The sequence below is a fragment of the Streptosporangium vulgare genome (genome assembly GCF_042428775.1).
GTDB classification, from domain to species: domain Bacteria; phylum Actinomycetota; class Actinomycetes; order Streptosporangiales; family Streptosporangiaceae; genus Streptosporangium; species Streptosporangium vulgare.
In genome coordinates this window covers 1-57,671 of sequence record NZ_JBHMBS010000036.1, presented here as the reverse complement: position 1 = coordinate 57,671, position 57,671 = coordinate 1, and the positions used below count along the sequence as shown (strand labels likewise).

50 protein-coding genes (1 of these 50 running past the window's edge) are annotated in these 57,671 nt (G+C 69.4%); 24 read left to right on the top strand and 26 right to left on the bottom strand.

Features of this window, described 5'->3' with window-relative positions; genetic code table 11:
• The 5 genes from ACFFRH_RS39730 to ACFFRH_RS39710 form a co-directional block, all read left to right on the top strand.
• Positions 1-319: the 3' end of an NAD-dependent epimerase/dehydratase family protein gene (locus ACFFRH_RS39730; protein WP_344749364.1), read on the top strand. It extends 626 nt beyond the left edge of the window; only the last 319 of its 945 coding nucleotides appear in the window; its start codon lies beyond the left edge, outside the window; its stop codon occupies positions 317-319.
• 268 nt (positions 320-587) lie between these two features.
• Positions 588-1,934, top strand: a complete 1,347-nt coding sequence (locus ACFFRH_RS39725; protein WP_386162770.1) for an HD-GYP domain-containing protein — start codon at positions 588-590, stop codon at positions 1,932-1,934.
• Entirely contained in the window at positions 1,931-3,211 is a 1,281-nt protein-coding gene (locus ACFFRH_RS39720) for an HD-GYP domain-containing protein (RefSeq protein WP_344749367.1), read from the top strand. The genes ACFFRH_RS39725 and ACFFRH_RS39720 overlap by 4 nt, the downstream gene beginning before the upstream one ends.
• Positions 3,212-3,230: 19 nt before the next feature.
• Complete coding sequence (locus ACFFRH_RS39715) at positions 3,231-3,359, top strand: hypothetical protein (protein ID WP_344749369.1); 129 nt, start codon at positions 3,231-3,233, stop codon at positions 3,357-3,359.
• A gap of 49 nt (positions 3,360-3,408) precedes the next feature.
• Entirely contained in the window at positions 3,409-3,621 is a 213-nt protein-coding gene (locus tag ACFFRH_RS39710; RefSeq protein ID WP_344749370.1) for a biotin/lipoyl-binding carrier protein, read from the top strand.
• Here the strand turns inward: ACFFRH_RS39710 and ACFFRH_RS39705 are convergent.
• Entirely contained in the window at positions 3,611-4,009 is a 399-nt protein-coding gene (locus tag ACFFRH_RS39705; protein ID WP_344749371.1) for a thioesterase family protein, read from the bottom strand. The genes ACFFRH_RS39710 and ACFFRH_RS39705 overlap by 11 nt on opposite strands.
• Here ACFFRH_RS39705 and bsaP point away from each other — a divergent pair.
• Both bsaP and ACFFRH_RS39695 read left to right on the top strand, forming a co-directional pair.
• Positions 4,008-4,217, top strand: coding sequence for a biotin synthase auxiliary protein BsaP (gene bsaP / locus ACFFRH_RS39700; protein ID WP_344749372.1), 210 nt, complete (start codon positions 4,008-4,010; stop codon positions 4,215-4,217). The two genes, ACFFRH_RS39705 and bsaP, sit on opposite strands and share 2 nt — an antisense overlap.
• A gap of 325 nt (positions 4,218-4,542) precedes the next feature.
• The gene (locus tag ACFFRH_RS39695) at positions 4,543-6,294 is read left to right on the top strand and encodes a serine/threonine-protein kinase (protein WP_344749373.1); all 1,752 of its coding nucleotides are present in this window, start codon (positions 4,543-4,545) and stop codon (positions 6,292-6,294) included.
• Positions 6,295-6,365: 71 nt separating this feature from the next.
• On the opposite strand, the gene ACFFRH_RS39690 is transcribed toward ACFFRH_RS39695, so the two are convergent.
• From ACFFRH_RS39690 to ACFFRH_RS39670, 5 genes are all read right to left on the bottom strand, one after another.
• Entirely contained in the window at positions 6,366-8,018 is a 1,653-nt protein-coding gene (locus ACFFRH_RS39690) for an acetolactate synthase (RefSeq protein ID WP_386162764.1), read from the bottom strand.
• Between the two features lie 264 nt (positions 8,019-8,282).
• A complete protein-coding gene (gene bioB / locus ACFFRH_RS39685; RefSeq protein ID WP_344749374.1) occupies positions 8,283-9,278 on the bottom strand; it encodes a biotin synthase BioB in 996 nt (331 codons plus the stop codon).
• A 38-nt stretch (positions 9,279-9,316) separates the two neighbouring features.
• Complete coding sequence (gene bioD, locus ACFFRH_RS39680) at positions 9,317-10,039, bottom strand: dethiobiotin synthase (protein WP_344749375.1); 723 nt, start codon at positions 10,037-10,039, stop codon at positions 9,317-9,319.
• 167 nt (positions 10,040-10,206) lie between these two features.
• Positions 10,207-10,926: a GntR family transcriptional regulator gene (locus tag ACFFRH_RS39675; RefSeq protein WP_344749376.1), complete on the bottom strand. Its 720-nt coding sequence runs from the start codon at positions 10,924-10,926 to the stop codon at positions 10,207-10,209.
• Positions 10,923-12,083 (bottom strand): 8-amino-7-oxononanoate synthase, encoded by a 1,161-nt coding sequence (locus ACFFRH_RS39670; protein WP_344749378.1) that lies wholly within the window; start codon positions 12,081-12,083, stop codon positions 10,923-10,925. Before ACFFRH_RS39670 ends, ACFFRH_RS39675 begins: the two co-directional genes overlap by 4 nt.
• A gap of 68 nt (positions 12,084-12,151) precedes the next feature.
• On the opposite strand from ACFFRH_RS39670, the gene ACFFRH_RS39665 reads away from it, so the two are divergent.
• Positions 12,152-13,615, top strand: coding sequence for a sensor histidine kinase (locus tag ACFFRH_RS39665; protein ID WP_344749379.1), 1,464 nt, complete (start codon positions 12,152-12,154; stop codon positions 13,613-13,615).
• 142 nt (positions 13,616-13,757) lie between these two features.
• Here ACFFRH_RS39665 and ACFFRH_RS39660 read toward each other — a convergent pair whose 3' ends face one another.
• Positions 13,758-14,012 carry a WhiB family transcriptional regulator gene (locus ACFFRH_RS39660; RefSeq protein ID WP_344749380.1) on the bottom strand — a complete coding sequence of 85 codons (255 nt, stop codon included), beginning with the start codon at positions 14,010-14,012 and terminating at the stop codon, positions 13,758-13,760.
• Positions 14,013-14,291: 279 nt separating this feature from the next.
• Positions 14,292-15,251, bottom strand: a complete 960-nt coding sequence (locus ACFFRH_RS39655) for a diacylglycerol/lipid kinase family protein (protein WP_344749381.1) — start codon at positions 15,249-15,251, stop codon at positions 14,292-14,294.
• Between the two features lie 89 nt (positions 15,252-15,340).
• Here ACFFRH_RS39655 and ACFFRH_RS39650 point away from each other — a divergent pair, with 89 nt between their 5' ends.
• Positions 15,341-15,736, top strand: coding sequence for a hypothetical protein (locus tag ACFFRH_RS39650; protein ID WP_344749382.1), 396 nt, complete (start codon positions 15,341-15,343; stop codon positions 15,734-15,736).
• Here ACFFRH_RS39650 and ACFFRH_RS39645 read toward each other — a convergent pair.
• The 3 genes from ACFFRH_RS39645 to sodN form a co-directional block, all read right to left on the bottom strand.
• Positions 15,733-16,533, bottom strand: coding sequence for an RNA polymerase sigma factor SigF (locus tag ACFFRH_RS39645; RefSeq protein ID WP_344749384.1), 801 nt, complete (start codon positions 16,531-16,533; stop codon positions 15,733-15,735). The genes ACFFRH_RS39650 and ACFFRH_RS39645 overlap by 4 nt on opposite strands.
• Positions 16,530-16,955: an ATP-binding protein gene (locus tag ACFFRH_RS39640; protein ID WP_030924831.1), complete on the bottom strand. Its 426-nt coding sequence runs from the start codon at positions 16,953-16,955 to the stop codon at positions 16,530-16,532. Before ACFFRH_RS39640 ends, ACFFRH_RS39645 begins: the two co-directional genes overlap by 4 nt.
• 342 nt (positions 16,956-17,297) lie before the next feature.
• Positions 17,298-17,699, bottom strand: a complete 402-nt coding sequence (gene sodN / locus ACFFRH_RS39635; RefSeq protein ID WP_386162752.1) for a superoxide dismutase, Ni — start codon at positions 17,697-17,699, stop codon at positions 17,298-17,300.
• 90 nt (positions 17,700-17,789) lie between these two features.
• Here sodN and sodX point away from each other — a divergent pair, with 90 nt between their 5' ends.
• On the top strand, positions 17,790-18,092 hold the full coding sequence (gene sodX / locus ACFFRH_RS39630) for a nickel-type superoxide dismutase maturation protease (protein WP_386162749.1): 303 nt from the start codon (positions 17,790-17,792) through the stop codon (positions 18,090-18,092).
• 88 nt (positions 18,093-18,180) lie between these two features.
• Here sodX and ACFFRH_RS39625 read toward each other — a convergent pair whose 3' ends face one another.
• Positions 18,181-18,711 (bottom strand): CGNR zinc finger domain-containing protein, encoded by a 531-nt coding sequence (locus ACFFRH_RS39625; RefSeq protein ID WP_329085569.1) that lies wholly within the window; start codon positions 18,709-18,711, stop codon positions 18,181-18,183.
• Positions 18,712-18,980: 269 nt separating this feature from the next.
• Here ACFFRH_RS39625 and ACFFRH_RS39620 point away from each other — a divergent pair, with 269 nt between their 5' ends.
• Together ACFFRH_RS39620 and ACFFRH_RS39615 are read left to right on the top strand one after the other, a co-directional pair.
• A complete protein-coding gene (locus ACFFRH_RS39620) occupies positions 18,981-20,183 on the top strand; it encodes an NAD(P)-dependent malic enzyme (RefSeq protein WP_386162746.1) in 1,203 nt (400 codons plus the stop codon).
• Between the two features lie 332 nt (positions 20,184-20,515).
• Positions 20,516-21,874, top strand: a complete 1,359-nt coding sequence (locus tag ACFFRH_RS39615; protein ID WP_386162743.1) for an NsdA family TPR-like regulatory protein — start codon at positions 20,516-20,518, stop codon at positions 21,872-21,874.
• Between the two features lie 172 nt (positions 21,875-22,046).
• Here ACFFRH_RS39615 and ACFFRH_RS39610 read toward each other — a convergent pair whose 3' ends face one another.
• The 5 genes from ACFFRH_RS39610 to ACFFRH_RS39590 form a co-directional block, all read right to left on the bottom strand.
• The gene (locus tag ACFFRH_RS39610) at positions 22,047-23,579 is read right to left on the bottom strand and encodes a trypsin-like serine peptidase (RefSeq protein WP_386162740.1); all 1,533 of its coding nucleotides are present in this window, start codon (positions 23,577-23,579) and stop codon (positions 22,047-22,049) included.
• Between the two features lie 788 nt (positions 23,580-24,367).
• Positions 24,368-25,900 (bottom strand): trypsin-like serine peptidase, encoded by a 1,533-nt coding sequence (locus tag ACFFRH_RS39605; RefSeq protein WP_386162737.1) that lies wholly within the window; start codon positions 25,898-25,900, stop codon positions 24,368-24,370.
• 462 nt (positions 25,901-26,362) lie between these two features.
• The gene (locus ACFFRH_RS39600; RefSeq protein ID WP_386162735.1) at positions 26,363-27,523 is read right to left on the bottom strand and encodes a trypsin-like serine peptidase; all 1,161 of its coding nucleotides are present in this window, start codon (positions 27,521-27,523) and stop codon (positions 26,363-26,365) included.
• A 133-nt stretch (positions 27,524-27,656) separates the two neighbouring features.
• Positions 27,657-28,847 (bottom strand): trypsin-like serine peptidase, encoded by a 1,191-nt coding sequence (locus tag ACFFRH_RS39595; RefSeq protein WP_344743757.1) that lies wholly within the window; start codon positions 28,845-28,847, stop codon positions 27,657-27,659.
• Positions 28,848-29,059: 212 nt separating this feature from the next.
• A complete protein-coding gene (locus ACFFRH_RS39590; RefSeq protein ID WP_344743756.1) occupies positions 29,060-30,619 on the bottom strand; it encodes a trypsin-like serine peptidase in 1,560 nt (519 codons plus the stop codon).
• A gap of 471 nt (positions 30,620-31,090) precedes the next feature.
• Between ACFFRH_RS39590 and ACFFRH_RS39585 the strand changes: the two genes are divergently transcribed.
• Positions 31,091-31,603 (top strand): SSI family serine proteinase inhibitor, encoded by a 513-nt coding sequence (locus ACFFRH_RS39585; protein ID WP_344743755.1) that lies wholly within the window; start codon positions 31,091-31,093, stop codon positions 31,601-31,603.
• 289 nt (positions 31,604-31,892) lie between these two features.
• Here the strand turns inward: ACFFRH_RS39585 and ACFFRH_RS39580 are convergent, their stop codons facing one another.
• Positions 31,893-33,011, bottom strand: a complete 1,119-nt coding sequence (locus ACFFRH_RS39580; RefSeq protein WP_386162732.1) for a trypsin-like serine peptidase — start codon at positions 33,009-33,011, stop codon at positions 31,893-31,895.
• A gap of 725 nt (positions 33,012-33,736) precedes the next feature.
• On the opposite strand from ACFFRH_RS39580, the gene ACFFRH_RS39575 reads away from it, so the two are divergent.
• Together ACFFRH_RS39575 and ACFFRH_RS39570 are read left to right on the top strand one after the other, a co-directional pair.
• Positions 33,737-34,663, top strand: coding sequence for a hypothetical protein (locus tag ACFFRH_RS39575; protein WP_344743753.1), 927 nt, complete (start codon positions 33,737-33,739; stop codon positions 34,661-34,663).
• A 91-nt stretch (positions 34,664-34,754) separates the two neighbouring features.
• Complete coding sequence (locus ACFFRH_RS39570; protein WP_344743752.1) at positions 34,755-35,717, top strand: zinc-binding dehydrogenase; 963 nt, start codon at positions 34,755-34,757, stop codon at positions 35,715-35,717.
• 33 nt (positions 35,718-35,750) lie between these two features.
• Here ACFFRH_RS39570 and ACFFRH_RS39565 read toward each other — a convergent pair whose 3' ends face one another.
• From ACFFRH_RS39565 to ACFFRH_RS39545, 5 genes are all read right to left on the bottom strand, one after another.
• Complete coding sequence (locus tag ACFFRH_RS39565) at positions 35,751-36,461, bottom strand: PadR family transcriptional regulator (RefSeq protein WP_344743751.1); 711 nt, start codon at positions 36,459-36,461, stop codon at positions 35,751-35,753.
• Entirely contained in the window at positions 36,458-37,255 is a 798-nt protein-coding gene (locus ACFFRH_RS39560) for a DUF4097 family beta strand repeat-containing protein (RefSeq protein ID WP_344743749.1), read from the bottom strand. Before ACFFRH_RS39560 ends, ACFFRH_RS39565 begins: the two co-directional genes overlap by 4 nt.
• 70 nt (positions 37,256-37,325) lie before the next feature.
• Entirely contained in the window at positions 37,326-37,502 is a 177-nt protein-coding gene (locus ACFFRH_RS39555) for a DUF6104 family protein (RefSeq protein WP_329094229.1), read from the bottom strand.
• Positions 37,503-37,696: 194 nt separating this feature from the next.
• The gene (locus ACFFRH_RS39550; protein ID WP_386162727.1) at positions 37,697-41,398 is read right to left on the bottom strand and encodes a multifunctional oxoglutarate decarboxylase/oxoglutarate dehydrogenase thiamine pyrophosphate-binding subunit/dihydrolipoyllysine-residue succinyltransferase subunit; all 3,702 of its coding nucleotides are present in this window, start codon (positions 41,396-41,398) and stop codon (positions 37,697-37,699) included.
• Positions 41,399-41,591: 193 nt separating this feature from the next.
• Positions 41,592-42,257, bottom strand: a complete 666-nt coding sequence (locus tag ACFFRH_RS39545; RefSeq protein ID WP_386162724.1) for a B3/B4 domain-containing protein — start codon at positions 42,255-42,257, stop codon at positions 41,592-41,594.
• A gap of 91 nt (positions 42,258-42,348) precedes the next feature.
• On the opposite strand from ACFFRH_RS39545, the gene ACFFRH_RS39540 reads away from it, so the two are divergent.
• Positions 42,349-42,807, top strand: coding sequence for a helix-turn-helix domain-containing protein (locus ACFFRH_RS39540; RefSeq protein ID WP_344743740.1), 459 nt, complete (start codon positions 42,349-42,351; stop codon positions 42,805-42,807).
• Between the two features lie 141 nt (positions 42,808-42,948).
• Positions 42,949-43,284, top strand: coding sequence for a hypothetical protein (locus tag ACFFRH_RS39535; protein ID WP_386162721.1), 336 nt, complete (start codon positions 42,949-42,951; stop codon positions 43,282-43,284).
• A gap of 45 nt (positions 43,285-43,329) precedes the next feature.
• Here the strand turns inward: ACFFRH_RS39535 and ACFFRH_RS39530 are convergent, their stop codons facing one another.
• Together ACFFRH_RS39530 and ACFFRH_RS39525 are read right to left on the bottom strand one after the other, a co-directional pair.
• On the bottom strand, positions 43,330-45,867 hold the full coding sequence (locus ACFFRH_RS39530; RefSeq protein WP_344743737.1) for a glycoside hydrolase family 9 protein: 2,538 nt from the start codon (positions 45,865-45,867) through the stop codon (positions 43,330-43,332).
• A gap of 260 nt (positions 45,868-46,127) precedes the next feature.
• Entirely contained in the window at positions 46,128-47,021 is an 894-nt protein-coding gene (locus tag ACFFRH_RS39525; protein WP_344743735.1) for a glutathione S-transferase family protein, read from the bottom strand.
• A gap of 308 nt (positions 47,022-47,329) precedes the next feature.
• On the opposite strand from ACFFRH_RS39525, the gene ACFFRH_RS39520 reads away from it, so the two are divergent.
• The 3 genes from ACFFRH_RS39520 to ACFFRH_RS39510 all read left to right on the top strand — a co-directional run bounded on the left by ACFFRH_RS39520 (position 47,330) and on the right by ACFFRH_RS39510 (position 49,256).
• A complete protein-coding gene (locus ACFFRH_RS39520; RefSeq protein ID WP_386162717.1) occupies positions 47,330-48,112 on the top strand; it encodes an ABC transporter ATP-binding protein in 783 nt (260 codons plus the stop codon).
• Entirely contained in the window at positions 48,109-48,627 is a 519-nt protein-coding gene (locus ACFFRH_RS39515; protein ID WP_344743758.1) for an NADPH-dependent FMN reductase, read from the top strand. The genes ACFFRH_RS39520 and ACFFRH_RS39515 overlap by 4 nt, the downstream gene beginning before the upstream one ends.
• Before the next feature lie 122 nt (positions 48,628-48,749).
• Positions 48,750-49,256, top strand: coding sequence for a flavin reductase family protein (locus ACFFRH_RS39510; RefSeq protein ID WP_344743733.1), 507 nt, complete (start codon positions 48,750-48,752; stop codon positions 49,254-49,256).
• A 532-nt stretch (positions 49,257-49,788) separates the two neighbouring features.
• Here the strand turns inward: ACFFRH_RS39510 and ACFFRH_RS39505 are convergent.
• Positions 49,789-50,847, bottom strand: coding sequence for an NAD(P)H-dependent amine dehydrogenase family protein (locus tag ACFFRH_RS39505; protein ID WP_344743731.1), 1,059 nt, complete (start codon positions 50,845-50,847; stop codon positions 49,789-49,791).
• Between the two features lie 424 nt (positions 50,848-51,271).
• On the opposite strand from ACFFRH_RS39505, the gene ACFFRH_RS39500 reads away from it, so the two are divergent.
• From ACFFRH_RS39500 to ACFFRH_RS39485, 4 genes are all read left to right on the top strand, one after another.
• Positions 51,272-52,168 (top strand): SDR family oxidoreductase, encoded by an 897-nt coding sequence (locus ACFFRH_RS39500; protein ID WP_344743730.1) that lies wholly within the window; start codon positions 51,272-51,274, stop codon positions 52,166-52,168.
• Positions 52,169-52,671: 503 nt separating this feature from the next.
• The gene (locus ACFFRH_RS39495; RefSeq protein ID WP_386162712.1) at positions 52,672-56,145 is read left to right on the top strand and encodes a ThuA domain-containing protein; all 3,474 of its coding nucleotides are present in this window, start codon (positions 52,672-52,674) and stop codon (positions 56,143-56,145) included.
• Positions 56,146-56,276: 131 nt separating this feature from the next.
• Complete coding sequence (locus ACFFRH_RS39490; RefSeq protein ID WP_344743727.1) at positions 56,277-57,458, top strand: ROK family protein; 1,182 nt, start codon at positions 56,277-56,279, stop codon at positions 57,456-57,458.
• Positions 57,459-57,475: 17 nt separating this feature from the next.
• The coding region (locus ACFFRH_RS39485) for an ATP-binding cassette domain-containing protein (RefSeq protein ID WP_386162708.1) at positions 57,476-57,671 on the top strand (196 nt) is incomplete at its 3' end.

The window sequence follows — 57,671 nt, the reverse complement described above, 5'->3', positions numbered from 1 at the left end:
CCAGACCCGCGACTACATCTTCGTCGACGACGTGGTGGACGGTTTCGCCCGCGCCTGCGGCACCGAGGGCGGCGGCGGCCGTTTCAACCTGGGCACCGGCGTTCAGACCACCGACCGGAGGCTGCACTCCCTGGTCGCGGAGGCGGCGGGTGTCGCCGACGAGCCGGGCGAGGCTCCCACCCGGCTGGGCGACCTGCCCGCGATGGCCGTCGACCCGGCCCCCGCGCTCGAAGGGATCGGCTGGCGCCCCCAGACGGAGCTGGCCGTCGGGCTGAAGAGCACCGTCGACTGGGCGAGGAGCAGGCTCGCGAGCCTGTGACGCCGGGCGACTCCGGGGCTGCGGGGGCTCCGGGGGCTGTGGGGTTCCGAGTGACTCCGGGGTGTCGGGCGCCGGTGGCGGCCGGTGATTGCTTGGTTACGCTTTGCTTGCGATTGGTCGTCTCGCCCTCCTGGGCAGGTTCGCTTCGATAGCCTGGGTGCGAAATCGACGTGGAGGCAGCGCATGTTAAAGGAAACGGTCACCCCGGTCTTTCCTGGGATCTCCTGGACCTGAGCACGCGCCCTTTAGTAACACTAGGGTGGCCGCTTTGCGTGGACTGCCGTGGTTTGCCAAGGTCTATTTGATCCTGGTCATCGGAGCCGCGTTCGCGCTGCTCGGATACAACGTGGCCGAGGACGGCCGGCTGGATCCGCTCGACTGGTCCAACCTCATGGTGCTGGCCCTGCTGTTCCTGGTGTGCGAGTCGGTGCCCACCCTGCTGCACGTCCGGCAGGCGGCGGTGTCGGTCAGCTTCTCCGCCGTGCTCGCCGCGGTGGTGCTGCTCGGCCCCGAGGGGGCGGCGCTGGTCGGCATGACGGCGATGTTCAGCGTGCGGCCCGGTCTGCCGCTGGTGAAGCGGCTGTTCAACAGCGCCCAGTTCGCCATCTGCGGCTACGTCGCGGGCCGGGTCTACGTGTGGCTCGGCGGCAGGTCCGGGGTGCCGACCATCGACGGGTTCGACGGCATCATCGTGCCGTTCGCGGGCGCGGCGGCCGTCTTCGTGCCCCTCAACTTCGTCCTGATCGCGATCGTGCTGAAGCTCACCGGCCAGGCCGACCAGGTGCCGCTGCGGGGCGTGGCGCAGTTCATGGTCTCCTACTTCGGCTACGCCACCTTCGGGCTGCTGATCGCCGGGCTGTGGGCCACGGTCAGCTCGATCTCCGCGGTGCTCGTGCTGCTCCCGCTCTTCGTGGCCCGCTGGGCCTTCGGCCAGTATCTCGCGCAGCAGCGCTCCTACGACGCGACGATCGCCGCGCTCTGCCAGGCCGTGGAGACCAAGGACTACTACACGCGCGGCCACTGCACCCGCGTCTCCCTGGCCGCGGGCATGATCGCCGAGGAGATCGGCATGGGGTCCGAGCGGCTGCGCGCGATCCGCTACGCCGGGATGCTCCACGACGTCGGCAAGCTGGGCGTGCCGACCAAGGTGCTGCAGAAGGACGGCCCGCTCAGCGAGGAGGAGTTCGCGGCGATCCAGCTCCATCCGATGCGCGGGCTGGAGATCGTGCGCGGCATCGACTTCCTGGACGAGGCGTTCGCCGGGATCATGCACCACCACGAGCGGCAGGACGGCAAGGGCTACCCGATGGGGCTGGCGGGCGACGAGATCCCGGAGTTCGCCAGGATCATCGCGGTGGCCGACGCCTTCGACTCGATGACCTCCGACCGCTCCTACCGCAACGCCCGCTCGCGCGAGGTGGCGATGACCGAGTTGCGCAAGGGCGCCGGCACCCAGTTCGACCCGGTGATGGTGGTCGCGTTCGTCAAGGCCGTCGAGCGTGACGGCTGGGAGCCGCCGCGCACGGTCGTCACGCCCCCGGTCGACGTGTCGGAGACCACCGCGAAGGACCACGACGACCCGACCGTGCCCATCCAGGTGGTGTCCGAGCGATGAACGGCTCCGGTGCCAACCGGGTTTTCCAGACGCTCGACTCGGGCCAGCTCCTGCTGATCTGCGCGGCGGGGCTCCTCGCGGTGGCCGGGGTGGCCCACACGGCCGCGACCGGCCTGCTCGACCCCCAGGTCGCCGTCGCCTTCGGCGCGCTGATCGCGATCGGGGAGCTGGCCAGGCTCACCATGCCCGGCAACAGGGAGGTGGCGCCGATCGGCGCGGCGGCCGCGCTCGGCTACACGCTCCTGCTGGACGTGGGCGACGTTCCCGCGCGGCATTCGGCGCTGCAGGTCGTCGCGGTGCTGGCGGCCGGCATGGTCGCGGGGGCGCTGCCGCACCTCGCGGTGGGCCGCCCGCCCCAGCTCGACGGGATGGCGCGCAGGCTCTTCACCGGCGCCCTGCTCGCGCTGGCCTACCGGCCGCTGGCCGGGCCGCTGTTCGACCTGGCCAGGGAGGGGGAGAGCGGCTGGTGGCCCGCCCTCGGGGTGATGGCCCTGTTCATCCTGCTCATGGTGATGGTCGACGTGCTGCTGGCCGCCGTGCTCCGGGCCGAGCAGGTGCGTGCCGCCCTCAAAGTGGCCATCCACGACGAGCTGTGGATGGCCGCGCCGCTGGGGGCCGCCGTCGCCGCCTCGGGCATCCTGCTCGCGCTCGCCTCGCACAGCATGGGCATGACCGCGCTGCTGGTCTTCGCCGCGCCGCTGCTGGTCACCCAGGTCGCCTTCCGCAAGTACGCCGGGATCAGGGCCACCTACCTGCAGACCGTACGGGCGCTCGCGCGGGTCACCGAGGTCGGCGGATACGTCGAACCCGGGCACTCCCGCCGGGTGAGCCGCCTGTCGGTGGCGGTCGGGCGGGAGCTCGGCACGGCGGAGCCCGAGCTGCTGGAGCTGGAGTACGCCGCGCTCATGCACGACATCGGCCAGTTGTCGTTGCGCGACCCCATTCCCGGCGGCGCCACGGTCCTCACCGACCCCGAGCAGGCGCGGCGCATCGCCGAGCTGGGCGCGGAGGTGATCAAGCAGACCGGGGTGCTGGACCGGGTGGCCGAGATCGTCCGCCGCCAGTGCGACACCTGCGCCGAGCTGCCCCCGATGGCGAGCCGCATCATCAAGGCGGCCAACGCCTACGACGATCTCGTCGGTGGTTCCAGCGACCGCGACCGGGCGGGCGCGGCCCTGGAGCGGCTCCGGCTCGGCGTGGGACGGGAGTACGACCCGACGGTCGTCGAGGCGATGGCCCGGGTGATCGACAGGTTGGCCCCGATCCACCGGCTTTAGACCTCGCGCGCATTTCCGCGTGCTCTCGCGTGCGGAGGGCCCGAAGAGCGACCTGGCCTTCCGCGTCGAGGTGCCGGAGCGGCCGGAGCGGCCGGAGTTCGGCGGCGACGCCTGCGACACGGGGCCGGTGGTCCGTATGCGGACATGATCAGCTCTGTCTGGCACAGTTGAGGAACGTCGAACGATGGGAGTTTCCGGTGGCCGAGATCCGCGCCGAGATGGTGGCGAACGTCTGGAAGATCCTCGTGGCCGAAGGGGACCCCGTCGAGGACGGCGACACCCTGGTCATCCTCGAGTCGATGAAGATGGAGATCCCGGTCCTCGCCGAGGACGGCGGGGTGGTCGCCAGGCTGCGGGTCTCCGAGGGCGACGTCATCCAGGAAGGCGACCTGATCGCCGTCATCGAGTAGTGCCGCCGTCGCGGACGAGCCGGGCGAGGAAGCGCTCGCGGTCGACGACCACGCGCTCGATCGTCCCCGAGGCGACGACGGCCTTCCGGTCGCGGGCGGTGAAGCCGAAGACCAGGCGACGCCCGTCGACCTCGGTGAGCTCCACGTCGATCTCGACGTGCGTGCCGACGGGGCTCGCCTCCAGGTGCTCCAGGGCGACCCGGGTTCCCACGGAGGTCTGGCCCGGTTCCAGGGCGTCCGCGACCGCCTGGACGGTGGCCCGCTCGGCGAAGGCGAGCAGGCGGGGAGTGGCCAGCACCGGGACGTCACCGCTGCCGACCTTCGTCGCGGTGTCCTCCCTCTCCACCATGATGAGAAGTCGTGCCTGCAGACCGGGAGCGAGCGTCATGCGCGTCAGCATAGGGTCTGGTCTCGTGACCCCGTACTGCGACCACTGCGGGCGCCCGGAGGGCGAGGCCGACCACGCCGGGTGCCTGGCGGCCCGTGCGATGGAGCCGCCCCGTTACTGTTCCCGCTGCCGTCGCCGGATGGTGGTGCAGGTGACCCCCGGCGGCTGGTCCGCGCGCTGTGCCGAGCACGGCACGACGAGCGGCTGACGCCGGCCGGCTTCACCCCGGCTTGGGTGTTCTTTGCATGGCCTTGTAGGGTTTTAGGGGGTTCGCCGCGGATATCGTGGGGTGACGCCGTGGCACCCGGGTTGGCTGTTTCCCGCGTGACTCCCGAGCGGCCCTGGGCACAAGGGCCTGCAAGGTGCACAAGTACGCCCAAAAGTGCCAGGTTTTGTGCGATGCTACGGCACGCGTCTCGTTTGAGAGCCATATGACATACAGGGTTTCGTTACAGCGCCGTGACGGTGCCGCGACGCGGATCCGCTTTGTTGGAGAGCTCTGAGGTAGGAGTGGAGAGGGTTACGGGGGAGTCATGGTGGCCCAAGGCACGACGCTGGCGGGGCGGTATCGCCTAAGCACCCGCATCGGCGCCGGCGGGATGGGCGAGGTGTGGAAGGGCGAGGACATCGTCCTGGCCCGCACCGTCGCCGTAAAGGTGCTGCTCCCGGGCCGTACGGACGATCCGGGCTTCCTGGTTCGCTTCCAGGGCGAGGCCCGGGCGATGGCGACGATCAACCACCCCGGGGTCGTCGACGTGTACGACTACGGGGTTCACGAGGTGCCCGGCGCGGGGGCGACGGCATACCTGGTGATGAAGTTCGTCGACGGCGAGCCGCTCGACCGCCTGCTCGGGCGGCTGCGGCGGATCGCTCCAGGGGCCGCGATGGACCTCATCGCCCAGGCGGCCTCGGCACTGCAGGCGGTCCACGACCAGGGCATCGTCCACCGGGACATCAAGCCGGGCAACCTGCTGGTGCGCTCGGACGGCACGCTCGTGCTCACCGACTTCGGCATCGCCAGGTCCGACACCGCGAGCCGGCTCACGGACGCGGGCATGGTGCTCGGCACCGCCGCCTACTGCGCGCCCGAGCAGGCCGAGGGCGCGCCCGTCACGCCCGCGGTGGACATCTACGCGCTGGGCGTGGTGGCGTACGAATGCCTGGCCGGGCAGCGTCCGTTCGACGGAGACACGCCCGTCACCATCGCGCTCAAGCACATCCGCGAGGCGCCGCCGCCGCTGCCGGCGGACATCCCGCCCGCGGTTCGCGCACTTGTGGAGCGCTCCCTCGCCAAGGATCCGGCCCGGCGCTTCCCCAGCGCCGCGGCCATGAGCTCCGCCGCGAGGCAGGCCGCCTTCGGCGCGGGGGGCGACGACACGCTGTCGTCCGCGCAGCAGGCCGGGGCTCCGGAGACCGGCTGGCAGGCGCAGGCTCCCCAGGCAGGCCCGCAGGGGCAGACCGGCTGGCAGGGCCAGGGATCGGCCACGCCGCACACGGGCTGGCAGGGCGCTCAGCCTCCCACCGGCAGCTGGCAGGACGCCCAGGCGCCGACGGGAAGCTGGCAGGGGTCGCAGGCGCCGACCAGCGGCTGGCAGGGTGGCTCGCAGCACTCCACCGGGCCGGCGGCGGGATCCGGGGCGGCCGTCGAGGCGGGCGCGCAGGGCCGTGGCCGCCGCGCCGCGCAGAAGCCCCGGAGCAAGAGCGGGCTGGTCGCGGCGTCGGCGATCGCGGCCGTGATGTGCGCGGGCCTCGTCGCGGTGGCGATCAACGGGATGGCCGCCTCGAACACGGCCTCGACCACCGATCCCCTGCGGCACCCGGCGCCCACGCCCGTCGTCGATGAGACGACGAAGCCGCCGGTGAGCAAACCGCCGACCCGCAGGTCGTCGCCCAGGCCGACGGTGACGCGCGAGGAGCAGAACGACCGGCCTACCTCGGAGCCCACCCCGACCAAGCAGACATCGACCCCCACCCCGAAGGTGACGAGGACGCCGAAGCCGACTCCCACCCCCACGCCGACCCCGACGCCGAAGCCGAAGAAGAGCGTCCCGAACACCATCGGCATGAAGCCGGGTGCGGCGGAGGCGACGCTCAAGCAGGCGGGCTTCAAGGTGACGGTCTCCTACAGCGCCGACGTCAAGCCGGAGAACTGCACCGAGGTGGTCGAGTCGCACCCGAACGGGGGCACGATGTGGGACCCGTCCAAGCCGGTGGAGATCATCGCCGCCATCGCCGACTGCCCGCCGACGCCCTCCGCGACGCCGACGGCGGCCGGCAAGCCCTAGTCCCGCCCCGATGTGACGACCGGCTCGCGCCGTGGACCTTCCGGTCCTCGCGCGAGCCCGGTGGTGCTCTCCTAGATGCCCGTGGTGTGCCGGGGGTAGGCCACCGAGGGGTCGGTGGCGATGTTGACCATGTAGGGGATGCCGGAGTCGAACGCGCGGCGCAGGGCCGGGCCGATCTCCGACGGGTCGGTGACGAGCTCGCCGCCGCCGCCGAGGGCGGTCACCACCTGGTCGTAACGGCACTGCGGCTGCAGCTCGGCGGCCACGTCGTAGCCGTAGAGCATCTGCATGGGGTGCTTCTCCAGGCCCCACATGCCGTTGTTGCCGCAGATCATCACGACGGGCAGGCGGTGCCGCACGAGCGTGTCGACGTCCATCAGCGAGAAGCCGGCCGCGCCGTCGCCGAGCAGCAGCACCACCTGCGAGGAGGGGCGGGCGATCCTGGCGGCGATGGCGTAGCCCAGGCCGGTGCCCAGGCAGCCGTACGGGCCCGGGTCGAGCCAGTTGCCCGGCTGCCGCGGCTCGACGTACTTGCCCGCGTACGAGACGAAGTCGCCGCCGTCGCCGATCACCACGGCGTCGTCGGCGAGGAGCCTGCCCAGCTCCCCGTAGATCCGCATCGGGTGGATCGGGTCGGACGCGGACTCCAGCAGGGCGGTGTCGGCGGCGATGGCGGCCGAGGCGGCCTCGGACAGCTGCGTCACCCAGGGCGCGTAGGTCTTGGGGGAGACGCCCGCGTTGGCGCAGGCCGCGCCGAGGCTCCAGAAGAGCAGCGAGAGGTCGCCCGCGGCGACGGCCGCGGGATCCATGTGCGTGGTCAGCTGTGACGGCGCGTCGGCCAGGTGCACGACCTTGGCGAGCGGGGCGCCGTCCTTGCCGCCGAACCAGCCGTAGCCGAGGCGGAAGTCGATCGGGGCGCCCGCCACGATCACCAGGTCGGCCTGCGAGAACGCCATCCCCCTGGCCCGGGTGACCAGCAGCTCGTGACCGGCGGGCAGGATGCCGCGGCCCTGGCCGTTGGGGATGACGGGCAGGCGGTACTCCTCGACGAAGCTCCTGGCGACCTCCTCGGCACGGTCCATCCACACGTCGGAGCCGAGCACCAGCACCGGGTGGTGGGCCTCGGCGATCAGCTGGGCGATCGCGGCCAGCGCGTCGGGGTCGGGCTCCAGCGGCGACGGGGTCAGCGTCTCGGGGGCCTCCTCGAGGGCGGGCGCGGCCGAGAAGAGGTGGTCCATGTGGAAGTCGAGGAAGACGGGGCCGCGGTGCGGGGCGAGGGCCGTGCGGAAGGCCATCTCCACGTCCTGGGCGACGGAGTCGGCGCCGGAGCCGGTGAAGGCCAGCTTGGTGATGGGCGCGAACAGCGGCGGGTGGTCGATCTCCTGCAGCGCGCCCGACCCCCAGCGCGACTGCGGGGCGCGGCCTCCCATGACCACCACGGGGGAGCCGTTGAAGTGCGCGGTGGCCACCCCGCTCACCCCGTTGGTGATGCCGGGGCCCGCGGTGAGCACGGCCAGCCCGGGTTTGCGCGTCAGCCGCGCGGTCGCCTCGGCGGCGAAGACGGCGCTCTGCTCGTGGCGGACGTCCAGAATGGGCATGCCCTCGTGGACCGCGCCGTCGTAGAGCGGGAAGACGTGTCCGCCGGACAGGGTGAACATGGTCTCGATGCCGTATGCCTTGGAGACGGCGACCGCTATGTCACCTGCGTGCTTGGGAGACTCCATATCGCGCAACCTACCAGTCAGTCACTTAGCCGGACAGGGATTGTTCTCCCTGCCCAGTTCCCTTCGCCTAATGCGGCCGGCGCATGTCGCGTCTATCCGGAAATAGGCCGCCCAACACCTGGTGGCGAGCCCTGGCGGGCCGTACGGAGTCAGGTATGGCGGTGCGGCGGGAAACCCGCCGGGGTGGCCGTCGGCTCGCGAGGCCCCCCGCGCCTCCCCGCGTCTCTCTCCGTGCTCTCCCGCGAGGAGCCTTCGCAGCGGGCCTCAGAGGGTGTCGGAGAGCGCCTTGATGGGCATCCTGAGGTCCGCCAGCAGGCCGAGGTCGGCCTCGGCCGTACGGCCCAGGGTGGTCAGATAGTTGCCCACGATGATCGCGTTGATGCCGCCGAGCATGCCGTCACGGGTGCCCAGGTCGCCCAGGGTGAGCTCGCGGCCACCGGCGTAGCGCAGGATCGTGCGGGGCAGCGCGAGCCTGAAGGTGGCGATCGTCCGCAGCGCCTCCGTCCCCTCCAGCAGCGGGAAGGACGCGAACGGGGTGCCGGGACGGGGGTTGAGGAAGTTCAGCGGAACCTCGTCGGGCGCCAGCTCGCCGAGCTGCCCGGCGAACTCGGCACGCTGCTCCCGCGTCTCGCCCATGCCCACGATGCCGCCGCAGCACAGCTCCATCCCGGCCTCGCGCACCATCAGGCAGGTGTCCCAGCGCTCCTCCCAGGTGTGGGTGGTGACGACCTTCCCGAAGTGCGACCTCGCGGTCTCCAGGTTGTGGTTGTAGCGGTGCACGCCCATCCCGGCGAGCTCGTCCACCTGCTCCTGGGTGAGCATGCCCAGCGAGCACGCGACGTTGATGTCGACCGCCTCGCGGATCGCCTTCACACCCTGGCGGACCTGGTCCATCAGCCGCCGATCGGGGCCCCGCACGGCGGCCACGATGCAGAACTCGGTGGCTCCCGTCGCCGCGGTCTCCCTGGCGGCCTCGACCAGCGAGGGGATGTCCAGCCAGACGGCGCGGACCGGGGAGGAGAACTGTCCCGACTGCGAGCAGAAGTGGCAGTCCTCCGGGCAGCCGCCGGTCTTGAGGGAGACGATCCCCTCGACCTCCACCTCCGGGCCGCACCACTTCATGCGCACCTCGTGGGCGAGGGCGAGCAGCTCGGCGAGGCGGTCGTCGGGCAGCTCCAGGCAGCGCAGCGCCTGCGCCGCGTCGAGACCGCGGCCCTCCTCCAGCACCTGCGTCCGGGCTGTCTCGAGGATGTCGCTCATCTGCTACCTCCGGAAGTGGAGAGGGGCCGCGGCTTCGGCTACGGGGAAAGCCTAAGGGTGGCGCGGAAGGCGGCGGGGTCGAAGCCGCCGCCCAGTGCCGGGCCCAGCCCCGCGCGGGCCACGCGGGCGAAGGCGTCGCGCTCCAGCGACCCGGCGCCCTCCGGGAGGGCGCCCGCCAGCGGCCGGGCGGCCAGCATCTCCAGGTCCGCCACGTTGCTCCGCTCGGCGAGGCCGGGGTCGGCCGGCCAGGAGCCGATCACCACTCCGGCGGGCTCCAGCCCCCGGTGGGCCATCGCCTCCAGCGTCAGCGCGGTGTGGTTGAGCGTGCCCAGCCCGGCCCTGGTCACCAGGAGCACCTGGGCCGAGAGCGCCCGGGCGAGGTCGGCCAGGGTCGCCCCCTCCTCGTCGAAGCGGACGAGGAGCCCGCCCGCCCCCTCGACGATCACCAGCCGGTGGGAGTCGGCCAGCTCCCTGATCCGGGCCGCCGCCCGCGTGACGGAGACCGGTGGCAGGCCGGACAGACGTGCCGCCGCGGCCGGGGACAGCGCGGCGGGATACCTGGCCAGCTCGAAGGTCGTCCGTACCCCGGACAGCCGGATGACGTCGTCCACGTCGCCCGGCCCGGTCCCGGACACCCCGGTCTGCGCGGGCTTCACCACCGCCACCGAGGAATCCCGCTCCCTGGCGAGCGCGGCCACCGCCGCGGTGACGACCGTCTTTCCCACCCCGGTGTCGGTCCCGGTGACCACGAGAATGCTCACCCGTCTCACCTTAGGCGGGCGGGACCGCGCGGGCGCGTGCCCCGGGACGACCCGGCGCCGTCGTACGCGGGTCGGGGCGGCACGCGGGGGCGTGGCGCGCCGGTCAGGAGGTGCGCCGACGGCGTGCGGGGCGCCGGTCAGGGGGTGCGCCGGCGGCGGGGGGCGGGTCAGGGACGGTGCAGGCGGGTGACGAACTTGTAGCGGTCTCCCCGGTACAGGGACTGGGCCCACTCGACCGGGTTGCCGTCCGCGTCGAAGGCGTGCCGGGTGAGCAGGAGCATCGGCAGGCCGACGTCGACGCCGAGCACCTGCGCGTCGTACGGGGTGGCCAGCACGGTCTCGATGATCTCCTCGGCGTCGGTCAGCCGCACGCTGTAGGCGTTGTAGAGCGTCTCGTACAGCGAGGAGTGCACCTCGAGCTCCCGCCTGAGGCGGGGGAAGCGCCGGGCCGACAGGTGGGTGGTGTCGATCGACATCGGCTCGCCGTTGGCCAGGCGCAGCCGGTGGATGCGCAGCACGCGGCCACCGGCGTTGATGGCCAGGCGGCGGGCGAGCGGCTCGTCGGCGGTGACGTAACTGGTGTCGAGGATCTTGGTGTCGGGTTCGAGGCCGGCGGTCCTCAGGTTCCCGGTGTAGGAGGTGAGCTGGAGGACCTGGGCGACCTTGGGTTGCGCGACGAACGTCCCCTTGCCCTGGATGCGTACCAGGCGGCCCTCGACCACTAGTTCGGACAGGGCCTGGCGCACGGTCGTGCGCGACGTCTCGAAGCGGACCGCGAGGGCTCGTTCCGGAGGCAGCGCGCTGCCCGCGGGCAGGCTCTTGGTGAGGGTGAGCAGGCTGCGTTTGACGTCGTAGTACTTCGGGATCCTCGGGGAGTCGTCGCTCACATGGTCACCTTCATCTCGGCCACGGCGGTGAGCGCACCCCGGATCACCGCTAGATCATCGGAACTCAGATTGGCCCGTGCCGTCAACCGCAGGCAAGAGCGGCCGACCGGCACCGAGGGCGGCCGGAAGCATCCGGCGCGCACCCCGTGTTCCGCGCAGACGAGAGCGGCCCGAAGCGCGGCCTCGGGCGGGCCGAGCACGATGGGGACGACCGCACCCGCCGGATCGCCGGTCTCCAGGCCGAGATCGCGGGCCATCGCGGCCAGCTCCCTCGCCCTGGTTCGCACGCGTCCGGGCAGTTCGGGCTGATGGTGAAGGATATCGACGGCGGCGAGTGCCGCCGCAACGCTGCCCGGAGCCAGTCCGGTGTCGAAGATGAACGAGCGTCCCGTGTCGACAAGGGTCTGGATCACCTCGGGCGCGCCCAGCACGGCCCCGCCCTGCGATCCCAGGGACTTGGACAGTGTGATCGTTCTCACAACGTCCGGTTCGGCGGCGAGCCCGGCGGCGTGCGCCGCGCCCTGCCCGCGGGCGCCGATCACCCCGATCGAGTGGGCCTCGTCGACGACCAGCAGCGCGCCCCGCCGCGCCGTCGCCGCGTGCAGCCCCGCGAGCGGGGCCAGGTCGCCGTCCACGGAGAAGACCGCGTCGGTGACCACGATCGCGTGCTCCTCCTCCCGGCCGGCCAGCGCCTTCTCCACGGCCGCCACGTCCCCGTGCGGGGTGACCACGACCCGCGAGCGCGACAGCCGGCAGGCGTCCACGATCGACGCGTGGTTGCCCGCGTCCGAGATCACCAGGGCGCCCCTGCCCAGGGCCGCGACGGCGGCCAGGTTGGCCAGGTAGCCGGAGGAGAACACCAGGGCGCCCTCCGCTCCGCAGAAGGCACGCAGGCGCGTCTCCAGGCGCTCGTGGAGGGCCGTGGAACCCGTGACCAGGCGGGAGCCCGTGGAGCCGGTCCCCCAGTCGCGCGTGGCCGCCACGGCCGCCTCGACCAGCCGCTCGTCCCTGGCCAGGCCGAGGTAGTCGTTGGAGGCCAGGTCGATCAGCCCGTCGTCGTCGGGCGTGCGGGCGCGCAGGACCCGCCGCAGTCCTGCCGCCTCCCTCGTGGCCGCCGCCGTGCGGAACCGGGCCAGCGGATCGGGGGTCTCCTCCATAGGCGGCATCTTTCCAGCCGGACTCACCCGATTCGCGTTCGGGCCTGCAAAGAACGCATGATGCACGGGTGCCGACTCTAAGCGACCTGGCGGTTCGTCACACCGCGCTCGACGATGCGGACCTGGAGTGGATGCACTCGCTGGTGTCCGACTGGCAGCTCCTCGCCGACCTCTCCTTCGCGGACCTGATCCTGTGGATCCCGCTGAAGGAGGGCTCGGGCTGGATCGCGATCGCGCAGATGAGACCCACCACGGGGCCGACGGTCTACCACGACGACATCGTGGGGATGACGGCGGCCAAGGGGGAGCGACCGCTCCTGGAGACCGCCTGGAACGAGCGGCGCATCTGCCGCGAGGGCGACCCGGACTGGTCGAGCGGGGTGCCGGTCCGCGAGGAGACCATCCCGGTACGGCGGGCCGACCACTTCCTCGGCGTCATCCAGCGCTCGACGAACCTGTCCTCCGCGCGCACCCCCTCCAGGCTGGAGCTGACCTACCTGCAGAGCGCCTCCGACCTGGCCCAGATGGTGGCCGAGGGCCGCTTCCCGTTCTCCGGCGCCGAGCCGATCCTGGTCCGCTCGCCGAGGGTGGGCGACGGCCTGCTCCGGCTCGACCGGGCGGGCCGCGTCACCTACGCCTCGCCGAACGCGCTCTCGGCCTACCGGCGGCTGGGCCTCAACGCCGACCTGGTCGGGGCGGAGCTGGGCCGTACGACCGCGACGCTCTGCTACTCCGACGAGCCGATCAACGAGAACCTGATGCTCGTCGCGAGCGGGCGGGAGCCCAGGGAGACGGAGGTGGAGTCGGGCGGCACGGTCGTGCAGCTGCGGGCGATCCCGCTGGTGGTGGGCGGCGGGAGGATCGGCGCGCTGGTGCTCATCAGGGACGTGACCGAGCTGCGGCGCCGCGAGCGGGAGCTGATGACCAAGGACGCCACCATCAAGGAGATCCACCACCGGGTGAAGAACAACCTGCAGACGGTGGCCGCGCTGCTGCGGCTCCAGGCCAGGCGGATGCAGCTGCCGGAGGGCAGGGAGGCGCTGGAGGAGGCGGTGCGCAGGGTCGGGTCGATCGCGATCGTGCACGAGACGCTCTCCCACACGCCCGAGGAGCAGGTCGACTTCGACGACATCGCCGACCGGGTGATCGCGATGACGGGGGAGGTCGCGGCCCCGGAGACGCAGGTGGTGCCGCTGCGGGTCGGGACGTTCGGGGTGTTGCGCTCGGAGGTCGCGACGCCGCTGGCGATGGTCCTCACCGAGCTGCTGCAGAACGCGGTCCAGCACGGGCTGGCGCAGCGCCAGGGCAGGCTGCAGGTGATCGTGTCACGGGGGGCCGAGAGGCTGGACGTGATCGTGTCCGATGACGGCAGCGGGCTGCCCGAGGACTTCGATCTCGACCAGACCACCAGCCTCGGCCTGCAGATCGTCAGGACCCTGGTGGTGGGCGAGCTGTCCGGGCGGCTCGCCATCGAGCCGCGCCAGGGCGGCGGGACCGAGGTGAGCCTGAGCATTCCCCTCCCCGCGATCTGAGCGGGGGGAGGGGGAACGGCGTCAGGTCACGCCCTCGCGCGGGGCGTGCCCGTCGCCCGGCCCGAGAGGGAACCGGGAGGCCGGGAGGCGAGTGGCCCGGGAAGGAGCCTTCTCACCGCGATGTCCGGGTGTGGCGGTCGGGTCAGACGCCCGTGCGGGTGCGGGCACGGGCCGTGCGGCGCTTGAGAGCGCGTCGCTCGTCCTCGCTCAGGCCGCCCCAGACACCGGCGTCCTGCCCGGATTCCAGCGCCCACTTCAGACACGCCTCACTGATGCTGCACGTGTTGCAGACCTGCTTTGCTTCCTCGATCTGCATCAGGGCGGGGCCGGTGTTGCCGATCGGGAAGAACAGCTCGGGGTCCACGTCACGGCAGGCAGCTCTGTGGCGCCAGTCCATGCGTCCACTCCTTCGTATGAGGAGCCCTTGCGTCGGCTCCAGCGGCTCACTTTGTGAAGAGTTTCACTAACCAGCGCGAACGGTTCCCCGGTCCGTGGTTCGGGTCGGGGGCCTGTCCGCTTGATCGTCGGTGGCCTGGGAGCGAGGTGGCCGCTCAAAGGTCCTACGTTCCGACGTCATCTTGAGATTGTCAGCCACGCTTAGTACACGCAAGAGGTTTGGGAGAACGTTTTACCCGAAATGGATGTCGGATGCGTCACACAGGCCGCACGTAACCGGTTAGACCAAGACCTGTAACGCGTCGGGGATAGAGCGGAACGTTATCCGCTCGACCTCCCCCAGATAGTCGCCGTCCAGCTGGAACGCCACCGGGCGCCGGGAACTCAGGGTGAACTCCTTCTCGTCGTGCAGCTGCACCAGGTGGCGGCCCGTCGGCAGGGTGTCGCGGGCACCGATGATCTGAGGCATCAGCTGGAGCATGGAGGGCAGGCCGAGGCGCTGCAGGCCCAGCAGGTCGAGCCCGGTCTCGAAGCTCGCCCACGGGGTCGGGGAGACCGGCCGCGGGCCGATGAACGACCACGGGGAGGTGTTGGAGACGACGGCCATGAAGATGCCGCCCGTCCGTGGTACGTCCGGACCCTCGACTGTCATCGGCGGGTGGCGCTTGTCGGTCGACAGATAGTGGTGTAACGCGGTGTTCACATAGCGGGTGGGTGTCGCCTTGCGGCCGGTGCCGCGCATCCCCTCGACCGCCCTGATCACCTCGGCGTCGTACCCCAGGCCGCTACAGAACGTGAAATACCTACTGTGGTCCTCCCAGATCGCCTGGCCGAGCCCGACGGTCCGCCTGCGGCCGTCGCGGATCGCCTCCAGGATCGCCCCCATCGCCTCGACCGGGTCGTTCGGCAGGCCCAGGGCCCTCGCGAAGACGTTCGCGCTGCCGCCGGGGATCGCGAGCAGGGCGGGCCGGTCGGCCGAGCTGCCCTCGTCGCCCGCCTTGCCGTCCACCGGGTCGAGCAGCCCGTTCACCGCCTCGTTGATGGTGCCGTCGCCGCCCAGCACGGCCACCGCGTCGTAGCCGGAGGCGTGCGCCTTGCGGGAGAGCTGCGTCGCGTGCCCCCGGTACTCCGTCTCCTCGACGGTGAGGTTCATCGTCGCGCTCAGCGCCCTGATGAGAACGTCCCTGGTTCGCTGGTTGGTCGTCGTCGCCTTCGGATTCACCAGGAGCATCGCGCGCATGACCTCAGCGTATCCGCCGGAAACCGGGCGGACGCGGCGAAGAGGCGGCGAAGAGGGGGGCGACCGTATCCGGCGATAGGGTTGGCCGCGTGTCGAACCGCCCGATGACCCTCACCGTCGCCGCCGCCGTCATGGCTCTGGAAGGCGCGACCGCCCTGCTCCTCGGCGGCTACGCCGGTGTGGAGACGGTGATCGGCCGGCCGTCGGACCTGATGAGCTCGATCGCCGTCGCCGCGTTCGGGATCATCGTCGGGGCCGGCCTGCTCTGGGTCGGCTGGGGAATGATCCGGTCGGAGCGATGGGCGCGGAGCCCGGGCGTGCTGACCCAGATCTTCGCCATCCCGGTCTCGGTCACGTTGATCCAGTCCGACCAGCGGGTGATCGGCTTCTCGCTGATCACCCTCGCGGGGGTCGGACTGGTCACGCTGCTGTCCCCGCCGACGACGCACGCCCTCTACGGGGACCAGGACCGGCCCTCCGGCTAGTCGTCGACGGTGAGACCCTCGCGGAGCTGGGCGAGGGTCCTGGCGAGCAACCGGGACACGTGCATCTGCGAGATGCCGAGCTCGGTGGCGATCTGGGACTGCGTCATGTTGCCGAAGAAACGCAGCAGCAGGATCCGCTTCTCCCGCGGAGGCAGCCGCTCCAGCAGGGGTTTGAGCGACTCGCGGTATTCGACGCCCTCCAGGGAGTCGTCCACGATCCCGAGGGAGTCGGCGACCGCCGGCGCGTCGTCGTCACCGGAGTCGGGCGCGTCGAGGGAGACCGTGGAGTAGGCGTTGGCCGACTCCAGCCCCTCGAGCACCTCCTCCTCGCTCATCTTCAGGAACGCGGCCAGCTCGGCCACGGTCGGCGCGCGCCCCTCCCGCTGGGAGAGCTCGCTGATCGCCTTGGTGAGCGAGAGCTTGAGCTCCTGCAGGCGGCGCGGCACGCGGACCGCCCAGCCCTTGTCGCGGAAGTGGCGTTTGATCTCGCCCACGATCGTCGGGGTCGCGTAGGTGGAGAACTCCACCCCGCGGCCGAGATCGAAGCGGTCGATCGACTTGATCAGCCCGATGGTCGCGACCTGGGTGAGGTCGTCCAGCCACTCGCCCCGGTTGCGGAACCGGCGGGCGAGGTATTCGACGAGGGGGAGGTGGAGCTCGACGAGCTCGTCGCGAATGCGCTGACGCCGCGGGTCGTCGGGGGTCAACTCCACCAGTTCCGCGAAGAGCAGGCGCGCACGCACCCGGTCGGGCACCGCGTGGTCGCTGGCGGCCATGGCACGAGTCCTTTCCGTCACGCCGGCCTCGCCGCGCCTCGGCGCTTGCGGAGGACGATCGCCATACGGTCGGGGGAGTCGGTTACGGCATCCACATCGTCAGCCAGGGCGGTGAGCACCATCCACGCGAAGTCGTCGCGTTTCGGAGGGGTGCTTCCGACCGTGCTGACCTCGACCCGCACTTTCATCAGCTGCCCGGTGAGCTCGAACTCGGCAGTCAGATCGGTGCCGGGAACGGCCTGGGTCAGTAACATCGCACACGCCTCGTCGACCGCGATCCGAAGATCCTCGATCTCGTCCAGCGTGAAGTCCAGCCGTACGGCAAGCGCGGCTGTCGCCGTACGCAGCACGGACAGATAGGCACTCGTCGCCGGCAGCCGGACGCTCACCACGTCACGGATCCCGCCCATGCCGACCGCGGGCGCCTCGGTGTGTTCGGTCACGTTCCTCCTCGCAGAGTCGCTGACTGCAACCTACAGCCCTGAGACGGTAGTTGGCCCGCTTGGACTCGCGATCGAGGCGATTTGCCACCGTCAAGAACCCCTGAAGATACGCAAAAGGGGCACTGTACCTGTGGCGGCTCCGGCGCGCCCGGCCCGGCCCGCGCTGGCCGCCGTCGGCGCGCCGAGGTCCGGCCCACCAGGCGAGATCGAGGCGTCGCGGCCCGGACGACGTGCCGGCGGCGGCGCGTCGTCGCGGGCCCCGATCCGGATCAAGGGAGTGTCCCGGGGACGTTTCCTTGATCCGGACTACCGGTGCCCCATCACGAGATCGTTGTGAGGGTTTTAGGCGGCCTTGGTCTCCCAGAAGATCTTGGAGATGTCGTCGATCTTGCCGAGGAGCTCGTCGGCCTTGCCGACGTCGACCGTGCCCTTGCCGCCGGCCGCGCCCGCGAGCTTGGTGGCCTCCCAGAACAGCTGGTGCAGCTGCGGGTAGGTCTCCAGGTGCGGGGGCTTGAAGTAGTCGGTCCACAGCACCCACAGGTGGTGCTTGACCAGCTCGGCCCGCTCCTCCTTGATGGTGAGCGCGCGGGCGCGGAACACCGGGTCCTCGTTTCCGGCGTACTTCTCCATGATGGCCTTGACGGACTCGGCCTCGATACGGGCCTGGGCCGGGTCGTACACACCGCAGGGCAGGTCGCAGTGCGCCGAGGCGACGTGCTTGGGGCGCATAAGTCGTGCGAGCATCGGAAATCCTTCCTTGATGCCGGGTTCAGAATGGTCCGGTTAACGACCTTACTCGTCCCCGAATGCCCGTGCGGGAGGGGGTTACGCTCGATGAGAGTCCGTGTCGCAGGTGAGTCGATGCTGCCCGCGCTGCGGCCGGGCGACTGGCTCTGGGTACGGCGCGGCGCGGCCGTGCGGCCCGGTGACCTGGTCGTCGCCCGGCTGCCGTCCGATCCCGCCGTGCTCATCGTCAAGCGCGCCGCGTGGGAGGCGGACGGCGGCTGGTGGCTGGAGAGCGACAACCAGCGCGCCTCCGGCCGGCGCGACAGCTGGGACTTCGGCGCGCTGCCGCCGTCGTCGATCGTCGGCCGGGTGGTGCTGCGCTACTGGCCGGGCTTCTGGCGGGCCCGGTAGCGCTTGGCCGAAGGTTTACCGGACGACCTTCCGGCGGGCCCGGCGGGCCCGGCGCGGCCTGCCGGGGGCCTCCCGTTTGGACGACCGCCTACTGGCCGACCTTCTGGCGGGCCCGGTAGGCGGCGACGTTGGCCCGGCTGGCGCACCGCTCCGAGCAGTAGCGGCGCGACCGGTTGGAGGAGGTGTCGAGGTAGGCCCTGCGGCAGGGCGGCGCCTGGCAGAGGCCGAGCCGGTCGACGCCGAGATCGGTGATCATGGTGGCGAGTCCCATCACCGCGCCCACGGCGTACTGGTCGGCCATCCGGCCGCCCTCGGTGAGGTGCAGGTGCCAGCGCTCGCCGTCGTGACCGGAGATCTGCGGCTGGACCGGGTGGTGGATGAGCAGCGAGTTGAGCCGGTCGACCACCGCCTCCTCGTCGCCCGCCTCGGCGGTCTCGAACACGATCATCAGCTCCTCACGCAGGTCGCGCAGGGCCTCCAGGTCGCTCCTGGTGATGCGGCAGCCGGGCCGGTAGCGGCCGCCCTCTTCCAGGAGCAGGCGCAGCCCTTCGAGACCGGTGAGCCGGTCGGGGCTGTTGATCAGTAGTACGGCCAGCTCCGCGTAGGAGGTCAGGTCCATCTGGCGATCCGTCGATGTAAGAGGCGGCATGGATTTTGAGTATTACACGATGCGGTGAGGTTAACACCGGGACGGCGAAAGTGAACGACTTCCCTCCGTGGGGGCAGTCTCAACATGTGGCACAATCGAGCAACGGGTGACCCCCGTACCCCTCCAGGCGACCGTGTTCAGCAGGCAGGTCCCGAGCGGCTACCGAAGCCCGGGACACGCTTCCTCCGGTCGCTTCCGAAGGAAACATCCGTCTGTCTGACTGAACTACAGGGGTCGCTGTGGCTGTCACGTCATCCTCCATCTCCCTAGAGGCTCTCGAAACCCTCGATCTCGATCCGGCCTTCGCCCTGCACCGCGGGGGCAAGCTGGAGGTCCGCTCCACCGTCCCGGTCCGCGACGCCGACGACCTGGCACTCGCCTACACGCCGGGGGTGGCCAGGGTCTGCAGCGCGATCGCAGAGGAGCCCGAGCTGGCCAAGGACTACACCTGGATCTCCAACGTGGTCGCCGTCGTCTCCGACGGCACCGCCGTGCTCGGCCTCGGAGACATCGGGCCCGCCGCCGCCATGCCGGTCATGGAGGGCAAGGCCCTGCTGTTCAAGCAGTTCGCCAACGTCGACGCGGTGCCCATCTGCCTCGACTGCACCAACGTGGACGCGCTGGTCGAGACGGTCGTCCGGCTCGCCCCCTCCTTCGGGGGGATCAATCTCGAGGACATCAGCGCGCCCCGCTGCTTCGAGATCGAGGCGCGCCTCCGCGAGCTCCTCGACATCCCCGTCTTCCACGACGACCAGCACGGCACCGCGATCGTCACGCTGGCCGCCCTGAAGAACGCCGCGCGGCTGACCGGCCGCTCGCTGGGAGAGCTGCGCGTCGTGGTCGCCGGCGCCGGGGCCTCCGGGATCGCGGTCAGCCGGATCCTGCTCAACGCGGGCATCGGCGACATCGCGGTGGCCGACTCCAAGGGCCTCATCCACGAGGGCCGCGACGGGCTCAACCCGGTGAAGGAGGCCCTGGCGCGCGACAGCAACAGGGCGGGCCTGCGCGGCTCCACCGAGCAGGCGCTGGCGGGGGCCGACGTGTTCGTCGGGCTGTCGGGCTCGACGGTCTCCGAGCAGGCCATCGCGTCGATGGCCGCGGGCTCGATCGTCTTCGCGCTGTCCAACCCGACGCCCGAGGTGCGCCCGGAGGTCGCGCGCAAGTACGCGCACGTGGTCGCGACCGGCCGCTCCGACTTCCCCAACCAGATCAACAACGTGCTCGCCTTCCCCGGCGTCTTCCGCGGGGCGCTCGACGTCCGCGCCACCACGATCACCGAGAACATGAAGGTCGCCGCGGCCGAGGCGCTGGCCGCGGTGGTCGGGGACGACGACCTGTCGGCCGACTGCGTGATCCCCAGCCCGTTCGACGAGCGCGTCGCCCCCGCGGTCGTCGCCGCCGTCTCCGCGCAGGCGCGCGCCGACGGGGTCGCCCGCCTCTAGCCCGCCTCCGGACCGACGGGCTTCCCCGGTCCCGGGCGGGCCGGCCGGTACCCCCGCCGGTGACTTCGCCGTACGGCCGGAAGCGCGGTCGTGCTCCCGCCCCCACCCCCATACTCATCCCGTGCCCACCAGGCATGTGACCACGGACGCCCCTCGCCCGACCGGCGAGGGGCGTCCGCGCTTTCCGGAAACCCCGATATTCGTCACGGATCGTGCTATAAAAAGAGCTCTCAGTTACCTATGTGCGTAAGGTGCGCATCAGGCAGCGACACGCGCACGGCCGGATCTGGCGCGCCGCCGGCACGCAGACGGTTCTCGCGGTGAGGGGAGCTATGGAACGCGAGCCCAACCGACTACTCCAGAGGCTCATCGCGGAGGCGGGCTTCACCCACAAGGGTCTGGCCCGCCGGCTCAACGATCTCGGCGCGGCTCGCGGCCTGCCCGGTCTGAGATACGACCACAGTTCCGTGCTGCGCTGGATCGCGGGCCAGCGGCCGAGAGACCCGGTCACCGGGCTGCTCGCCGAGATCTTCGCGCTCCGGCTCGGCAGGGCCGTGAGTCCCGAGGATCTCGGCCTGCCGGCCGTCCTGACGCCTCTCGACCTCGGGCAGGAGTTCAACCACACGTGGCAGGAGGGAATCACGACCGTGACAGCACTGTGGCGCGGGGACGTGGAGAGACGAAGATTCTTGCTCGACTCCACCTTCGCGATCGGGGCCGGGTCCGCCGGAGCGGTGCGCTGGCTGACCCTTCCGCTGGAGGGCCGCCCCGAGGGGCGGGGTCCCCGGCGCGTCGGCATGGACGACATCGCGGCGATCCAGGAGGTCACCCGGTCCTTCGGCGAGCTGGACAACAGGTTCGGCGGGGGGAGGGTCCGTCCCGCTGTCGTGAAATATCTGGACACGGCGGTCGGGCCGTTGCTCGCCGAAGGCTCGTACGCGGAGAACACCGGCAAGGCGCTGGCGTCGGCCGCCGCCGAGCTGACCCGGCTGGCCGGGTGGATGGCCTACGACCTGGAGCAGCACGGCCTGGCCCAGCGCTACCTGATCCAGGCGCTGCGCCTGGCACGCGGGGCGGGTGACCACGGGCTCGGCGGCGAGATCCTCGCCGGGATGAGCCACCAGGCCATATATATAGGACAACCCGCCCACGCGCTCGACCTGGCGAGGGCCGCCCAGCTCTCCGCCCGCCGGGCCGGGGTCTTCGCCCTGCTGGCCGAGACGCACGTGCTGGAGGCCCACGCGCACGCGGCGCTGGACGACCGCGCGGCCTGCGCGAGCTCCCTGCACGAGGCCGAGCTCTCCTTCGACCGGCGCCGGGCCGGTCACGAGCCCGACTGGATCTCCTACTTCGACGAGGCTTACCTGTCGGCGAAGTTCGCGCACTGCTTCCGCGACCTGGGCGACGGGCCGGGGACGGTACGGCACGCCAGGCGCTCGCTGGAGATGGACGGACGCTACGTGCGCGGGCGGATGTTCAACCTGTCGCTGCTCTCGGCCGGGCTGCTCGCCTCGGGGGAGCTGGAGGAGGCCTGCTCCGTCGCGGTGGAGGCGCTGGAGCTGGCGAAGGGCCTGGAGTCGGCCAGGACCCGGTCGTACGTCGCCGATCTGCGACGGCGGCTGGATCCCCACGCGGCCGAGCGGCCGGTGGTGGAGCTGAACGAGCGGGTCGGGGAGCTCAACCCCGCCTGAGCGGCCGGGGGAGGTCTCGCCGGAGGAGTCCCGTGGGAACCGTTTCCGGTGGGGAACGGCCGAAGGGGCCCGGCGTGTGCCGGGCCCCTTCGGGTGGAGCTGGTGAAGCTTGGTGGTGCTGTGAGTCCGAGGTTTGGACGCTCAGACTCGGGTGATCGTCAGGGAGCTACTACTACTTGACGATCGAGCCCGACCACACCGCGGCGGCCTTGGTGTAGATGGCCGCGGTCTCGCCGTCGAAGTACGGCGTGGTGATGAGGTCGTAGCGGCCGTTGCTGTCCTGGTCACCGAAGAGGCTGGTGACACCGTTGACGTAGCCCAGACGCTTGGCGTTGCTGTACTTGGCGAGCCAGGGGCCACCGTCGGCGCCGGGGGTGAAGGAGCTCTTCAGGCCGATGTGCTCCTCGACCTTGGTCGCCGCCTGCACGAAGGACTTGCCGGTGGTCTTGCCGTAGGTCCACTTCGGCGTGACGCCGGTGTAGGCCTTGTTGCCGTCGGGGTGCGCGTCGGCCGGGTAGCCGAACACGAACACCGTCTGCTGCGGCTTCTGGTTCCAGGTGAAGCCCTGGCCACCGACGTTGTCACCGAGCTTGCCGGTGTCCTTGATGAAGCCCTCGACGATGACGAAGGTGTCCTTGAGGTACTTCGTCGTCTTGGACTCCTTCACCCACTTCTCGAGGTAGTAGTGGGTGATGGTGTAGTTGCCGTGCTCGTCGATCTTGCGGTAGCCCGCACCGGTGTAGGCGTCGTACTGGGCCTTGGTGACGTGCTCAGTGACGGTGTAGTCCTTGTAGCCCTGGCCGACACCGCTGGGGGCGGCCTCGTACTGAGCCTTGGTGACCTCGTCCTGAACCTTGACGGCCTTGTACTCCTTGCCGTCAATGGTCTCCTTCCAGTCCGGGCCGACCAGGACCTGGGAGGACTCCTCCTTGGCGTAGCAGTCGGAGGTCTCCTTCCCGTTGAAGTCCTTGCACTCCTCGTACTGGGCCTTCGTGATCTCGCTGGTCTTGACGAACTTGGGACCAACGAACTTGTCGTAGTCGACCTTGGACACGGCCTTGCCGGTGCCGCCACCGATCTGGACACCGTTGTAAACGGTCACGAACGCGTAGTCGCGGTCGTAGTCCTCGTAGTTGGCGAAGTCGTAGTGGGTGTAGGCGGTCTTGCCGACGTAGATGCCCCACGGGGTCTTGCCCTGGTAGTAGCCGGGGACGAAGACCCAGTTGTCCATGACGCTGGCGTCAGCCTTGTCGTCGTAGACGCAGTGACCGGCCGTGGCGACCAGGTTGCGGTACTTGGACTGGATCGAGGTGGCGGAGCACCACTTCAGCTGGCTCTTCTCGTCGACGAAGAACACCTTGCCGATGGTCTTCGGCAGGTTGATGTTCTTGACCTTCGCCGCGGTCTTCTTCTCTTCGCCGATGGGGGCGACGATGCCGGGCTTGCCGTCGGGGGTGTAGCCACCGCCCGCGTTCAGCTTCGGCGTGGCCTTGGTCTCCCAGGTGTAGGGAGTGGCCTTGGCCAGGTTGTTCGTGGCGCCGTTGGCCGCGAGCCAGAACTCGGCGACGTCGACCGCGGCCGGGGCGTCCTTGGCCATGGTGTCGTAGGCCCAGTCCGGAACGGCGTTGGCGGTACCGGCCAGGCCGGCGGCGAGCAGACCGGTGGCCAGAACGGCGCCACCGGCGGGGAGGAGGATGCGCTTCAAGGGGAACTCCTTGGTCTGATGTGGAACGCTTCTTGCGTCCCATGCGTCAGTAAAGGGAATGCCAGAAACATACAGCGTGGATCTTGAACACCGGAAGCCGCTTTGAGGATCAAAGCCGTCCATGATCGGCTTGATGCGATTCTGTGATGTTTGGGGACCGTCGGAGTGGTTGTTGCCGTTGAGGATTGGGTGCCGCGTTTACGCAGATGGGCGTAAGGTTGTTGTGAAAGTGACTAATGTGGTGTGAGTGGACCGCTACATGGAGTTACCGATCATATGTGACGCAGATCACACGAACTTGATGGCACCGTTTCGGCGGACGCCACGTCTAAAGACCCGGCAAGTCGGAGTTCGAGGCGCGTGAGGGCGTCGGAGCCGTGCGATGCGGCTGCCGGAGATCGCCCCGAGCCTCTCTCGCGGGCTTGATCCTTTCGCTGTGGCGCCGTGGCGCCCCAGGCGGTGTGTCTTGGCCGGAGGGCTCCGTTTCACCCGACAGAGCGATGTGGCGCGCCGGGGCGGAGAGCGATCAGCTCCTGGCGCGTGAGCCGGCCGGACGGAACGGGTGGCGCGGCACAGGAACGCGGAAGGGCCCGGCTGTTGCCGGGCCCTTCCGCGTTCCTGTGGCCGATCGTCTTCCGCGCGATGTGCGGTCACCGTGACAGATGAGGAAAACGGCCGAAGGGGCCCGGCGTGTGCCGGGCCCCTTCGGGTGGAGCTGGTGATGCTGTACATCTGGGTGAGTCCGAGGTTTGGACGCTCAGACTCGGGTGATCGTCAGGGAGCTACTACTACTTGACGATCGAGCCCGACCACACGTTCGCAGCCTTGGTGTAGATGGCCGCGGTCTCGCCGTCGAAGTACGGCGTGGTGATGAGGTCGTAGCGGCCGTTGCTGTCCTGGTCACCGAAGAGGCTGGTGACACCGTTGACGTAGCCCAGACGCTTGGCGTTGCTGTACTTGGCGAGCCAGGGGCCACCGTCGGCGCCGGGGGTGAAGGAGCTCTTCAGGCCGATGTGCTCCTCGACCTTGGTCGCCGCCTGCACGAAGGACTTGCCGGTGGTCTTGCCGTAGGTCCACTTCGGCGTGACGCCGGTGTAGGCCTTGTTGCCGTCGGGGTGCGCGTCGGCCGGGTAGCCGAACACGAACACCGTCTGCTGCGGCTTCTGGTTCCAGGTGAAGCCCTGGCCACCGACGTTGTCACCGAGCTTGCCGGTGTCCTTGATGAAGCCCTCGACGATGACGAAGGTGTCCTTGAGGTACTTCGTCGTCTTGGACTCCTTCACCCACTTCTCGAGGTAGTAGTGGGTGATGGTGTAGTTGCCGTGCTCGTCGATCTTGCGGTAGCCCGCACCGGTGTAGGCGTCGTACTGGGCCTTGGTGACGTGCTCAGTGACGGTGTAGTCCTTGTAGCCCTGGCCGACACCGCTGGGGGCGGCCTCGTACTGAGCCTTGGTGACCTCGTCCTGAACCTTGACGGCCTTGTACTCCTTGCCGTCAATGGTCTCCTTCCAGTCCGGGCCGACCAGGACCTGGGAGGACTCCTCCTTGGCGTAGCAGTCGGAGGTCTCCTTCCCGTTGAAGTCCTTGCACTCCTCGTACTGGGCCTTCGTGATCTCGCTGGTCTTGACGAACTTGGGACCAACGAACTTGTCGTAGTCGACCTTGGACACGGCCTTGCCGGTGCCGCCACCGATCTGGACACCGTTGTAAACGGTCACGAACGCGTAGTCGCGGTCGTAGTCCTCGTAGTTGGCGAAGTCGTAGTGGGTGTAGGCGGTCTTGCCGACGTAGATGCCCCACGGGGTCTTGCCCTGGTAGTAGCCGGGGACGAAGACCCAGTTGTCCATGACGCTGGCGTCAGCCTTGTCGTCGTAGACGCAGTGACCGGCCGTGGCGACCAGGTTGCGGTACTTGGACTGGATCGAGGTGGCGGAGCACCACTTCAGCTGGCTCTTCTCGTCGACGAAGAACACCTTGCCGATGGTCTTCGGCAGGTTGATGTTCTTGACCTTCGCCGCGGTCTTCTTCTCTTCGCCGATGGGGGCGACGATGCCGGGCTTGCCGTCGGGGGTGTAGCCACCGCCCGCGTTCAGCTTCGGCGTGGCCTTGGTCTCCCAGGTGTAGGGAGTGGCCTTGGCCAGGTTGTTCGTGGCGCCGTTGGCCGCGAGCCAGAACTCGGCGACGTCGACCGCGGCCGGGGCGTCCTTGGCCATGGTGTCGTAGGCCCAGTCCGGAACGGCGTTGGCGGTACCGGCCAGGCCGGCGGCGAGCAGACCGGTGGCCAGAACGGCGCCACCGGCGGGGAGGAGGATGCGCTTCAAGGGGAACTCCTTGGTCTGATGTGGAACGCTTCTTGCGTCCCATGCGTCAGTAAAGGGAATGCCAGAAACATACAGCGTGGATCTTGAACACCGGAAGCCGCTTTGAGGGCGAATGAACGGCCTCGCGGGGCTGAGACCGTTTCGTGATGTTTAGACACTCCTGGTGCCGGTGTGGTCTATGAGGGAAGAGTGGATCATTTCCCCAGATGGGCGTGATCCAGGGATGAGACCGACGATTCTCCGGTAACCGGACGGTAACGATGGGTTGCGGCGTCCATGTGACGCAGATCACATCGAATCGATGGCACCGATTCCGGTGCGGCCACGTCTAACGCGACAATTCGCGGCGAAAGTCGCCCCCGTGCCAGGTCTCCCCGCCTCCGGAAACGGGTGCGGGACCCGGCGCTACGCGCCGGGTCCCGCTGTGATCCGAAGGTGGAAGGCCCCCCGGGGGCCCGCGAACTACTTGTAGAGCTCGCCGTTCGGGCCGACGATCCTGCCGGACCACACGCCGGCGGCCTTGCGGTAGATCTCGGCGGTCTCGCCGTCGAAGTACGGCGAGGTGATCAGGTCGTAGCGGTCGTTCTGGTCCTGGTCACCGAAGAGGCTGGTGACGCCGTTGACGTAGCCGAGCCGCCTGGAGCTGCTGTACTGCGAGATCCACGGGCCGCCGTCGGCGCCCGGGGTGAAGGCGCCCTTGAGGCCGACGTGCTCCTCGACCTTCTCGGCCGCCGAGACGTACTCCTTGCCCGACGTCTTGCCGTACACGTACTTGGGCGTCACGCCGCTGTAGGGCCTGTCGCCGTCGGGGTGCGGGGCCGCGGGGTAACCGAAGACGTAGACGGTCTTGCCGGTCTTCTGGTTCCAGGTGAAGCCCTGGCCGCCGACGTTGTCGCCCAGACGGCCGACGTCCTTGGAGAGCAGGATGTAGTAGTGCGAGCCACGCGACCACTTGGGCCCGCTGAACCCGTTGTACTCGCTCTTGGTGACCTGCTTGACCCCGTTGAAGGCGACGCCGTTGTAGACCGTGACGAAGGCGTAGTCCTTGTCGTAGTCCTCGTAGTTGGCGAAGTCGTAGTGCGTCCACGCCGACTTGCCGACGTAGATGCCCCACGGGGTCTTGCCCTGGTAGTAGCCGGGGACGAAGACCCACTTGTCGAGGGTGTCGCTGTTGCTGCCCGGGTCGTAGACGCAGTGCCCGGCCGTGGCGACCAGGTTGCGGTACTTGCCCTGGATCGAGGTGGCCGAGCACCAGCGGTACTGGCCGTTCACGACGAAGAACACCTTGCCGATGGTCTTGGGCAGGTTGACGTTCTTGGCGAGTGAGGGGGTGGGCTTCTCCGAGCCGGTCGGGCCGACGGTGCCGGGCCTGCCGTCGGGGGAGAAACCGCCGCCGACCTTCATCTTCGGGCCGCCGGGGTCGGGGTTGTAGACCGTCGCCCTCTTGAGGGCGGCGAAGTTCGACGCCGCCCAGAAGTCGATGACCGAGACCGCGGAGGAGTTGTTCCTGGCCATCGGGTCGGTCGCCCAGTCCGGGGCGGCCTGCGCCGTTCCGGTCAGGGTGGTGGCGAGCAGAGCGGTGGCTGCTGCGGCGCCACCGAGGGGGAGAAGAGAGTGCTTCACAACAAAAGCTCCTTGCTTGCGCTGCAACGTTCCCGGATGTCCGGGAACTGCGGGACGACAAGCTACGAACCTACGCAGGGAGCGAGGGAGCAAACCTCATCTAAGGGTCTCTTAAGGATCTCTTAAGGTGGCGTTATGATCGGGGCGCCTGCTGGGTCGCGGCCCAGTGATAGACGGCGTAGGTCGACGCGATGAAGTACGGGGAGGAGATCCTGTCGTACTTGCGGTCGGTGTTGACGTCCCAGGCGAAGCTGTTGACGCCGTTGAGATAGCCGACGGCGTGTTTGTTGTCGTAGAAGATCAGCCAGGGGCCGCCACTCGCGCCGTTGGTGAACGTGCAGGCCAGGGCGACGCCCTGCTCGACCAGACGGGTGGGGGCCTTCACCCTGATGGTGAGCCCGCGGCACGACTTCAGCTGCTGGCCGTCGTAGGGCCTGCTGCCGTCGGGGTGCGGGCCCGCGGGGTAGCCGAAGGCGAGGGAGGCCAGGCCGGCGCCGCGGTTGGTCGCCAGGCCCTGCCCGCCGACGTTGTCCTCCAGGCTTCCGACGCTCTCCATCTCGTAGCTGCCGGACGTCTTGCCGGCCTTCCACCTGAAGCCGTCGTGCACGGTGACGAACGCGTAGTCGTAGTCGTAGTCACCCCTGCCGACGAAGTCCTCGTGCAGGTTGAGCGAGTGGCCGATGTAGATGCCGTACGGGGTGTTGCCCTTGTCGTAGCCGGGGATGAAGATCCAGTATTCGGCCTGGCTGCCCGTCTTGGCGTCGTAGGCGCAGTGCCCGGCCGTGGCGACCAGGTTGCGGTTGGTCGCGGCCACGGAGGAGGCGGAGCACCAGTAGTCCTTGGCGCCGATCCGGAAGAACACCTTGCCCACGGTCACCGGCGAACTGCCGGAGGACGGGGCCCGCTTCTTCGGCAGGGTCGGCCTGACGACCGGCGCGGTGGAAGCCTTCCCGCCGGTGGTCGTGCCGGTCTCCGCGGTCACGGCCGTCGCGGTGGACTCCCCGGTGGCGGACGCCGCCGTGGCCGTCGCGCCTCCCGGGGTGGTCGTCGAGGTGGGTGACGCCGAGGCGGGAGGGCCGTCGTTCTTCATCCCGGGCGAGGCGGGCACGTTGTCCATCGCCTGCTTGAGCCTCGCCGGGCTCCAGTACTCCGCGATCCGCCGCATGTCGGCGCTGCTCTTGGTCAGGGTGATCGAGGTGATCCCGTTGGGCACCCCGCCCAGCGGCGTGGCCGCGGCACTCCCGGCGAACACGGAGGTCATGGTCACACAGGCGGCGACCAGCCCGCCGAGTGCGGCCGTGATCCGCCGAGCGCGGGAGGACATGGGGGTTCCTTTCGGGGAATCGTGGCGTTCGGGGAGCTACCAGAGGCGCAAGGGATGATTTTTCCAGATCAACTTACTTTTGGGCAGTTCGTTGGACCGATCCGCTCATACTCTGTTATCTGATCAGTGTGGCTGAGGGTGTATAAGCACCCCGTGAAGGACGGAAAGGGCCCGGTGCGCGCCGGGCCCTTCCGCGTTCACGAAGCCCGTGTCTAGGCGGGGAGCTTCCCGGTCCAGAGGTTGGCGGCGTGCTTGTAGATGCCGTACGTGTCACCGTTGAAGTACGGGGTGGTGACGCGGTCGTAGCGCTTGTTGCCGTCGCTGTCGATCGTCAGGCTCACGACACCGTTGAGGTAGCCGGTCCGCTTGCTGTTCTTGTACTGCAGCAGGAAGGGACCGCCACTGGCGCCCGGGGTGAAGGCGCACTTGATCGCCTGGTGCTCCTCGGCCTTGTAGGCCGACACGACGGGCGCGGCGCCGGTCGTGCCGTAGCACCACTTCTGCGTGTGACCGGAGTACGGCTTGTCGCCGTCGAGGTGGGCCGAGGTCGGGTAGCCGAAGGTGAAGACCTTCTTGCCCAGCTTCTGGTTCCAGCTGAAGCCCTGGCCGCCGACGTTGTCGCCGAGGCGGCCGGCGTCGGCCACCGTCGAGATGTAGTGGCGGAAGATCACGTACTTCACGGACGCGGTCTTCTTGATGTACTTCACCACGAAGTAGTACGTGATGGTGTAGTTGCCCTGAGCGTCGATCTTCCGGTAGCCGAGACCCTTGTAGGCGTCGTACTCGGTCTTGGTGACGTTCTCGACACGGGTCTCGACCTTGGAACCGGCCTTGGGCCAGTCGGCCTGCGGCAGGGTCTGGCCCTTGAGCGTGACCTTGTCGTCCTTCAGGCCGTAGACCTCGCCGGTGACCTTCTCCCAGGTCCACTTGTCGGTCTCGGCCGCGACGGCGAGGGCGCCCTTGTACTGGGGGCCGACCTCGTCCGCGGAGGAGACGTTCTCGACCTTGCCCAGGCCGCCCTTCTGGGTCCACTTGTCGTAGGTCTCGAAGTCGACCGTGGTGGCGGACTCGCGGCCGACCCCGCCCTTGTCCATGTGCGCCTTGAAGGTCTTGTAGTCGACCTCCTTCTCGGGCTGCTGCTTGATGCCGTTGTAGACGTTGACGAAGGCGTAGTCGTAGTCGTAGTCCTCGTAGACCGTGAAGTCGTCGTGGGTGTTGACCTTGGCGCCGACGTAGATGCCCCAGGGAGCCTTGCCCTGGTAGTAGCCGGGGATGAACACGAAGTTGCCGAACGGCTTGTTCGTGTCGGTGTCGTAGACACAGTGGCCGGCGGTGGCGACCAGGTTGTGGTACTTCGACTGCACGGAGGTGCCGGAGCACCAACGCTCCTGGCCCTTGTCGTCGACGAAGAAGACCTTGCCGACGGTGATCGGGAGGTTCACGTTCCGCGACTTGCCGGCGGTCTTGCCCTCCTCGCCGGTCGGGGCGACGACGCCGGGCTTGCCGTCGGCGGCGGCCTTGGCGGCGCCGGTCTTGTTCAGCTTGGCGGAAACGGTGGAGTCGGCGAGGTAGGTCGTCGCCGACTTCAGCTTCGAGGAGGTCCAGTAGCCCGCGATGGCCTTCGCGTTACCGGAGGGGGTGAGCGCCGACGACTTGATGTCGGGATCGGCCGTGCTCGCCTGGGCGGTGGTGGGGAGGGAGGCGCCGATCATCGTGGCGGCGGCGAGAGCGCCACCGAGAGGGAGGACGAGGCGCTTGGCTCGGGAGTTCAATGGAGCTCCTTCTTTGTCATGGGTCACTCGGGACGCAACCCACGCATGCGTAAAGAGACAAGAGGTGACCGTACTCGGCAAAGATGGGTTAAAAAGCTATAAATCGGGCAAGCCATCGGACCGTTATATTTTTGTTATCAAATCAGGGGAACCGGGAACCTCCAGGCACCGTCTGATCTGCCTGAACTTGATCGGGAAGTCCCGCACGGGTCATGTGACCGTATGAACTGCGGAAACACCAAGACTTCTCGGTGTCCCGCGAGAGCGGCCGAGGGCAGGCTGAGCCGGCATCCGTGTCACACCTCATCGGGGGATCTCATGCGGCGCCTTCTCTGTCTGGCCGTTGTCGGCCTCTTCCAGCTCTCAGGTCTTTCAGGTACGGCCGTGGCGTCCGCGACGCCGCCTCGCGATCCCGGCCCGGGGTGGCAGGAGGCGAGGCCGCACCCCCGCTCCGGTGACGCGGGACCGCAGGTGACGAGGCCGCTCCCGCTCCATCCGGGCGAGCCCGCCCACGTCATGCCCCGGCCGGTCGAGCCGGTTCCCCGCGCCAGGCCCCCGCGCAACGCCAAAGCGCTCGTGCTGAGCCTCGCGCGTGGGGAGAAGCCCCTGCCCGTGGCGGGTCACGCCCTGCTGCTGTGCGACCGGCCCGGCGGCACCCACCCCGACGCGGTCCGTGCCTGCGAGGCGCTGGCCGAGGTGCGGGGCGATCCCGCCAGGCTCAGGCCGAGGACGGGCGTGGCGTGCACACTGCAGTACGACCCGGTCACGGTGACCGCCAGCGGGATCTGGAACAGCCGTTTCATCCGGTTCGAACGCACCTATGGCAGTCCCTGCGCGCTGCGGGCCGCCACCGGCGGGGTCTTCGCCCTGGGGGGCGACTCCCGGAGGCCGGGAGCCGAGTGGAACGCTCCTGACAGGGTGGAGACCCCTCCCGGACCGTCGCTCGGAACGTTTCCCGGAACGATTCGGCGGCCGGGTTCGTAGAGCCACGGCTTTCCGGGAGCGGCCGGGTTCGTGGCCGTCGTGCCTTCCGGGAGCGGCCGGGTTCGTGGCCGTCGTGCCTTCCGGGAGCGGTCGGGTTCGTGGCCGTCGTGCCTTCCGGGAGCGGTCGGTTCGCGGCTGTCGCGCTTTCCGGGAGCGGTCGTCGTGTCTTCCGGGAGCGGTCAGGTTCGTGGCCGCGCCCCTCTTCCGAGGAAGGGCCCGGTCCTGGGACCGGGCCCTGCTCGTTCACTCCGGCCGGCCGAATGGCCTTACGGTCAGCCGGTCGTACTGGTCAGCTGGTCCAGCGGTTGGCCGCGGCCTTGTAGACCTTGTAGGTGTCGCTGTTGAAGTACGGCGAGGAGATCTTGTCGTACCGGTCGTTCTTGTCGGTGTCCCAGGCGATGCTGTTGACGCCGACCAGGTAGCCGGTCCGGCTGGAGCTCTTGTACTTGTAGATCCAGGGGCCGCCGCTCGCGCCCGCGGTGAAGGCGCACTTGAAGCCGATGTGCTCCTGGACGTTGTACTTCGGCGCGGCCGGCATGGCGCCGGTCTTGCCGTAGCACCACTTCATCGTGCGGCCGGAGTAGGGCTTGTCGCCGTCGGGGTGCAGGCCGGCCGGGTAGCCGAAGGAGAAGACCGCGTTCTTGACCTTCTGGTTCCAGGCGAAGCCCTGGCCGCCGACGTTGTCGCCGAGACGGCCGACGGTCTTGATGACCGGATTCCACTTGTTGTCCTTGTCCTTCTCCCAGTTCACCTTGAACCCGGAGTGGACGTTGACGAAGGCGTAGTCGTAGTCGTAGTCCTCCTTCACGACGAAGTCGTCGTGCGCGTTGAACCACTTGGCCGCGTAGATGCCGTAGGGGTTCTTGCCGTCCCACGCCTGGTCGCCGTCCCAGTAGGACGGGATGAAGATCCAGTTGTCGTAGAACTGGTTGGTCTTCACGTCGTAGACGCAGTGCGCGGAGGTGGCGACCACGTTGCGGTACTTGCCCTGGACCGAACTGCCGGAGCAGTACTTCCAGCTCTTCGGGTCCGCCGGGTTGGCGCCGGGCAGGGTGAAGAAGACGCGCCCGACGGTGTTGGGCAGGTTCACCTGCTTGCTCTTGGAGGACTTGGCGCCTTCCGCGCCGATCGGCGGGACCGACCCGCCGGGGCCGTCGGGGCCCGCCGCGCCGGAGGCCTTGCCGCCCTTGACGCTCAGGTCGAGGTCGCCGGTGGCGTCCGTGGCCTTGCGCATCCGCTCGGGCGACCAGAAGGAGGTGGCCTGGGTGGCCGTCTCCGAGGCCTGGGAACTGACCACGTCCTTGGGGGCCGTACCGGCGTCGGCGCCGGTGGTGGTGGCGCCGATCACTCCGGCGATCATGAGAACGCCGGTGAGGGGGATCGTGAGGCGCCGTGCTCGGGAATTCATGAAGCTCCTTTCGTTCTCAGCGCGGAGACGGGACTTCTCCTCGCCGGGAAAACGATCGGAACGTTACTGACTGGATCGAGCGGCGGGCAGGAATTGACGGGAAAAAGTCTGGGACGGTTCCATCCGATGCTGTCCTGTTATTTAAATAGCTATTTGTTATAGCTTAACGAATAAGTATTTCCGCAGCTCATCGTAGTTGTGGGGCGATCGCATGTGCATCGCCGTCATCACTGGTAACAGCGATTGCCGAGGGTTTCTCGAGTAACTCCGCCATCTTTGGACCGCTGGGTGAGATGACGTTCTCAATGCTGTACCGCGGTGTCCCATGGTCATTTCCGGCGGGGTCGTCATGGGTTATCGGAGAGGTGAGGTGAATATTGGAACAACGGCCCCGGGAAACGGGTGTCGCACCACGGCTCCCGCGACGCGACCCGCGGAACACGGACACCGGAGCGCCACAGGGCACCGGGGTGCGGACCTCACGCCCCGGCTGTCGAAGCCGGGACCTCACGCCCCGGCACCGGGCCCGGGACCTTGCGACCCGGGCACCGGAGCGCGGACCTCGGGACATGGGCCTCGGGACATGGGCACCGGGCCTTGGAACACGGGTACCGGGCCGCGGGACACGGACGCCGCGGTGTGGCGGTGCCCTCTCCCCGGGGCGGGGCATCGATTCTGATTCGTGACGGTACTGACGCGGGCACCGAGACCACCGGACCCCGAAGATGGGCCGGGAACCGTACCTTCTGCAGGAGGCGGCCGAAGACGTGGCCGGTGGTCAGCACGACATCATCGAGGCGAGGTCCCGGAACGGGCCGTGGCTCTGGATCGGCGTCGCCGCGCTGGTCGCGCTCGTGGCCTGGAACCTGACGGGCCGGGAGCGGCCGGACGCGGTCGCGCCGTCGTTCCCGCCGCCGGTGCCCACGCGGGCGGGAACCGTCGCGCAGGACGCCCCGAACGTGCTCCACCCGAGGTTCCGACAGAAGGGCGGCAGGGAGATCCTCGACGTGGTCTTCCCCGACGGCTCGGCGGCGGAGGTGAGCTACCCGGCGGAGCTGGGCCTGGCCAAGCTGGGGGTCCGGCCCGCGATGTCGGGCCGGCTCGACGGCGACACCGGCCCGTACCGTCAGCTGACCGTGCCGTCGGGCGGCCCGGCTGGGGTCTCCCGGGGACAGCCGATGATCAGGCGGCTGACCAAGCGGGTCACCCTCTGGCATCCGATGAGCCCGGCCGAGGGTGAGGTGCTGCTGTTCGCGTTCGACCCGTGGTTCGTGGCGCTGCGCGATCTCAAGGACGGCATGCCCTTCGAGCAGCGCATGCTCTGGGCTCGTAACCTGCGGGGCAAGGTGACCAAGGGCGGCTACCTCGTGCTCGACGCCACGTCGCCGGTGCGGCTGGCCACGCGGGGGGAGATCCTCGACGGTGAGCCGCTGGGGCCGCAGCTGTGGTTCGGCGGGGCCAGGGAGACGCTGCTGGTGCTGGCCCCGGTGCCGGGCTGCGACGTCGCGTCGATCGAGCTCTCCGTCATCGAGCAGCGGCGCCGCTTCTCCGCGGAGACCTGCCAGGACGGCGTGTACGTCGCGGCGTCGGGGGAGCGAGGACACGTCGAGCGGACCATGGCGGGCATAACCGTCAGGCGGACGACGGCGTAACGGCTGCTCGTGCGTCGTGGTCGCCGCGCGGAGGAGGTGAGGGACGGCCCCGTACGCGGTGGCCGCCGCGCGGACGGCGTAGGGTGCGGCCATGTTCGCTGTAACCGCCACGCGGATCGATCCCGACAATCCCCTCGCCGGTCTCACACTCGGTGAGCGCCCGGAACCCGAGGTTCCCGACGGGTGGACCACCGTCACGGTGAGAGCCGCCTCGCTCAACCACCACGACCTGTTCAGCCTGCGGGGGATAGGCCTCCGCCAGGAACAGCTCCCGATGGTGCTCGGCACCGACGCCGCCGGGCTCGACGAGGACGGCAACGAGGTCATCGTGCACTCGGTGATCGGCAGCGGTGCCGACGAGACGCTCGACCCGAAGCGCTCGCTGCTCTCGGAGAAATACGACGGCACCCTCGCCGAGCGGGTCACCGTGCCCCGGCGCAACCTCGTGCCCAAGCCCGCCGCGCTCAGCTTCGAGGAGGCCGCCTGCCTGCCGACGGCGTGGCTGACCGCCTACCGGATGCTGTTCGACAAGGCCGGGCTCGAACCGGGCTCGACCGTGCTGGTCCAGGGGGCGGGCGGCGGCGTGGCCACCGCGCTGATCCTGCTGGGCAGGGCGGGGGGATACCGGGTCTGGGCGACCAGCCGTTCGGAGGAGAAGCGGGCGCGGGCCCTGGAACTCGGCGCCGACCAGGTCTTCGAGAGCGGCGCCCGGCTGCCCGAGCGGGTCGACGCGGTGATGGAGACCGTCGGCCAGGCCACCTGGGGGCACTCGCTGAAGGCGCTGCGCCCCGGCGGCCGGGTCGTGATCTCCGGTGCGACCAGCGGCGCCGTCCCGCCGGCCGATCTGAACCGCGTCTTCTTCCTGCAGCTGTCGGTGGTCGGCTCCACCATGGGCACCCGCGACCAGCTGGGCAGGCTGGCCCGCTTCCTTGAGCAGACCGGCACTCGCCCGCTGATCGACCGCTCCCTCCCGCTGACCGAGGCCCGCGAGGGCTTCGCGGCGATGCACGAGGGCGAGCTCTTCGGAAAGGTCGTCTTCACCCTGCCGGGATGAGCCCGGCGGGCGTCGTACGGAGGATCACCGGGCTCATCGGAGCGCGTCGCGGATGCGGCGGGCCGCGTCGTACAGGGCGTCCTGGGCGGTCGCCAGGGTCTCCTCGCTGACCTGCGCGGCCGCCGCGTCCCTGCGGACCTCCTCGACGAACTCGGCCAGCATCTGCCCGAGCCGGGCGTCTCCGTCGCGCGAGCCCTCGCCGGTGAAGCCGTCGGCCCAGATGCGCTTCCACTCGTCCTTCCACTCGCCGGTCTGGCGCTGCCACTCGCCGGCTTGGCGCTGCCAGTCGCGCTTCTGGCGCTGCCACTCCGTCTTCTGCCCGCGCCAGGCCTTGCGCGGGTCCTGCTCGGAACTCTGGCGCACGTCCCGCGCCATCTGGGTGAGCTCCTCGCGCAGCGACTTGACCGTGTCGCGGACGTCCTCCTTGACCTCGCGGGCGATGTCGCGGACGGAGTCGGAGATCTCCTGCTCCAGGTCGGCGAGTTCGTCGAGCCGCTCGTTGAGCTCGTCGCGGCCCCGGTCGCTGATGGTGAAGACCTTCTTGCCGTCCACGACCTCGTGGGTGACCAGGCCCTCCTCCTCCAGGCGGGCCAGGCGCGGGTAGATCGTGCCGGGGGACGGGGAGTAGACGCCGAGGAAGCGATCCTGGAGCAGCCGGATCACCTCGTAGCCGTGGCGCGGGCTCTCCTCCAGCAGCTTCAGGAGATAGAGCCGGAGCCTTCCGTGGCCGAAGACCGGGCTCATGCCTGGGCTCCCTTCAGAAGAGTGACGTCGGCGGAGACGGTGTTGGCCGTCAGCGACGCCATGCCGCCACCGATCCGGCCGCCCAGGGTCTTCGCGCCGGGCTGTACGGAGTAGTCGAGTTCGGGGAAGGCCGCGTCGAGCCTGCCCGAGGTGGAGCGGAACTTGACGTCGGTCTCGACCGCGTGCGGGAGCCGGAGCACGATGTCGCCAGAGACGCTGTTCATCGTGACGTGGCCGGTCGGCGGGAGTTCCAGATCGGCGGTGATCCGGCCGGAGATGGTGGTGACGCTCAGCCGCCGGGGCGTGCCCTGGGCGACGGTGAGATCGCCGGAGACGCTCTTGAACGACAGGTCGCCGACCAGGCCGCGGCTCTCGACGTCGCCGGAGACGGTGTCGGCGTTGATCTCGCCGCTCACCCCGTCGAGCACGATCTCGCCCGAGACGCTCCTGACCGAGGTGCGGTCCTCGAACCCGGCGACGACCGCGGACGCGGAGACGACCCCCACGTTGACCGGGCAGTTCTTCGGCACGGTCAGCGCGAGTGTGGCCCGGCGCTGGCCGGGGCGCAGCCAGCCCAGCAGGCCGTCCCAGGTGAGGTCCTTGTAGGTGACGGTGAGTGTGCCGTCGTCGTCGTGGGTGACGAGCAGCGGGGGGCTGTCGATCTCGGTGACCTCAAGCGTGGGGGGGCCGTCGCTGGCGAGCACCGCCAGCTTTCCCGCCACGATCCGCACGTTGAGTTTCCTGACGGAGTCAAAGGTGAGCTGCTCTGGCTTCTCGATCGTCCATTGCGGCATTGGTATGACCTCCTTATGCTGAACACGATATGTCGCGTCAGTCGAAAGGTCAAGATATATCGCGTTTTTCTCAGTCGTCCTCGTCGTCCAGCCGGGCCAGCCAGGTGGCCAGCCGTTCCACCGGCGTCTCGAAGTCGGGGTTGAGGTCGACGAACTCGCGCAGCCGCTCGGCGAGCCACACGACGGTGACCTCCTCCTCGCCCCGGCGCGCGACGAGCTCCTCGATGCCCCGGTCGGTGAAGTACATCACTTTCTCCTTTGGTGACGCTGGTGGCGCCGATGACGCTGTGGTCGTCCTCGCGGTCTCGTGACGAGGCTCGCGACGAACGACGCTCTCGATGACGAACGACGCTCTCGATAACGGGGAAGTCCCCCGCAGAGGCTCCTGCGGGGGACTTCCGTGGTGACGCCTGCGGCGAACCGGCCGGGGCCGGTGGTCGCCTAGCCGAAGATCTCGCCCAGCATCTGCTGCAGCTCCACCTCGTGGGTGGAGTGCGAGCCGGTCGCCGGGGAGGAGTTGGCCTTGCGGGAGACCCGCTTGATCGAACGCCCGCCGAAGACCCCGGGGTTCTCGGCCATCTTGAGCGCGAGGAACGGCCACGGGCCCATGTTGAGCGGCTCGTCCTGCGCCCACACCAGCTCGATGTCGGCGGCGTAGCGGCTCAGCTCGATCTCCAGCGGGTCGCCGGGGAAGGGGTAGAGACGCTCCAGGCGGACGATCGCCACGTCGTCGCGCCCCTGCTTGTCGCGGGCCGCCGCCAGGTCGTAGTAGAGCTTGCCGGAGACCAGCACGACCTTGCGGACGCCGGCCGGGGGAGCCGTGGTGTCGCCCAGCACCGGCTGGAACGACCCCGAGGTGAAGTCGCTCACCGCCGAGATCGCCGCCTTGTGCCGCAGCAGCGACTTGGGCGTGAACACCACCAGCGGGCGGTGCCGGTTAGACAGCGTCTGCCAGCGCAGCAGGTGGAAGTAGTTGGCCGGGACCGTGGGCTGCGCCACGGTCATGTTGTCCTGGGCGCACATCTGCAGGAAGCGCTCGACGCGGGCCGAGGAGTGGTCGGGCCCCTGTCCCTCGTAGCCGTGCGGCAGCAGCAGGGTGACGCCGGAGCGCTGGCCCCACTTCTGCTCGCCCGAGGTGAGGTACTCGTCGATGATCGACTGGGCGCCGTTGACGAAGTCGCCGAACTGCGCCTCCCAGGCGACCAGCGCCTCGGGCCGCTCCACGCTGTAGCCGTACTCGAAGCCGAGCGCGGCGTACTCGCTCAGCAGGGAGTCGTAGACGTAGAACTTCGTGGTGCCCTGGTTGAACGTCTTGAGCGGGGTGTGCTCCTCGCCCGTGACCCGGTCGACCAGCACGGCGTGCCGCTGGGTGAACGTGCCGCGCCGCGAGTCCTGGCCGACGAGGCGGACCGGGTGGCCGTCGATCAGCAGCGACCCGAAGGCGAGGGTCTCGCCCATGCCCCAGTCGATGCGGTCCTCGGCGACCATCTGCCCGCGGCGCTGCAGCACCGGCAGCAGGCGCGGGTGGACGGTGAAGCCCTCGGGCATGTTGAGCTGGGTCTCCACGATCCGCTTGACGGTCTCCTCGGAGACGGCCGTCTTGACGTCCTCGTGCGACCAGGGGACGGTCTCCATGTCGACCGGGCGGGCGAACTCGCCCGTCGGGTCCTTGGCCGCCGCGCGGGTCTCGGCGAAGGCGTTCTCCAGCTTGGCCTGGTAGTCGCGGAGCGCGCCCTCGGCCTCCTCCACCGTGATGTCGCCCCGGCCGATCAGCGCCTCGGTGTAGAGCTTGCGGGTGGAGCGCTTGGCGTCGATCAGGTCGTACATCAGCGGCTGGGTGAAGCCCGGGTTGTCGGACTCGTTGTGCCCCCGGCGCCGGTAGCAGATGAGGTCGATCACCACGTCCTTGCGGAACGCCTGGCGGTACTCGAACGCGAGCCTGCCGACCCGGACCACGGCCTCGGGGTCGTCGCCGTTGACGTGGAAGATCGGGGCCTGGATCATCCGGGCCACGTCGGTGGCGTACACGCTGGAGCGCGAGCTGGCCGGGCTGGTGGTGAAGCCGACCTGGTTGTTGACCACGATGTGCACGGTGCCGCCGGTGCGGTAGCCCCGCAGCTGCGACAGGTTGAGCGTCTCGGCCACCACGCCCTGGCCCGCGAAGGCCGCGTCGCCGTGGACGAGCACCGGCAGGACGGTGAAGCCCTCCTCGCCGCGCTCCAGGAGGTCCTGCTTGGCGCGGACCACGCCCTCCAGGACCGGGTCGACCGTCTCCAGGTGGGAGGGGTTGGCCACGACCGAGGTCTTGAGCTTGGAGCCGTCGGGCGAGACGAAGTCGCCGCTGGCGCCCAGGTGGTACTTCACGTCGCCGGAGCCGTGGGCGCTGCGCGGGTCGATGTTGCCCTCGAACTCGCCGAAGATCTGCCCGTACGACTTGCCGACGATGTTGGCCAGCACGTTGAGGCGCCCGCGGTGGGCCATGCCGACCACGGCCTCGTCGAGCCGCTCCTCGGCCGCGGAGCTCAGCACCGAGTCGAGCAGCGGGATCAGCGACTCGCCGCCCTCCAGCGAGAAGCGCTTCTGCCCGACGAACTTCGTCTGCAGGAACGTCTCGAACGCCTCGGCGGTGTTCAGCCGCTCCAGGACGCGCAGCTGCTCCTCGCGGTCGGGCTTGGCGTGCGGCCGCTCGATGCGGGCCTGGATCCAGGCCCGCTCCTCGGGGTTCTGCATGTGCATGTACTCGACGCCGATGGTGCGGCAGTAGGAGTCACGCAGCACGCCGAGGATGTCGCGCAGCTTCATCAGGGGCCGGCCGCCGAAGCCGCCGGTGGCGAACTCGCGCTCCAGGTCCCACAGGGTGAGGCCGTGCGACTTGATGTCGAGGTCGGGGTGCTTGCGCTGCTTGTACTCCAGCGGGTCGGTGTCGGCCATGAGGTGGCCGCGGACCCGGAAGGCGTGGATCAGCTCGATGACCCGGGCCGACTTCGCCACGTCGTCGTCATGGGTGGTCGAGATGTCCTGGACCCAGCGGATCGGCTCGTACGGGATCCGGAGGGCCTCGAAGATCTCGTCGTAGAAGCCGTCCTCGCCGAGCAGCAGCCGGTGGACCTGCCGCAGGAAGTCACCCGACTGGGCGCCCTGGATGATGCGGTGGTCGTACGTGCTGGTGATCGTCATGACCTTGCTCACCGCGAGGCGGGAGAGCGTGTCGGGGGAGGCCCCCTGGTACTCGGCGGGGTACTCCATCGCGCCGACGCCGATGATCGTGCCCTGTCCCGGCATCAGGCGCGGCACCGAGTGCACGGTGCCGATGGTGCCCGGGTTGGTCAGGGAGATCGTCGTGCCGCTGAAGTCGTCGACTCCCAGCTTGCCCGCCCTGGCCTTGCGCACGACCTCTTCGTACGCGACCCAGAACTGGCGGAAGTCCATCCCCTCGGTCGCCTTGATCGACGGGACCAGGAGCTGGCGGGTGCCGTCGCTCTTGGCGACGTCGATGGCCAGGCCCAGGTTGACGTGCTCGGGCTTGACCAGCACCGGCTTGCCGTCGACCTCGGCGTAGGAGTGGTTCATCTCCGGCAGGACCTTGAGGGCCTTGATCACCGCGTAGCCGATGAGGTGCGTGAACGACACCTTGCCGCCGCGACCGCGCGACAGGTGGTTGTTGATCACGATTCGGTTGTCGATGAGCAGCTTCGCCGGGACCGCGCGCACGCTGGTCGCCGTCGGCACGACGAGGCTGGCCTCCATGTTGGCCGCTGTCCTGGCGGCGGCGCCGCGTAGTCGGACTTCCTCGGCACCGGCGGCGGCGGGCAACTGCGTCTCCTGCTTGGGTTGGGCCGCCGGGGCGGGCTTGGCCGCCTCCGGCGCTGGGGTCGTCGCCGCGGGGGCCGGGGTGGCCTGAGCCGCAGCCGGGGGGGCCGAGGGCGCAGCGGGTGTCGGTGGAGCGGGCGCGGCGGCAGCCGCCCCCTGGGGCGCGGCGGCACGGCCGGACCCCGAATCAGGGCTGTAGTCGGCAAAGAAGTTCCACCAGGCCCGGTCGACCGACTCGGGGTCCTGGAGGTACTTCTGGTACAGCTCGTCGACAAGCCATTCGTTCTGACCAAAGGCTGCCAGCGGGTTTGTCCGCGACGACTCAGACGACACGGCGGAAATCGCCCTCTTCCGCAGATCGGCGTTGATGATAGAGAACCTGTCCAAGGCTACTCGCCTCGGCTCGGACCTGCGCCAGTCTGACCGCAGCTTCCTTGCCGATCCTCTCAGCATGGGTTAAAACGGTCAGCCACCGGGTAACTGTTTACCCACTCAGGCGCTGGTCAGCCCGATCCGGCGGGCGTGATCAGCCCGGCCAGACCAGCCGGGATTCCACCCGTATCCCCGGGGTGACATCTTCGAGCAGCCCGGTCAGCTCGTCCCCGGCCGCGCGCAGTTCCTCCGCGGACAGGGGGGCGAGACGCTCCAGCAGGAACAGCGCGTCCGTCGTCTCCTCGGTGATCCGGGTGCGGACGCACTGCCGCCAGTTCCAGCGGCGGCAGGTGACACCCCTGTCGTCGCGCCAGACGACCTCGCCGGCCTCCGGGTGGTCGATCGCGGGCTCGCCCTTCTCGACGATCTCGAACGGCTCGTCGCCGCTCGCGCGCACCAGCCTGGCCGTCCCCTCGTAGCGGGCCAGGTCCTCGCCGCCGATCGGCAGGCCGTGCCTGATGCTGATCGCGTTGTAGGCGTCGACCACCTGGTTGATCTCCGGCGGCGGCATCCGCCTGACCAGCGCGTCCACCGACGGCCTGGTCCGCTGCGGCTTCGCCCCGAAGCCCCGGTAGGCCTCCCGCCACGCCTCGACCCTCGGGTCGTCGACGGTCACGGCCTTCTCCGCGGCCTCGGCCAGCCAGGCCCGCGACCTGTCGTCGGTGGGCCCGTTGCGCAGCCCGTACACCCCCATCACCAGCACCCCGAAGTCCGGCCTGAGCGCGCTGACGGCGGGATCCACCCGAATATCCTCGATCACGACCCCAGTTTAGGGCGCCCGCGACCGTCCACCTCGGGATTCTTCTTTCAAATAGAGCGTGATATTTGAAAGAAAGGCTACCCTGAAGGGTGTGGGAGTACGTGATGAGCAAGCTCGACTGGTCGTGGAAGATCTCGCCGATCTCCTGTCCCTGGCCCGATGCCGCGCGTCGGATCGTGCCCTGCAGGCGACGATCCGGCGGATGTCGCTCCGGCACGACCAGGGGCCACGTCCGTCGGCGGTGAAACTGGCGTGCGCGGCCGAGTTGCTGGGGGTGAGCGTGCCCACCGTTCGCTCGTGGATGGCGCACGGCGTCCTGCGGGCCGTGCCCGGTGAGAAGGTGACCAGAATCTCCGCCACCTCGCTGGCCGAGGTCCTGACCGTCGTCCGTGAGACAGAGCAGGGCGAGCCCGGACGGCGCAGGTTGGCACGAGTCATCGACGCGCTGAGGGATCGCGACCTGCTCGAAAGGGCTCAGGACGCCGCGCAGATGGCTGGTGACCTCGTCGAGTACGACGAGGATGATCTCAAGAAGCTGCTCGATCCGTGAGCAAGAGGAAACGCCGGGGCGAGCCCCCCCGCGGAGCTCCCACGCTTCGGCGTCCTGGTCGCCAAGAGCGTCGACGCCGTCGTTCGCGACGCCGGAACCCCACGGCGGGTGCGGGAGGCGTTCGTCCGGGTACACGGGGAGGTGGCGCGGCGGGGCTGCGCCGCGGCGCACTACCGCCTGTCCGGTCCGGGGAACTGGCCGCGATTCTGCGTGATCAGGCTTTCCGACGGCTGGCGGCTGGTCATCTCCTTCCCGGAAGTGGACACCGTCCTGTTCCTGCTCCTGGAGAAGCATGACAACCGCACGGATCCTTACGCGTTTCTGGAGGAGGCGTTCGATCTGCCCGGACGCGTGGGTCATCGAGCCGAGACCGCTCACGCGAAGCCGTCCTGCTGTGGTGACGACGGCGGACCGCCGCTGATCGAGGACCAGGGCCTGATGGCCGCGATCGAGCAGATCGTGCGCCGGAGACTCTGAGGAAGTGCGGAGCGGCCACCTCCGGAGGCGGCCGCTCCGCGACGGTCACCTGCAGAGGGTGCCGTTGAGGAGGAAGCGTTCCGGTTTGGGGTTGGGGCCGGGGGCCTCGGCGCCGATGAAGCCGAAGGTGATCGAGCGGCCGGGCCTGATGGTCTTGTTCCAGTCGAGGTTCTTGGCCGTCACGGTCGCCCCCTCCTGGGTGAGGTCGGTGCTCCAGTGCCGCCGTACGGCCTGGCCGCCCAGGAAGGACCAGCTGAGGCTCCAGCCGTCGATCGCCTCGGTCCCGGTGTTGGTGACGGTGACCTGGGTGTTGAACCCGTCGGGCCACTGGCCGTGGTTGGTGTAGGTGACCTCGCACGGTCCGGTGGCGGTGGGGGTGGCGAGATAGGAGGCGATCCAGGCGAGCGGGGAGTTCCAGTTGATCGTCAGCTCGTTGGTGGCCCACGACTCGATGTCGTCGATGTAGCAGAACTGGGGCTTGCAGCCTCGCAGCTTGGCCTGGGCCACCGGGTCCTGGATCGCGGAGTTCGGCCCCCCGGCCAGGGTGCCGCGCGGCGGGTTGGGCAGGGAGGGGTCGAGCTGGTGGGCGTACCAGCGGCTGTGCTGGTTCTTCGAGGCGACCTCGCCGTAGCCGGTCACGTACGACTGGTTGAGGGCGTTGCGCCCGAAGAGGTAGTCGAGCCCCTCCAGCACCCCGTCGCGATACTTCGCCTCGCCGCTCAGGTCGTGGGCGACGGCCATCACGACCATGTTGTTGAGCACCAGGTTGTTGGAACCCCAGTCGTAGTCCGGCGGGTTGTACGGGACGCCGTACGGGTGGGCCTTCTGGATGGCGAGATACCTGTCCGCGCCCTCCAGGACCGAGCGGCGCACCCGGGCCCGGTCGGGGAGCGCGCTGGGCACGGAGGCCAGTTGCAGGCGGCCGAGCTGGGCGGTGTTGCCCCAGTCGAAGCCGCGCTCGCGCCAGATGTCGACGGTGTGGTGCGGCGAGGCGAGCACGTAGTCCTTGAACTCCTTCTCGCCGGTGGCGAGATAGAGCTCGGCGGCGGCCCAGTAGAACTCGTCGGCCACGTGGTCGTCGTTGTAGGCGCCGCCGCCCACCCCGTCCGCCGGGTCCGCGTACCGCGCGGGGTTCGCCTTCGCCGCCGCCCACGCCTTCCTGGCCGCCGCGAGGTTGCGCGCGGCGAACGCGGCGTCGTACGGGGCGAAGAGGCGGGCCGCCTGGGCCGCGGTGGCGGCCAGGTTGAGGGTGGCGGCGGTGGAGACCGGGTGCAGCTCGCGTGGCTGGGGGTCCAGGTGGGGCAGCAGGGGCAGGCCGGTCCACGCGGCGTCGTGGATCTTGTGGTGGACCATTCCCTCGTACGGCTTGCCGTCGGGGACCTGCATGCTGAGCAGGAACTCCTGCTCCCAGCGGGCCTCGTCGAGGATGTCGGGCACCCCGTTGCCGCTCTCGGGGATGTCGAGGTCGCCGTCCTTGTGGACGCCGTCGGCCTTGGCGCGCTCGAAGGCGGACATCAGCTGGTGGACGGAGATGCCGCCGTTGACGACGTACTTGCCGTGGTCGCCCGCGTCGTACCAGCCGCCCTTGACGTTCAGCGTGTAGTCGCAGACGCCCGGCTGGCAGGGCACCGCGACGTCACCCCGGTTGGGGGCGACCCCGACGTGCCCGGCGGGCCTTCCGTAGCCGGGGCGCAGGTCGTCGAGGATCGGGATGCCGCTGCGCTGGGTGTAGTAGAACTTCAGCGCGTCGGTCCTGAGGTCGTCGTAGACGTCCGCGCCGATGTCGAAGGGGCGGCTGGTCTCGCCGTCGGCCTCCAGCGTGTAGCCGGTGCCGGGCGCGGTGACCGTGCCGAAGTCGATCGAGTGCGTGTTCTGGCCGGAGCTCCCGTCGACGCCGCGCGGGACGGTGTCGCCCTCGGCGACGACCTCCCCGCCCTCCCCGCCGCGCCTGAGCTTCCAGCCGACCGGCTCCGTCTTCTCGGTGACGAGGGTGGCGTTCTTCGGTCCCGAGGGCAGGTAGCCGACCATGTTCACCCGGACGCGGGGCCCGGTGTCCGGCTTGTAGACGTCGGGCTCGGCTCCGCCCTTGAGGGAGACGTTGTCCACGCAGAACCTCCACGGGGTGGCGCTGCCCCCGAGCTGGAACGCCACCTGCGCGCCCGGCAGGTCCACGGGCGAGGTGAAGGTGTAGCGGTAGTCGTTACCGGACACGCTCAGCTCGGGATTGGCCGACAAATACTGCGTATAGGGGTCCACCGGGAGCTGGACGAGGGCCTTGGCCACCCGGCCCGGCGTCGCGATCCCGAAGAAGGAGAACTCGTAGGTCTCGTCCTTGACCAGGGGGATGTCGTTCTGGCCGATGATGACGTCCCAGGGGTTGACGGTGCCGCCGGGGACGTCGGCGCACAGGCGGCCGCTCTCGACCTCCAGCGCGGTGTTGCCGGTGCTCCACCACGGGGCGGTGCCGCTGTCGAAGGTGCCGTTGACGATCTGTTCGGGACCGTCGGCGGCGGCGGGCAGGGGGGTCAGGGTCACCAGGGCGGCGGCCGTGGCGAGGGCGAGCCAGGCAGGTGGTCTGATCACGAAGGGTCCTTTGGGCGGGGGAGGTGCCAGGTTGCGGGAGCTTGGGTCCGAGGATCCCGGTCGGGGGAATCCAAGTGGGAGCGCTCCCACAACCTGGGTGCCCGATGTTTCCAGCGCGTTTCGCCCACCGTCAACCGGCCCCCGTGCCGGGATGCTCGCTCACCGGGCGAATGACCGATTTGTCCGATGAAACTTTCACGCCCCCGGGGCCGCCGCGGAGGGTGGTCCCGGGAACGCCCGGGGGAGCGGCGCCGGGCCTCTCAGGGGGCGGTCCAGTCGATCTCCGGTCCACGGGGCACGATCCCGCTCGGGTTGACGTTCGTCTGCGTCACGAAGTAGTGCCGCTTGATCTGGTCGAAGTCGGTCGTGTCACGGAACGCGGGGACGGCGTACAGGCGGCGGGCGTAGGCCCACAGGGCCGGATAGTCGGTGAGCCGCCGCACCGCGCACTTGAAGTGCGAGTTGTAGACGGCGTCGAACCTGGCGAGCGTCGGGTAGAGCCGCACGTCGCTCTCGGTGAGCGCGTCGCCGTGCAGGTGGCGGCGGGTGGACAGCCGCTCCTCCAGCAGGTCGAGCGTGGCGAACACCTCGGTGACCGCCTCGTCGTACGCCTCCTGCGAGCGGGCGAACCCGGCCCGGTAGACGCCGTTGTTGAGGCCCTGGAAGATTACCTCGTTGAGCGCGTCGATCTCCTCGCGCAGTTCCTCCGGGTAGAGGTCCGGGGCGCCCTCGGCGTGCCACGGCGCGAAGGCCGTCTCCAGGGTGAGGGTGATCTGCGGGTAGTCGTTGGTGACCAGGCGCCTGGCGGCGACGTCCCAGACGCAGGGCACCGTGTAGCGGCCCTCGTAGCCGGGGTCGGTCGCCAGATAGAGCTCGGAGAGGTACTCCACCCCGGTCACCGGGTCGCCCCCGGGGATCCGCCAGCCCTTCTCGTCCCTGATCGGGTCGACGATCGTCACCCCGACCACCTCCCGCAGGCCCAGCAACTCGCGGACGATGAGCGAGCGGTGCGCCCACGGGCAGGCGTAGGAGGCGTAGATCTGGTAGCGGCCGGGCTCCGGGGGGTGCTCGCCGCCCGCCTCGATCCGCGTCGTGAACCGGTTCGGCTGCCTCTCGAAGCGACCGCCGCCGGAGATCTCCTTTTCCAGTTTCATCCCTCGACGGTACGGGACCTCCGGCCGTGGGGGCACCCGCTCCTCAGGTATTTCATGTAAACCCAGTAGGAAATATTGACTTACCGCGAAGTGGTGCGTAGTTTCTCCGGTATGGGCATCTATCTGACTCGGTGCGCGCACGTCGATCTCTGCCGCGTGTTCAGCGCACAGTGTCCGTGATCACGAATCCATCCGCCGTCCCCACCCACACCGCACAGGACGCATCTCGTGATCATGATCAGACATGTCCGCAATCCCCTCCTCGCCGATCCCGTCATCCCCGCTCTCCCTCTCCCGGGAGGTCTCCGGTGAGGCTCCGGATCCAGGGGGTCGGCAAGGAGTTCGCCGGCCGTGACACCCACCGTTCCTTCGCCGCCCTCGACGACGTCAACCTCGACGTACGGGAGGGAGAGCTGCTCACGCTGGTCGGGCCGAGCGGCTGCGGCAAGTCCACCCTCCTCGACCTGATCGCCGGCCTGGCCGCGCCGACCACCGGCCGGATCCTGCTGGACGGCGTCCCCCTCGACGGCCCCGGCCTCGACCGGGGGATCGTCCTGCAGCAGTACGCGCTGTTCCCCTGGCGCACGGCGCTGTCCAACATCGAGTTCGCGCTGGAGGGCAGGGCCGCCACGAAGCGCGAGCGCGCCGAGCTGGCCAGGGGGTACCTGGACCTGGTGGGGCTGGGCGAGTTCGGGGACCGTTACCCCCACGAGCTCTCCCTCGGCATGCCCCAGCGCGTGGCCATCGCCAGGAGCCTGGCCGCGGATCCGGCCGTGCTGCTGCTCGACGAGCCGTTCGCCGCGCTGGACGCCGGGACCCGGGAGTCGCTCCAGGTGGAGCTGGCGCGCGTCTGGGAGAAGACCGGCACGACCGTCCTGTTCGCCACCCGGAGCGTCGACGAGGCCGTCTACCTCGGCCGGAGGGTCGCGGTCATGACCTCCCGGCCCGGAAGGATCGGGCGGCCCGTCGAGGTGGATCTCGGTCCTCGCGAAGGCGACCTGAGGGGCGGTTCCCGCTTCGGGGAGTACCGCCACGAGGTGTGGAGGCTTCTCCGTTCCGACGTCGACCAGAAAGCACCGGTGGCCTCATGAGCGTCGTGACCGTGGTGGGAAACCCGCGACCGGGATCGCGCACCCACGGGGTGGCCGTCCGGGCGGCGGAGGCCGTCGCCCGGCGGATCGGGGACGGGGAGGCTCCCGAGGTCGTCGACCTGGCGGCTCTCGCCCCGCTGCTGTTCACCCCGGAGACGGCGCCGGAGGTGAGGGCCGCGGTGGAACTGGTGGCCGGAGCCGACGTGCTGGTGGTGGCGAGCCCGACCTACAAGGCCACCTACACCGGCCTGCTCAAGGTCTTCCTCGACCGGTTGCCGGGCGGCGCGCTCGCCTCGGCCGTCGCGCTCCCGCTCCTGGTGATGGGGGACGCCAGGCACTCGCTGGCCGTGGAGGTCCATCTCCGCCCGTTGCTGGTGGAGCTGGGGGCGACCGTGCCCACTCCGGGCCTCGCGCTGCTGGAGTCGCGGATTCCCGATCTCGACGCCGTTCTCGGTCCCTGGGCCGACCGGGTCGGCCCGCAGGTGATCGCGGCACTCGGGAAAAGGGCTCCCTGATGGGAGCGGGAAGAGATAGTGACCCCCACGGGTTTTGAGTAGTGTCCTTTGTTCCTTAAAGGGGAAAAAGTGACCAAGTGGATCATCTCTACAGTAACCCACACAGTCCTAAGCGAGGCGGCATGACCGAGACACTGTCCGGCAGAGCGGTCGACGCAGAGCGTTTCCGGCAGGCACTGGCCGTCCACGCGGCCGGGGTCGTCGTCGTCACCGCGCAGGTCGAGGGCGTCCCGGTCGGCCTCACGGCCACCTCGTTCTCGTCCGTCAGCCTCACGCCCCCGCTGGTCTCCTTCTACGTGGACCAGTCCTCGACCACCTGGCCCTGGCTCCGGCGGGCCGATCACTTCGCGGTGAACGTGCTGGCCAGCGACCAGGCGGAGGTGGCCTCGCGCTTCGCCAGGAAGGGCGTCGACCGTTTCGCCGCCCCCACCTCCTGGACCCCCGGGCACCTGGGCGTCCCGCTGCTGGACGGCGTCTCGGCCCACCTGGTCTGCGCTCCCCACTCCACCGTCGACATCGGTGACCACGTCCTGGTCGTCGGGCTCGTGATCGAGACCAGCCTCGAACCGGGCGGGCGCCCGCTGCTCTATCACCAGGGCCGCTTCGGGCGCTTCACCCCTCACACCTGATGCCCCTCGATGCCTCTCGCCCCCTCTTGACCTGCGGATCCTTCGGGACCCTCCGGCCGATCCCGTGAGGAACGCCCGTGCGGGTGTTCCTCACGGGCGGCGCGGTACGGGGAGGGGAACGGGGGCCGGGGCCGACGGGGAACGGGACCGGTGCGGGGCGGGGGCACCCGGGACGAGGGCGTCGCGGGAGGGGGAGCGCGGCGCGGAGGCCCTGGGGCCCAGGAGCCCCGGGGGCGTCGCGGGCGATCGGCGCACCCGGCGTGTCGACGCACCCGAAAAGGTTTATCGGCGCGCTCGCGAACGTCCACGAATCCGTTTGTTGAATAAAATGCTAAATGCCGCGATTTCTCGCCGATGGCGTCGCGTGCGCCAGTTGTCGTAAGTCAGGCTTCTACCGGTCGTACCCGGGCTCACTGTGCGGCTCGTCAGGTCGTACCCGGGCTCACTGTGCGGCTCGTCAGGTCCGCCCGTGGGGCGGAGCCGGGGGGATGTCCACTCGCCGGACACCTCGGAGGGGGGCCGAGGAGGATCCTCAGGCGAGGCGGACGGTACCCCGGCCGGTGGCCAGGGGGAGCTCCAGCGCGGTGCGGATGCCCGGCGGGGCGGCGCAGAGGGCGGCGACGGAGTTCACGGCGTGGGCGGCGGCAGCGGCCAGGCCGTGCGAGATCTCGTCCACGGTGAGCATCAGCTGGGGCACGCCCTCGATGTGGACGCTGAAGCCGGGATCGGCCCAGCGCTCCACCCGGGTGGAGTCCGCCTTGTAGACGCACTCCACGGTCATGAAGGGACGGCCGCGGACCAGCCCGCTGAACATCCAGCGGGACGCGCACACGGTGCCCGCCCTGACCACTCCCGCGGTGATCTCGAACTCCTCGGACGCGAGCTCGAACTCGTCGCTCTCCTCGACCTCGTCGAGGGCCACCCCGAGGTTGTCGGCCACGAACTGGACGCTCTCGGCGAACAGCGAACGCTGGAAGGCGCGGAAGGGGCGTACGGCCGCGACGTAGTCCTTGGCCGAACGGGTGAAGCCGAACAGGTCCACCACGATCTGCCGGGACGGGTGACCCCGGAAGTCGGACGACTCCCGGACGTAGATGTGGTCGACGCGGCTGGACAGCCCGGTCAGAGTGAGCGGCAGGATGTCGCTCATGAAACCGGGATTGACGCCGGTGCCGTGCAGGGACGTCCCTCCCGCCCGGCAGGCGGCCTCCAGGCGCTCCACCACTCCGGGGCCGTAGCACTTGGGATACACGAACCCGGTGGTGGTGATGACGTTCTTGCCGGCGGCGAGCAGTGCGCAGATGGTCTCCACGTCGCTCGGATGCTCCCCGCCGAAGTAGGACGCCGGCAGCGGCATGTGCAGCACGCAGTCGGCCTTCGTGGCGAGAATCTCCTCGACGTCGTCGGTGCAGGTGACACCGGCCTCGGGGAGCCCCACGAGGGTCCCCGCGTCCTGTCCCACCTTGTCCGGGTCGTAGACCAGGACCCCGGCCAGTTCGAACTCCGGCCGGGTGATCACGTTGCGCAGGGAGTATCTGCCGACGGCGCCCGTGGCCCATTGGACCACGCGCAGGGGCGGCGATAAGGACATATAGGGCCTCCAGCCCAAAATATTGGGCGGGGCCATACTGAGAAGAAGTGAGGGGTGTCGTCGTTGACCCTCGCCCGTGTGGGGCAAAAACTTTAGCAGAAATTAACACGCGTGCTTACTATGCGCAATGATCCAACGCGTTTTTGGTTACCATCCCGCGCCTTGTCTCCACGCTTATCTCGGCGCTCGTCTCCGGGCTTATCTCCGCGCCTTGTCTCCGTGGTTGCGTGAAGGCCCCGTCGGCGGCTCGCGGCGCGCCGGACGGGCGTCGGGCGGGGCGTCGCCCCGAAGGTTTCGGGGGTGGTGTCCCGGGCGCCTTCACGGCGCCCCGTGGCATCGCGCCGGGGGATGCCCATGGCATCACGAGGGCCGGGCGAGCTATTGTTCAGACGACTAGAATTATATTCTCGTGGGAGGGTTGCGGATGTCAGAGCTGCGGTTTGACGGCAGGGTCGCGGTCATCACCGGCGCCGGGCACGGACTCGGCCGCTCGCACGCGCTGTCGCTCGCCGAGCGCGGCGCCAAGGTGGTGGTCAACGACCTGGGCGGGGCACTGGACGGCACCGGCGCCTCCGCGGGCCCGGCCGCCGAGGTGGTCGAGCTGATCAGGAAGAACGGCGGGGAGGCGACCGCCAGCACCGACAACGTCGCGACCCCCGAGGGGGCCCAGGCGATCGTACGGACCGCGATCGACGCCTACGGACGGCTGGACATCGTCGTCAACAACGCGGGCATCCTGCGGGACAAGTCCTTCGGCAAGATCAGCGTCGAGGAGTTCGACCAGGTCCTCGCCGTCCACGTCCGCGGGTCGTTCCTGGTCAGCCGGGCGGCGTTCCCCTACCTCAAGGAGCAGGGGTACGGCCGGATCGTCAACACCTCCTCGCCCGCCGGGCTGTTCGGCAACTTCGGCCAGGCCAACTACTCCACCGCGAAGATGGGCCTGGTGGGCCTCACCAAGACGCTCGGCATCGAGGGCGCCAGGGCCGGGATCAAGGCCAACGCGATCGCGCCGATCGCCTGGACCCGGATGACCGAGGAGATCCTGCCCGCCGAGTTCGAGGCCAGGTTCACCCCGGAGCGGGTCAGCGCCCTGGTGACCTTCCTGGCGCACGAGGCCTGCGAGACCAGCGGCGAGGTCTTCAGCGTCGGCGGCGGCCGGATCGCCCGGGTGTTCGTGGCCGAGGGGCCCGGCTGGCGGCAGGACGACCACACCGTCGAGGACATCCGGGACAACTGGGAGGCGATCCTCGCCGAGCAGCCGTACCTGACCCCGACCACCCTCGGCCAGCAGGCGACCGCCTCGATGAAGGCGATGCTCTGACGGGCACGCGCTGACCGCGCCGGCCGGTCGGACGTTCACGGGCGCTCTCGTCTCGAGGGCGCCCTTTTCGGTGCCCCGTCTGAAAGTTTCCTGGCGCTCCCCGATAGTTTCCGGCCGTTCTGGAACGGTCCGGAGAGAGCCGTGAAGTTATGCGAATCAGATGAAATGCCCGGTAGGAGGTCGAATCGGTTCGTACGGAGGGGGTTCGCTTTCGCGGGCGGGTGGCGGGAGGTTCTGCCTGCCCCGAGCAATCTTTTGCTTGACGGTCGACAGAACTCGTCCTTACCATCCTGAAATAGGGAGGAAATAAGCCAGAAAACAGCAGATTTCGCGATTTCCTGCCATCCTCTCCCGGCATCACGACCGGTCTGCCCGCCTAGGCCGCCCGGTGAGTTTCGCATGTCCTTCTCATCCCCCAGGAGATTTCCATGCGTCTCCCCCCAGGAGATTCCATGCGCCGCCCGTTCACCGCCTTAATGGTCCCGGTCCTGCTCCTGTTATCCGTGTTCTCCGGCCTCTCGATGGCCTCGGCGAGCGCGGGATCAGCGAAGGCGGCCGCCGCCTTCCGGGTACTGCTGTTCACCGAGACGGCCGACTACGTGCACGGCTCGATCGCGTCCGGTGTCACGATGGTCCAGCAACTCGCCGCCGCCAACGACTTCGAGGTCGTCCAGTCCGCGAACTCGAGCGTGTTCAGCGACGCGAACCTGGCGGGCTTCAACGCGATCATCATGCTGCAGAACTCCGGCATGGTCTGGGACAACGACGCCCAGCGTCAGGCCATGCAGAGGTACGTCAACAACGGCGGCGGGATCGTGGCGATCCACAACACCACCGACATGAACATCGAGACCCAGTTCCCCTGGTGGGACCAGCTCGTCCTGGGCGGCGCGCACATGACCGCGCACTCCAGCATCGTGCAGGGCACCGCCAAGGTCCTGGACAAGAAGCACCCCTCCACCGTGGGCCTGCCCGACCGCTGGACGCGTACCGAGGAGTGGTACAACTTCAGCAAGAACATGCGGGGTGACGTCCACGTCCTGGTCGCCGCCGACGAGAGCACCTACGACGCCGGCGGCAGCAAGATGGGCGCCGACCACCCGATCTCCTGGTGCCGCAACGCCGAGGGCGGGCGTGTGTGGGCGACCGCGATGGGCCACGAGAACGGCGCCTACAGCGAGACCTACTTCCGCCAGCACGTGCTCGGCGGCGTCAAGTGGGCGGCCGGCAACGCCGCGGGCGACTGCGGCGGCACCGTGTGGAACCGGTACCAGAAGGTGACGCTCGACGGCGCGCCCGACCAGCCGATGGGCCTGGACATCGCCCCCAACGGCGACGTCTACTACATCGCCCGATCCGGCAAGCTCATGCTGGTCCGCAAGAGCAACGGCCAGATCGTGACCACCGGCACGCTGAGCGTCTACACCGGCGGCGAGGACGGGCTGATCGGCATCGCCCTGGACCCGGGTTTCGCGACCAACCGCTGGGTCTACCTCAACTACTCGCCGACCGGTTCCTCGGCGATCAACCAGGTCTCCCGGTTCACCCTGAACGGCGACACCCTCGACCTGTCCAGTGAGAAGAAGCTTCTCGCCATCCCGGCCACCAGGGTCGACGAGCCGGGGCACACCGGCGGGTACCTCACCTTCGGGCCCGGCGGGAACCTCTACATCGGCGTCGGCGACGACATCAACCCCTTCTCCTCCGACGGGTACGCGCCGATCGACGAGCGTTCCGGCCGCTCCAACTTCGACGCGCAGAAGACCAGCGCCAACACCAACGACCTGCGCGGCAAGATCCTGCGGATCCACCCGGAGAGCAACGGCACCTACACGATCCCCTCGGGCAACATGTTCGCGCCGGGCACCGCGCAGACCCGCCCGGAGATCTACGCGATGGGCTTCCGCAACCCGTTCAGGTTCTCGGTGGACTCCGAGACCGGCTGGATCTCGATGGCCGACTACGGCCCCGACGCGGGATCGGCCAACGCCAACCGCGGGCCCGAGGGCACCGTCGAGTGGAACCTGATCAAGTCGCCCGGCTTCTACGGCTGGCCGTACTGCGTCGGCAACAACATCCCGTTCAACGACTACAACTTCGCCACCTCCACCTCGGGGGCGAAGTTCAACTGCTCGGCGCCGGTGAACAACTCGCCCAACAACACGGGCCTGACGAACCTGCCCGCGGTCAAGCCCGCCACCGTCTGGTACAACTACCACCTCGTGCCCGAGTGGCCGGAGATGGGCACCGGCGGCGGCGCGGCCCCGATGGGCGGGCCGTTCTACCACTACGACGCGGCCAACCCCTCGGAGACGAAGTTCCCCGCGTACTTCGACGACACCCCGTTCTTCTACGAGTGGAGCCGCAACTACCTGATGGAGATGCGGCTGGACGGCAGCGGCAACATCCTGAAGACCAACCGCTTCCTGTCCAACCTCGGGTTCAGGTCGCCGCTGGACATGAAGTTCGGCCCCGACGGCGCGATGTACCTGATCGAGTGGGGGGTCGGCTACGGCGGCACCAACCCCGACGACGGCGTCTACCGCATCGACTACATCAACGGCGGCTCGCGCTCCCCGGTCGCGAAGGCGAGCGGGGCGCCCACCTCGGGCCAGGCCCCGCTCACCGTCCAGTTCTCCTCGGCCGGCTCCGCCGACCCCGACGGCGACGCGTTCACCTACGCGTGGGACTTCACCAGCAACGGCTCGACCGACTCCACCGCGGCGAACCCCTCGTTCACCTACACCGCCAACGGCAACTACACCGCCAGGCTCACGATCACCGACCCGTCGGGCAAGAGCGGCTCGGCGACGGTGCCCATCACGGTCGGCAACACCGCGCCGGTCGTGAGGTTCGGCTCGCCGCCCGACGGCACGACCATCAACTTCGGCGACTCGGTCCCGTACACGGTGACCGTCACCGACGCCGAGGACGGCACGATCGACTGTTCCAAGGTCACGGTGATCACGGCGCTCGGCCACGACACCCACAGCCATGACACGGGCCAGTTCACCGGCTGCTCGGGGACCGTGGTGACCACGAACTCCGGACACGACGCCGACGCCAACACCTTCTACGTCCTCACCGCGACCTACACCGACGCGGGCGGCCTGTCCAACACCGCGAACCTGATCCTGCAGCCCAGGCAGAAGCAGGCCGAGTACTTCACCGGCTCCTCCGGGATCCGGGTCGTCGAGCAGGCCGGCGCGCAGGCCGGCAAGCGTGTCGGGGACATCTCCAGCGGCGACTGGATCTCCTTCTCGCCGATGAGCGTCCAGGGGATCACGTCGGTGTCCTACCGGCTGTCCTCGCCGTCGGGCGGCGGCACCATCGAGCTGCGCGCCGACTCGCCCACCGGGCAGCTGCTGTCCACCACGACCGTGCCGAGCACCGGAGGCTGGGACACCTACCAGCAGACGGCCGCCACGTCCCTGTCGTCGCTGTCCGGCAGCCACCCGCTGTACCTGGTGTTCAAGCCCTCCGCGGCGAACCAGTTCGATCTCGACTCCTTCACCCTGAACACGACAGGAGGCTCGACCGGGCCGGTGGCCGGAGGCGTCTACACGATGGTCGCCGCGCACAGTTCCAAGGCGGCCGACGTCGAGGGCCAGTCCACCGCCGACGGCGCCAAGGTGGTCCAGTGGACGGCCGGCACCGGCACGAACCAGCAGTGGAGGTTCGGCGCCGCGGCCAACGGCGCCTTCACCCTCACCGGGGTTCAGAGCAGCAAGTGCCTGGACGTGAACGGCGCCTCCACCGCGTCGGGAGCGCTGATCATCCAGTGGACCTGTCACAGCGCCGCGAACCAGCAGTGGAGGTTCACGGCCGGGTCCAACGGCACCTACAGGATCGCCTCGGCGGCCAGCGGCCTCTGCCTTGAGGTGCCCGGCGCCTCGACGGCCAACGGCACGCAGCTCACCCAGGCCACCTGCGGGAGCGGCACGAACCAGCAGTGGCGGCTCACCCGGGTGAGCTGACCGGAGCGGGTCAAGTTCGCCGACTTTTGCCGATCGCGGCAAAAGTCGGCGAACTGTTAGGTAAAAGTGATTCACAAACCTGTCTAAAGAGGGTTAGCTTCTGCACACCTGCTCGGAACAGGGAGGGTGTTGTGAAGCGGACCGTCGCGCGGCCGGAGAACGCGCACCAGGCTGCGCTGCTCCGGCTGCTGCGTGAGAGAGCGCGGTCGCGCGCCGAGCTCGGCGACGTGACCGCGCTTTCGCGTTCCCGGCTCAACCTGGAGCTCGACCGGCTCATCGAGCTGCGCCTGGCAGAGCAGGCGGGGCTCGCGGCCTCGCGCGGCGGGCGCAGGTCCGGTCTGGTACGGCTCTGCGGAGACCTCCGCTTCGCCGGGATCGACATCGGCGCCACCTCCATCGACGTGGTCGTCACCGACGGCGAGCTGGAGATCCTCGGCCAGCTGAGCCAGCGGTGCGACGTGCGCGACGGCCCGGTGGTCGTGCTCGACCAGGCGATGGAGATGATCGCCAAGCTGGGCGAGCAGGGCCTGTTCACCGAGCTGCACGGCGCGGGGATCGGCGTTCCGGGGCCGGTGAGCTTCCGCGAGGGGGTACCGGTCGCGCCCCCGATAATGCCCGGCTGGGACCGCTATCCCGTCAGGGAGGCGGTCGGCCAGGCCCTTGGCTGCCCGGCCGTGGTCGACAACGACGTCAACATCATGGCCCTCGGCGAGCTCCACTCGGGGCTCGCCAGGCAGGTGGACGACTTCCTGCTCGTCAAGATCGGCACCGGCATCGGCTGCGGCATCGTGGTGGACGGCAAGATCTACCGGGGTGTCTCCGGCAGCGCCGGAGACATCGGCCACATCCGCGTCGACGACCAGGGCCCCGTCTGCGCCTGCGGCAACGTCGGCTGCCTGGAGGCCTACTTCGGTGGGACCGCCCTCGCCAGGGAGGCCACGGCCATCGCCGGGCGCTCGCCCTACCTGGGCCGGCGGCTCGACCAGACGGGCACCCTCACCGCCGAGGACGTCTCCACGGCCGCCGAGATGGGTGACCCCGAGGCGGTGCGGCTCATCCGCGACGGCGGCCGCAGGGTCGGCACGGTGCTGGCCGGTCTCGTCAGCTTCTTCAACCCCGGCCTCGTGATCGTCGCGGGAGGGGTGGCCCAGCTGGGCCACGTCCTCCTGGCGGAGATCAGAAGCGTCGTCTACCGCCGGTCGCTGCCCCTGGCGACCGGCAATCTGCCCATCGTGCTCTCGGAGCTCGGACCCGACGCCGGAGTGGTCGGCGCGGCCAGGCTCGGCAGCGACCACGTCCTCTCGGCCCCATGATGAACCAGCGAGGCCCCATGTCAGAAGCCACTCCCCTGCTCCTCATGCGCGGGATCGTCAAGCAGTTCCCCGGAGTACGCGCCCTCGACGGCGTCGACCTGGAAGTGCTGCCCGGAGAGGTGCACTGCCTGCTCGGCCAGAACGGCGCCGGGAAGTCCACTTTGATCAAGACCCTGGCGGGCGCTCACCAGCCCGACGAGGGGACGATCACGT

Excerpts from the sequence above, each read along its gene's own strand:
- ACFFRH_RS39660 (WP_344749380.1), bottom strand. The coding sequence starts at position 14,012 with ATGGACTGGCGCCACAGAGCTGCCTGCCGTGACGTGGACCCCGAGCTG.
- ACFFRH_RS39570 (WP_344743752.1), top strand. The coding sequence starts at position 34,755 with ATGTTCGCTGTAACCGCCACGCGGATCGATCCCGACAATCCCCTCGCC.
- ACFFRH_RS39565 (WP_344743751.1), bottom strand. The coding sequence starts at position 36,461 with ATGAGCCCGGTCTTCGGCCACGGAAGGCTCCGGCTCTATCTCCTGAAG.
- ACFFRH_RS39655 (WP_344749381.1), bottom strand. The coding sequence starts at position 15,251 with ATGCGCGCGATGCTCCTGGTGAATCCGAAGGCGACGACGACCAACCAG.
- ACFFRH_RS39515 (WP_344743758.1), top strand. The coding sequence starts at position 48,109 with ATGAGCGTCGTGACCGTGGTGGGAAACCCGCGACCGGGATCGCGCACC.
- ACFFRH_RS39705 (WP_344749371.1), bottom strand. The coding sequence starts at position 4,009 with ATGACGCTCGCTCCCGGTCTGCAGGCACGACTTCTCATCATGGTGGAG.
- sodN (WP_386162752.1), bottom strand. The coding sequence starts at position 17,699 with ATGCTCGCACGACTTATGCGCCCCAAGCACGTCGCCTCGGCGCACTGC.
- ACFFRH_RS39500 (WP_344743730.1), top strand. The coding sequence starts at position 51,272 with ATGTCAGAGCTGCGGTTTGACGGCAGGGTCGCGGTCATCACCGGCGCC.
- ACFFRH_RS39525 (WP_344743735.1), bottom strand. The coding sequence starts at position 47,021 with ATGAAACTGGAAAAGGAGATCTCCGGCGGCGGTCGCTTCGAGAGGCAG.
- ACFFRH_RS39690 (WP_386162764.1), bottom strand. The coding sequence starts at position 8,018 with ATGGAGTCTCCCAAGCACGCAGGTGACATAGCGGTCGCCGTCTCCAAG.
- ACFFRH_RS39555 (WP_329094229.1), bottom strand. The coding sequence starts at position 37,502 with ATGTACTTCACCGACCGGGGCATCGAGGAGCTCGTCGCGCGCCGGGGC.
- ACFFRH_RS39720 (WP_344749367.1), top strand. The coding sequence starts at position 1,931 with ATGAACGGCTCCGGTGCCAACCGGGTTTTCCAGACGCTCGACTCGGGC.
- ACFFRH_RS39580 (WP_386162732.1), bottom strand. The coding sequence starts at position 33,011 with ATGAATTCCCGAGCACGGCGCCTCACGATCCCCCTCACCGGCGTTCTC.
- ACFFRH_RS39510 (WP_344743733.1), top strand. The coding sequence starts at position 48,750 with ATGACCGAGACACTGTCCGGCAGAGCGGTCGACGCAGAGCGTTTCCGG.
- bioB (WP_344749374.1), bottom strand. The coding sequence starts at position 9,278 with ATGAGCGACATCCTCGAGACAGCCCGGACGCAGGTGCTGGAGGAGGGC.
- ACFFRH_RS39615 (WP_386162743.1), top strand. The coding sequence starts at position 20,516 with ATGGAACGCGAGCCCAACCGACTACTCCAGAGGCTCATCGCGGAGGCG.
- ACFFRH_RS39575 (WP_344743753.1), top strand. The coding sequence starts at position 33,737 with ATGGGCCGGGAACCGTACCTTCTGCAGGAGGCGGCCGAAGACGTGGCC.
- ACFFRH_RS39505 (WP_344743731.1), bottom strand. The coding sequence starts at position 50,847 with ATGTCCTTATCGCCGCCCCTGCGCGTGGTCCAATGGGCCACGGGCGCC.
- ACFFRH_RS39560 (WP_344743749.1), bottom strand. The coding sequence starts at position 37,255 with ATGCCGCAATGGACGATCGAGAAGCCAGAGCAGCTCACCTTTGACTCC.
- bsaP (WP_344749372.1), top strand. The coding sequence starts at position 4,008 with ATGCGCGTCAGCATAGGGTCTGGTCTCGTGACCCCGTACTGCGACCAC.
- ACFFRH_RS39670 (WP_344749378.1), bottom strand. The coding sequence starts at position 12,083 with ATGGAGGAGACCCCCGATCCGCTGGCCCGGTTCCGCACGGCGGCGGCC.
- sodX (WP_386162749.1), top strand. The coding sequence starts at position 17,790 with ATGAGAGTCCGTGTCGCAGGTGAGTCGATGCTGCCCGCGCTGCGGCCG.
- ACFFRH_RS39625 (WP_329085569.1), bottom strand. The coding sequence starts at position 18,711 with ATGGACCTGACCTCCTACGCGGAGCTGGCCGTACTACTGATCAACAGC.
- ACFFRH_RS39595 (WP_344743757.1), bottom strand. The coding sequence starts at position 28,847 with ATGTCCTCCCGCGCTCGGCGGATCACGGCCGCACTCGGCGGGCTGGTC.
- ACFFRH_RS39695 (WP_344749373.1), top strand. The coding sequence starts at position 4,543 with ATGGTGGCCCAAGGCACGACGCTGGCGGGGCGGTATCGCCTAAGCACC.